The 57,671-nt window shown below is 54.9% G+C and carries 50 protein-coding genes (1 of these 50 running past the window's edge); 28 read left to right on the forward strand and 22 right to left on the reverse strand.

The genetic code is table 11. The features are described from left to right. Both K0I63_RS15565 and K0I63_RS15570 read left to right on the forward strand, forming a co-directional pair. Nucleotides 1-1,168 carry the 3' portion of a GGDEF domain-containing protein gene (locus K0I63_RS15565; RefSeq protein ID WP_258406892.1) on the forward strand. Its footprint begins 539 nt before the window's first position, so only the last 1,168 of its 1,707 coding nucleotides appear in the window; its start codon lies off the left edge, out of view; its stop codon occupies nt 1,166-1,168. A 172-nt stretch (nt 1,169-1,340) separates the two neighbouring features. Continuing rightward, nucleotides 1,341-3,518 carry a cation:dicarboxylate symporter family transporter gene (locus K0I63_RS15570; RefSeq protein WP_220081605.1) on the forward strand — a complete coding sequence of 726 codons (2,178 nt, stop codon included), beginning with the start codon at nt 1,341-1,343 and terminating at the stop codon, nt 3,516-3,518. Nucleotides 3,519-3,520: 2 nt separating this feature from the next. Here the strand turns inward: K0I63_RS15570 and K0I63_RS15575 are convergent, their stop codons facing one another. Together K0I63_RS15575 and K0I63_RS15580 are read right to left on the reverse strand one after the other, a co-directional pair. Continuing rightward, nucleotides 3,521-4,303 carry a CLCA_X family protein gene (locus K0I63_RS15575; RefSeq protein ID WP_220081606.1) on the reverse strand — a complete coding sequence of 261 codons (783 nt, stop codon included), beginning with the start codon at nt 4,301-4,303 and terminating at the stop codon, nt 3,521-3,523. A 224-nt stretch (nt 4,304-4,527) separates the two neighbouring features. Beyond that, nucleotides 4,528-6,762 (reverse strand): acyl-CoA dehydrogenase, encoded by a 2,235-nt coding sequence (locus tag K0I63_RS15580; RefSeq protein ID WP_220081607.1) that lies wholly within the window; start codon nt 6,760-6,762, stop codon nt 4,528-4,530. Nucleotides 6,763-7,210: 448 nt separating this feature from the next. On the opposite strand from K0I63_RS15580, the gene K0I63_RS15585 reads away from it, so the two are divergent. Genes K0I63_RS15585 through K0I63_RS15595 form a run of 3 tightly spaced genes read left to right on the forward strand, consistent with a single transcriptional unit; the run spans nt 7,211 to nt 9,925 of the window. Further along, on the forward strand, nt 7,211-7,954 hold the full coding sequence (locus tag K0I63_RS15585) for a (Fe-S)-binding protein (protein ID WP_220081608.1): 744 nt from the start codon (nt 7,211-7,213) through the stop codon (nt 7,952-7,954). Between the two features lie 10 nt (nt 7,955-7,964). Further along, nucleotides 7,965-9,353 (forward strand): lactate utilization protein B, encoded by a 1,389-nt coding sequence (locus K0I63_RS15590; protein ID WP_144201865.1) that lies wholly within the window; start codon nt 7,965-7,967, stop codon nt 9,351-9,353. Between the two features lie 2 nt (nt 9,354-9,355). Further along, complete coding sequence (locus K0I63_RS15595) at nt 9,356-9,925, forward strand: LutC/YkgG family protein (RefSeq protein WP_220072140.1); 570 nt, start codon at nt 9,356-9,358, stop codon at nt 9,923-9,925. Between the two features lie 283 nt (nt 9,926-10,208). Here K0I63_RS15595 and K0I63_RS15600 read toward each other — a convergent pair whose 3' ends face one another. Beyond that, nucleotides 10,209-11,102, reverse strand: coding sequence for a LysR family transcriptional regulator (locus K0I63_RS15600; RefSeq protein WP_220081609.1), 894 nt, complete (start codon nt 11,100-11,102; stop codon nt 10,209-10,211). Nucleotides 11,103-11,314: 212 nt separating this feature from the next. Here K0I63_RS15600 and ppiC point away from each other — a divergent pair, with 212 nt between their 5' ends. The 4 genes from ppiC to mgtE all read left to right on the forward strand — a co-directional run bounded on the left by ppiC (nt 11,315) and on the right by mgtE (nt 15,267). Beyond that, entirely contained in the window at nt 11,315-11,593 is a 279-nt protein-coding gene (gene ppiC / locus K0I63_RS15605) for a peptidylprolyl isomerase PpiC (protein ID WP_011866805.1), read from the forward strand. A 489-nt stretch (nt 11,594-12,082) separates the two neighbouring features. Beyond that, nucleotides 12,083-12,760, forward strand: coding sequence for an HNH endonuclease (locus K0I63_RS15610; RefSeq protein WP_220081610.1), 678 nt, complete (start codon nt 12,083-12,085; stop codon nt 12,758-12,760). Nucleotides 12,761-12,832: 72 nt separating this feature from the next. Beyond that, on the forward strand, nt 12,833-13,624 hold the full coding sequence (locus K0I63_RS15615; protein ID WP_258406893.1) for a DUF4344 domain-containing metallopeptidase: 792 nt from the start codon (nt 12,833-12,835) through the stop codon (nt 13,622-13,624). 287 nt (nt 13,625-13,911) lie between these two features. Next, nucleotides 13,912-15,267, forward strand: a complete 1,356-nt coding sequence (gene mgtE, locus K0I63_RS15620) for a magnesium transporter (RefSeq protein ID WP_220081611.1) — start codon at nt 13,912-13,914, stop codon at nt 15,265-15,267. A 6-nt stretch (nt 15,268-15,273) separates the two neighbouring features. Here the strand turns inward: mgtE and K0I63_RS15625 are convergent, their stop codons facing one another. The 3 genes from K0I63_RS15625 to K0I63_RS15635 form a co-directional block, all read right to left on the reverse strand. Beyond that, nucleotides 15,274-16,167, reverse strand: coding sequence for a mechanosensitive ion channel family protein (locus K0I63_RS15625; protein ID WP_144201875.1), 894 nt, complete (start codon nt 16,165-16,167; stop codon nt 15,274-15,276). A gap of 102 nt (nt 16,168-16,269) precedes the next feature. Continuing rightward, entirely contained in the window at nt 16,270-16,854 is a 585-nt protein-coding gene (locus K0I63_RS15630; protein ID WP_220081612.1) for a LysE family translocator, read from the reverse strand. A 48-nt stretch (nt 16,855-16,902) separates the two neighbouring features. Then, nucleotides 16,903-18,018, reverse strand: coding sequence for an NADH:flavin oxidoreductase (locus tag K0I63_RS15635; protein ID WP_220081613.1), 1,116 nt, complete (start codon nt 18,016-18,018; stop codon nt 16,903-16,905). Nucleotides 18,019-18,128: 110 nt separating this feature from the next. Between K0I63_RS15635 and K0I63_RS15640 the strand changes: the two genes are divergently transcribed. The 6 genes from K0I63_RS15640 (at nt 18,129) to proC (ending at nt 24,530) form a co-directional block, all read left to right on the forward strand. Beyond that, on the forward strand, nt 18,129-19,058 hold the full coding sequence (locus K0I63_RS15640) for a LysR family transcriptional regulator (RefSeq protein ID WP_220081614.1): 930 nt from the start codon (nt 18,129-18,131) through the stop codon (nt 19,056-19,058). A 550-nt stretch (nt 19,059-19,608) separates the two neighbouring features. Further along, nucleotides 19,609-19,785, forward strand: a complete 177-nt coding sequence (locus tag K0I63_RS15645) for a hypothetical protein (RefSeq protein ID WP_186300604.1) — start codon at nt 19,609-19,611, stop codon at nt 19,783-19,785. A gap of 4 nt (nt 19,786-19,789) precedes the next feature. Continuing rightward, nucleotides 19,790-21,286: a sodium/proline symporter PutP gene (putP, locus tag K0I63_RS15650; protein WP_220081615.1), complete on the forward strand. Its 1,497-nt coding sequence runs from the start codon at nt 19,790-19,792 to the stop codon at nt 21,284-21,286. A gap of 12 nt (nt 21,287-21,298) precedes the next feature. Then, on the forward strand, nt 21,299-22,399 hold the full coding sequence (proB, locus tag K0I63_RS15655; protein WP_144201882.1) for a glutamate 5-kinase: 1,101 nt from the start codon (nt 21,299-21,301) through the stop codon (nt 22,397-22,399). Between the two features lie 2 nt (nt 22,400-22,401). Further along, nucleotides 22,402-23,649 (forward strand): glutamate-5-semialdehyde dehydrogenase, encoded by a 1,248-nt coding sequence (locus tag K0I63_RS15660; RefSeq protein WP_220081616.1) that lies wholly within the window; start codon nt 22,402-22,404, stop codon nt 23,647-23,649. Nucleotides 23,650-23,672: 23 nt separating this feature from the next. After that, nucleotides 23,673-24,530 carry a pyrroline-5-carboxylate reductase gene (gene proC / locus K0I63_RS15665; RefSeq protein WP_258407015.1) on the forward strand — a complete coding sequence of 286 codons (858 nt, stop codon included), beginning with the start codon at nt 23,673-23,675 and terminating at the stop codon, nt 24,528-24,530. Nucleotides 24,531-24,609: 79 nt separating this feature from the next. Here the strand turns inward: proC and K0I63_RS15670 are convergent, their stop codons facing one another. From K0I63_RS15670 to K0I63_RS15680, 3 genes are all read right to left on the reverse strand, one after another. Then, nucleotides 24,610-25,905, reverse strand: a complete 1,296-nt coding sequence (locus tag K0I63_RS15670; protein WP_220081617.1) for a glycerophosphodiester phosphodiesterase family protein — start codon at nt 25,903-25,905, stop codon at nt 24,610-24,612. Nucleotides 25,906-25,974: 69 nt separating this feature from the next. Beyond that, entirely contained in the window at nt 25,975-26,763 is a 789-nt protein-coding gene (locus tag K0I63_RS15675) for an alpha/beta fold hydrolase (RefSeq protein WP_220081618.1), read from the reverse strand. Next, on the reverse strand, nt 26,760-27,782 hold the full coding sequence (locus K0I63_RS15680) for a M14 family zinc carboxypeptidase (RefSeq protein ID WP_220081619.1): 1,023 nt from the start codon (nt 27,780-27,782) through the stop codon (nt 26,760-26,762). Before K0I63_RS15680 ends, K0I63_RS15675 begins: the two co-directional genes overlap by 4 nt. Before the next feature lie 311 nt (nt 27,783-28,093). Between K0I63_RS15680 and K0I63_RS15685 the strand changes: the two genes are divergently transcribed. After that, a complete protein-coding gene (locus K0I63_RS15685) occupies nt 28,094-28,621 on the forward strand; it encodes an acyloxyacyl hydrolase (protein WP_220081620.1) in 528 nt (175 codons plus the stop codon). Nucleotides 28,622-28,691: 70 nt separating this feature from the next. Here K0I63_RS15685 and K0I63_RS15690 read toward each other — a convergent pair whose 3' ends face one another. Then, nucleotides 28,692-30,347, reverse strand: a complete 1,656-nt coding sequence (locus tag K0I63_RS15690; RefSeq protein WP_220081621.1) for an endonuclease — start codon at nt 30,345-30,347, stop codon at nt 28,692-28,694. Nucleotides 30,348-30,558: 211 nt separating this feature from the next. Further along, the gene (locus K0I63_RS15695) at nt 30,559-31,239 is read right to left on the reverse strand and encodes an energy-coupling factor ABC transporter permease (RefSeq protein ID WP_220081622.1); all 681 of its coding nucleotides are present in this window, start codon (nt 31,237-31,239) and stop codon (nt 30,559-30,561) included. 244 nt (nt 31,240-31,483) lie between these two features. Between K0I63_RS15695 and K0I63_RS15700 the strand changes: the two genes are divergently transcribed. The 4 genes from K0I63_RS15700 (at nt 31,484) to K0I63_RS15715 (ending at nt 36,921) form a co-directional block, all read left to right on the forward strand. Next, the gene (locus K0I63_RS15700) at nt 31,484-32,572 is read left to right on the forward strand and encodes a GGDEF domain-containing protein (RefSeq protein WP_220081623.1); all 1,089 of its coding nucleotides are present in this window, start codon (nt 31,484-31,486) and stop codon (nt 32,570-32,572) included. Nucleotides 32,573-32,708: 136 nt separating this feature from the next. After that, on the forward strand, nt 32,709-34,379 hold the full coding sequence (locus K0I63_RS15705; protein WP_220081624.1) for an amidohydrolase: 1,671 nt from the start codon (nt 32,709-32,711) through the stop codon (nt 34,377-34,379). A gap of 145 nt (nt 34,380-34,524) precedes the next feature. Next, entirely contained in the window at nt 34,525-34,827 is a 303-nt protein-coding gene (locus tag K0I63_RS15710; RefSeq protein WP_220081625.1) for a DUF1840 domain-containing protein, read from the forward strand. A gap of 648 nt (nt 34,828-35,475) precedes the next feature. Further along, nucleotides 35,476-36,921 carry a phospholipase D-like domain-containing protein gene (locus tag K0I63_RS15715; protein ID WP_011866824.1) on the forward strand — a complete coding sequence of 482 codons (1,446 nt, stop codon included), beginning with the start codon at nt 35,476-35,478 and terminating at the stop codon, nt 36,919-36,921. A 146-nt stretch (nt 36,922-37,067) separates the two neighbouring features. Here the strand turns inward: K0I63_RS15715 and K0I63_RS15720 are convergent, their stop codons facing one another. The 4 genes from K0I63_RS15720 to K0I63_RS15735 all read right to left on the reverse strand — a co-directional run bounded on the left by K0I63_RS15720 (nt 37,068) and on the right by K0I63_RS15735 (nt 38,999). Beyond that, nucleotides 37,068-37,538: a cupin domain-containing protein gene (locus K0I63_RS15720; protein ID WP_011866825.1), complete on the reverse strand. Its 471-nt coding sequence runs from the start codon at nt 37,536-37,538 to the stop codon at nt 37,068-37,070. Nucleotides 37,539-37,766: 228 nt separating this feature from the next. Further along, the gene (locus K0I63_RS15725; RefSeq protein WP_144201911.1) at nt 37,767-38,012 is read right to left on the reverse strand and encodes a hypothetical protein; all 246 of its coding nucleotides are present in this window, start codon (nt 38,010-38,012) and stop codon (nt 37,767-37,769) included. 238 nt (nt 38,013-38,250) lie between these two features. Beyond that, nucleotides 38,251-38,649 (reverse strand): hypothetical protein, encoded by a 399-nt coding sequence (locus K0I63_RS15730; RefSeq protein WP_220081626.1) that lies wholly within the window; start codon nt 38,647-38,649, stop codon nt 38,251-38,253. Between the two features lie 11 nt (nt 38,650-38,660). Continuing rightward, complete coding sequence (locus K0I63_RS15735) at nt 38,661-38,999, reverse strand: monooxygenase (protein ID WP_350354949.1); 339 nt, start codon at nt 38,997-38,999, stop codon at nt 38,661-38,663. Nucleotides 39,000-39,145: 146 nt separating this feature from the next. Here K0I63_RS15735 and K0I63_RS15740 point away from each other — a divergent pair, with 146 nt between their 5' ends. Further along, complete coding sequence (locus K0I63_RS15740; protein ID WP_220081627.1) at nt 39,146-40,036, forward strand: LysR family transcriptional regulator; 891 nt, start codon at nt 39,146-39,148, stop codon at nt 40,034-40,036. Between the two features lie 124 nt (nt 40,037-40,160). Beyond that, nucleotides 40,161-40,913 (forward strand): sporulation protein, encoded by a 753-nt coding sequence (locus K0I63_RS15745; protein WP_220081628.1) that lies wholly within the window; start codon nt 40,161-40,163, stop codon nt 40,911-40,913. Nucleotides 40,914-40,975: 62 nt separating this feature from the next. Here the strand turns inward: K0I63_RS15745 and K0I63_RS15750 are convergent, their stop codons facing one another. Continuing rightward, entirely contained in the window at nt 40,976-42,313 is a 1,338-nt protein-coding gene (locus K0I63_RS15750) for a phosphatase PAP2 family protein (RefSeq protein ID WP_220081629.1), read from the reverse strand. 185 nt (nt 42,314-42,498) lie between these two features. Between K0I63_RS15750 and K0I63_RS15755 the strand changes: the two genes are divergently transcribed. Continuing rightward, nucleotides 42,499-42,984: a hypothetical protein gene (locus tag K0I63_RS15755; RefSeq protein WP_220081630.1), complete on the forward strand. Its 486-nt coding sequence runs from the start codon at nt 42,499-42,501 to the stop codon at nt 42,982-42,984. Between the two features lie 137 nt (nt 42,985-43,121). Here the strand turns inward: K0I63_RS15755 and K0I63_RS15760 are convergent, their stop codons facing one another. From K0I63_RS15760 to K0I63_RS15775, 4 genes are all read right to left on the reverse strand, one after another. Next, nucleotides 43,122-45,308 carry an OsmC domain/YcaO domain-containing protein gene (locus tag K0I63_RS15760; RefSeq protein WP_220081631.1) on the reverse strand — a complete coding sequence of 729 codons (2,187 nt, stop codon included), beginning with the start codon at nt 45,306-45,308 and terminating at the stop codon, nt 43,122-43,124. A gap of 224 nt (nt 45,309-45,532) precedes the next feature. Then, on the reverse strand, nt 45,533-47,101 hold the full coding sequence (locus tag K0I63_RS15765) for a sensor domain-containing diguanylate cyclase (protein ID WP_220081632.1): 1,569 nt from the start codon (nt 47,099-47,101) through the stop codon (nt 45,533-45,535). Between the two features lie 359 nt (nt 47,102-47,460). Next, the gene (locus K0I63_RS15770) at nt 47,461-47,745 is read right to left on the reverse strand and encodes a hypothetical protein (protein ID WP_220072169.1); all 285 of its coding nucleotides are present in this window, start codon (nt 47,743-47,745) and stop codon (nt 47,461-47,463) included. A 131-nt stretch (nt 47,746-47,876) separates the two neighbouring features. After that, on the reverse strand, nt 47,877-48,449 hold the full coding sequence (locus tag K0I63_RS15775) for an SOS response-associated peptidase (RefSeq protein ID WP_220081633.1): 573 nt from the start codon (nt 48,447-48,449) through the stop codon (nt 47,877-47,879). Nucleotides 48,450-49,015: 566 nt separating this feature from the next. On the opposite strand from K0I63_RS15775, the gene K0I63_RS15780 reads away from it, so the two are divergent. Together K0I63_RS15780 and K0I63_RS15785 are read left to right on the forward strand one after the other, a co-directional pair. Continuing rightward, nucleotides 49,016-50,731, forward strand: a complete 1,716-nt coding sequence (locus K0I63_RS15780; RefSeq protein WP_220081634.1) for a hypothetical protein — start codon at nt 49,016-49,018, stop codon at nt 50,729-50,731. Continuing rightward, nucleotides 50,724-51,653, forward strand: a complete 930-nt coding sequence (locus tag K0I63_RS15785) for a hypothetical protein (RefSeq protein WP_220081635.1) — start codon at nt 50,724-50,726, stop codon at nt 51,651-51,653. The genes K0I63_RS15780 and K0I63_RS15785 overlap by 8 nt, the downstream gene beginning before the upstream one ends. Nucleotides 51,654-51,732: 79 nt before the next feature. Here the strand turns inward: K0I63_RS15785 and K0I63_RS15790 are convergent, their stop codons facing one another. Further along, complete coding sequence (locus K0I63_RS15790; protein ID WP_220081636.1) at nt 51,733-52,119, reverse strand: ribosome recycling factor family protein; 387 nt, start codon at nt 52,117-52,119, stop codon at nt 51,733-51,735. Between the two features lie 190 nt (nt 52,120-52,309). Between K0I63_RS15790 and K0I63_RS15795 the strand changes: the two genes are divergently transcribed. The 3 genes from K0I63_RS15795 to K0I63_RS15805 all read left to right on the forward strand — a co-directional run bounded on the left by K0I63_RS15795 (nt 52,310) and on the right by K0I63_RS15805 (nt 56,200). Further along, nucleotides 52,310-52,558: a DUF3297 family protein gene (locus K0I63_RS15795; RefSeq protein WP_011866839.1), complete on the forward strand. Its 249-nt coding sequence runs from the start codon at nt 52,310-52,312 to the stop codon at nt 52,556-52,558. Nucleotides 52,559-52,865: 307 nt separating this feature from the next. Then, entirely contained in the window at nt 52,866-54,932 is a 2,067-nt protein-coding gene (locus K0I63_RS15800) for a methyl-accepting chemotaxis protein (RefSeq protein ID WP_220081637.1), read from the forward strand. A gap of 245 nt (nt 54,933-55,177) precedes the next feature. Continuing rightward, nucleotides 55,178-56,200 carry a substrate-binding domain-containing protein gene (locus K0I63_RS15805; RefSeq protein ID WP_258406894.1) on the forward strand — a complete coding sequence of 341 codons (1,023 nt, stop codon included), beginning with the start codon at nt 55,178-55,180 and terminating at the stop codon, nt 56,198-56,200. A gap of 20 nt (nt 56,201-56,220) precedes the next feature. Here the strand turns inward: K0I63_RS15805 and K0I63_RS15810 are convergent, their stop codons facing one another. Continuing rightward, nucleotides 56,221-57,492: a serine hydrolase domain-containing protein gene (locus tag K0I63_RS15810; protein WP_220081639.1), complete on the reverse strand. Its 1,272-nt coding sequence runs from the start codon at nt 57,490-57,492 to the stop codon at nt 56,221-56,223. Nucleotides 57,493-57,671: the final 179 nt, after the last annotated feature.

Genomic DNA, 57,671 nt, shown 5'->3' on the forward strand with positions numbered 1-57,671 from the left:
GCCGGCCGCGGTCGCCAGCTGTGATGAAGAGGTGATAATGGAGAGCTTTATCCACTCCTTTATCGCCACTAAGTACCTGCGAGACGGGAATACGGCAGAGGTCTATGCCCAACTCACTCCATCGCTGGAAACCATAGAGAAAACCCGTTACCCAAGGCTTATCGCCGAGGTCTACGCCACCCTGGCCAGCGCCTATCTGCAGGATCACAAGATAGGTGAGGCTCGCTTGCTGGCAGAGAAAATTGTCAATTTGGCAAAGGGCTTAGGCAATACTCAGGCGGTCGTTACCGCCTACAAGGTGCTCTATCAGATCGCCGAGCTGAGCGGCAATTACAAGGCGGCGCTGGATTATCACGTCAAGTACGCCCAGGCCGACAAGGCATATCTGGACGATATCAAGACCAAACATCTGGCCTTTCAGCTCGCCGAGCATCAGGCGGCGGAGCAGAAGAGTCGTATCGCCCTGCTGGACAGACAGAACAACCTGCTGCTAACAGAGCAGCAACTGGCGAAGACCCAAGCGGAAAACAACCGACTGTTTATCTCGCTGCTGATCGCCATCATCACCCTGCTGGGTTTCTGGGCCTATAAGTCATGGACCATTCAGAAACGCCTCAAGCAGCTAGCGGAATACGATGCCCTGACCCATGTGTTTAACCGCGGTCACTTCACCCAGGTAGCCCAGAGCGCGCTCACCTACTGCGAGAGCAGCGAAGTAGACCTCAGCTATATACTGTTCGATCTGGACAACTTCAAACAGATCAACGACAAGTATGGTCACGCCATTGGCGACTGGGTACTGAAGAAAGTCGCCAAGGCCTGTCAGGCTCAGGGACGCAAGAACGATATCTTCGCCCGCATCGGCGGTGAGGAGTTCTGTATCGCCCTGCCCGGCTGCGATCTACAGACGGCGGTTAAGCTGGCCGAGGCTTGCCGTAAGGCGATTGCCGGGATTGACTGCGGCGAGACGGGCCATGAGTTTGAGGTTACCGCCAGTTTTGGGATCACAGATACTCAGATGTCGGGCTATAAGCTGGAGCGGCTGATCAACGACGCCGACAGCGCCATGTATCAGTCGAAGGAAACCGGGCGGGATCGCATCTGTATCTTCGACCCCGAGGCCAAGCGCACTATCCCTCAGGCGTCCCATTCTCTGCTCTCCCTCTAGCGAGAGAGGCTAGCATCAAGCGTTCGGGCCAGCCTTGGCATGAGGCTGGCCACCACTATCTGCCCAGATATTAATTGTGCTGCTGCGCAACAGATTGAGATGAAAGCCTTTTGCCAAGCCGCAGCCCCTTTTATAATCAGGCAGTCGGAAACTCAGCATACGTAAAAAGGGAATGACTCTCGTGCTAAAGAAACTGCTCGCCATGACCAGCTCGACCCAGATGCTCGTCGCAATGTTTATCGGTTTTGCCGTGGGGCTCTTTTTCGGTGAATCCGTCGGCTGGATGAGCAGCATAGGCACCAGCGTGATCCTCTTGATGCAGATGACGGTATTGCCCTATATTCTGGTCTCCTTGGTGGGGGGCATAGGTAAACTCAAGCGCGCCACCGCCAGCCTGATCTTCAGCCGCGCCGGCGTCATCATGCTACTGCTCTGGGCTGTCGGCCTGCTACTGGTCACCCTGATGCCGCTCTCCTTCCCCTTTGTCGAGACCGCCTCCTTCTTCAGCACCAGCTCCATCGAGCCCGCCGCGGCCATCGACTATTTCAAGCTCTATATTCCCTCCAACCCCTTCCAGTCGATGGCCGAGGGTTATGTGCCCGCCATGGTGATCTTCGCCATCGCCATGGGGCTGGCACTCATTGGCATGGAGGGTGATAACAAGCAGCTGATCATTAACTTCATGCACACCTGCAGCGAGATCTTCTCTAAGATCACCCAGGCGCTGGTGAAGGTACTGCCTATAGGGATCTTCGCCATGTCGGCCTCGGCCGCTGGCACCATGGGGGTCGATGAGTTTGCCAGCATGCAGGTCTATCTCATCAGCTACTTCGTCCTCTGCCTGCTGCTCACCTTCTGGGTACTGCCCTGGATAGTCGCCTCGCTGACCCCGGTCACCTTCGCCCAGGCGCTAAGGATCAGCAAGTCCAGCCTGGTTACCGCCTTTGCCACCGGCAACATCTTCATCGTCATCCCTGTGATCGTCGAGGAGTGTAAGCAGATCATGCGCGAGCATCAGAGCCTGAGCGACGATGCCGAAACTCTGGTGGAGATCTTGGTGCCCATCGCCTTCACCTTCCCCAACATAGGCAAGCTGACGGTGATCCTCTTCGTGCTCTTCGCCGGTTGGTTTAACGGCACGCCGATAGAATTCGGCGCCCTGCCGTCGCTCTCCATCAGCGGCGTGCTGTCGCTGTTTGGCAGCGTGTATGTGGCTATCCCCTTCATGCTGGACCTGGTACATCTGCCACAGGATCTGTTCCAGCTATTTGTGATGTCTGGCTTTATCACGGGCAAATTTAACTCCATCACCGCCGTGATGAACCTGTTTGCCCTGACACTGCTGACGGTGGCGCTATTTGAGAAGCGTCTAAGATTCAGGCCGCCGCAACTGCTCAAGATGGCCATAGGCGTGGGGGCCAGTGTGGTGCTCACCCTCATCGTCTGCCGGGTGGGCATGGGGCTGTTTATTCATAGCCCAGAGGTGACCAGCGGCGTGATCGCCAACATGCAGGTGGCCGATAAGGTACCGACCAAAGTAAGCAAGCAATATCCGGTGTTGGGCCAGAGCGCCAGTCGCCCCATCGCCGATGTCAACGCCATCCGCGCACGCGGCCTGCTGAGGGTCGGCTATATCCCCAGCAATGTGCCCTTTAGCTATTACAACAACGCCGGGCAACTGGTGGGCTTCGACAGCGCCATGGCCAATCGTCTGGCGGACGATTTGGGGGTAAAAGTCGAGTTCATCCCCTTCGAAAAGGATAAGCTGGCCGCCTCCCTCGACGCGGGTTTCTTCGACATCGCCATGTCGGGTCTGGCGATGGATATCGAGCAGATGGACAAGCTGAGCTATGTGGAGCCCGTGCTGCTACTTAATCTTGCCATCGCCACCAAAGACCATAAGGTCAACAGCTTCAAGCGCAACCAGTCGATCAAGGCGATGCAAGATACCACCATCGCCTACGTGGAGCACAGCGACATCATTGAAGATGCCAAGGCCTTCTACCCTAACCTTAAGTTCGTCAAGATTAAGGGCTACAAGGACTTCTTCCGTCAGAAGGGCGACAAGTATGATGCCGTGGTGATCAGCGCCGAGGCGGGCTCCGCCTGGACCCTCTTCTTCCCCGGCTATGGCATAGCGCCGCTGGAGTACAAGGCGAAATACCCTATCGCCTATGCGGTCGCCCAGGACAACCAGTCGCTGCTCAACTATGTCAACAACTGGCAAAAGCTGCGCAAGGTGGATGGCCACCAAGAGCGGCTCTACAACTACTGGATGCTAGGCCAAGGCGCCAGCGAGCCTAAACCCAGGTGGTCCATCATACGGGACGTGCTGCACTGGGTAGATTAAGGCTATCCCTCGCGCCCCAAGGCCTCACCCAGGGGGCCGAAATAGGCCAGTAGCTGGCGATAGATGCTCTCTCTGTGGTCGAGACTAGGGTATCCACCTGCCTTGGCCAGCGGCGAGTCCAGGGTCTCGTTGACCAGGTAGGGATTGCGGATCTCTGGATGGGACTCGATACAGGCCTCGAAGGCCCTGGCCATCATCTCTGTGGGTTTGGAAAAGTATTGCCTGCCCTGCTGCCTGTCGAGCGCCACGGCGCGGCGCACATACTCGTGGCTGTCCTGGCCATCGCCGCTAAGCAAGACGCAGGCAAACAGCTGCATCAGGCGATCGTTAAGGGGATGAACAACTGGCGTGTGTTCGGCCAGCCAGCAGTGACTGGCAAAGGCGATGCCTGTGGTTGGGATCTCGAAGGCCTTGGTGGCGATATAGTGATCGAAGGCATGCCAGAACTCGTGTGCCAGGGCGCCGGCACCGGCATTTTTTGCCAGGGCTAATTCCCTCTGAGCAGGCATATAGTGGGCCTGTACGCCCATCTGTCCGCCGGTACCGAAGGCCAGATTCAGCGTCTGTCTCAGCCCCATGGCCTTGGGCGGCAGCTTTAACATGAAGGCGAGATCGGCAAAGGCGTCGAAGATTAGGTTGGCCGCCTTATGCTTCTCTTCCTCCTCCACCCAGCTGCCCAGGCGAATATGATTGAGGCCGAACACCTCCTTGATGTCGTGAAAGCTCACCTGCTCGCCGCAGCGATAGTCTGGTCCCTCACGTCGATACTGGTTTCGTTTTAGCACTCGCCTGCCCATAAAATTGCCCGTAGCCATCATACCCTATTTTCTCTCTATGCATGACCTCGGCAATAAAGGAGGTGTGGCACACTTTCAAGTGCTGGTCATGACCCCGATAATCGCCCCTAGGACGACCGAGGCCGTCGCAATATCGGCACACAAAAAAGCCGCCCTAGGGCGGCTCTTGGCATCGATGCTAATACGAAGAAGATCAGACTTAAACCATTAGGCTAGGCTATCTTCAGCGCCGCCTTGTCGCTGATCAGCTGCATGTCGAAGTCGAACTCATCGACACGAATGGCGCGCTCACGCTTGAGGTTATAGTCCAGCAGTTGCTTGTGCTCGCCCTCTGTGATGATCTTGGCTTCGCGGGCGCGATCCAGCGTCTGCGCGAATCTCACCCCAGACTTGAAGTAACCCTGCTTCAGTCCCTTCTTCACCTTGGCCAGCAGCGGCAGACAGGCGATCTTCGCCAGATAAGCCTGCTGGTTGATGTCGTTGCCATCCCCCGGTACCGGCTTCACCAGATGAGTCAACTGACGCTTGATCTGGGTGTTGAGCTGCGCCTCGTGGGCCAGTTCACGGATCAGATCGTCGTTGATCTTCTTCATCTTAGGCGAGTAGGTCACAGTGATCAGCTTCATCAGCTGACGGGTCGCAGCAGATGGGAAGTTATCCAGGAAGCTCAGCAAGGCATTTTCGGCGTTCACCAGCGCCCAGCGGGTCGCGTACTCGAAGTAAGGCTTGGCCTGGGCACGATGCTCGCTGCTCACCTTCTGCTCGTAGTAGCGAATCGACGCCATGGCCGCGTACAGGTAGCTCATCACATCCCCCAGACGCGCCGACAGCATCTCGGCCTGCTTGAGCTTGCCGCCAAGCACCAGCAGTGAGAAGTCGGCATATACAGCCAGTTTCGACGCCAGCTTGTGCACCGCCTTCTCATATTCCACTACTTCGCTCAGCTCTGACTTGGCATCAGCGGTAAAAGGCAGCAGACCCAGGCGGAAGGCGCGCAGGCTGTTGCCCACACTGTAACCCACTGTCTGCTTAAAGATACGGTTAAAGGTCTTGTCGGCATCTTTGTCGTCGCTATGAATCGCCTCAACCATGCTCTGCAGATGAGGGTGACAGCGCATCACGCCCTGACCGAAGATCATCAGGTTACGGGTCAGAATGTTCGCCCCTTCCACCGTGATAGCGATAGGCTGCGCCACATAGCCAGAAGCCAGGGTATTTTGTGGGCCACGCTGAATCGCCTTACCGGCCTGAATATCCATGGCCGAGTTCAGCACGTCACGGCCAATCTCCGTCATGTGGTATTTGGCCATCGCCGTCACTACAGATGGCTTGAGCCCCAGGCCCAGACCTTCGGTGGTCAGTACGCGCATCGCCTCTTGCAGATAGGTCTTACCGGCGATATCCGCCAGTTTCTCTTGGATCCCCTCGAACTTGCCGATGGCTAGGCCAAACTGCTCACGCACCGCGGCATACTCAGCCGACGACTTGAATGACGCCTGGCTTACCGAGACCCCAAGAGCCGGCAGCGAGATGCCACGACCGGCGCCGAGACAGGCCACCAGCATCTGCCAGCCACGGCCGATATTTTGCTGACCGCCTATGATGAAGTCCATCGGGATAAATACATTCTCACCACGTGTGGTGCCGTTGTAGAAGCGACAGCCCATAGGGTCGTGACGGTTGCCCAGTTCGACACCCGGATGCGACTTAGGGATCAGCGCACAGGTGATCCCCAGCTGCTCCTTGCCCCCCAGTAGGCCTTGTGGATCTTCCACCTTGAAGGCCAGGCCCAACACGGTAGCGATAGGCGCCAGGGTGATGTAGCGCTTGTCCCAGGTCACAGACAGGCCGAGCACCTGCTCGCCCTGGTAGTCGCCCATGGTGACTGTGCCGATATCGGGAATACCACCGGCGTCCGAGCCCGCCTCTGGGCTGGTTAGTGCGAAACAGGGGATCTCCTGGCCATTGGCCAGACGCGGCAGCCAGAAATCTTGCTGAGCCTGAGTGCCGTAATGCATCAGCAGCTCACCCGGGCCTAATGAGTTAGGCACCATGACGGTCACCGCCACCGCCGAACTCTTGGCGGCAATGGTGGCCACAATCGTCGAGTTGGCATAAGGGCTGAACTCCAGGCCGCCGAAGGCCTTAGGAATGATCAGCGAGAAGAACTTATGCTCTTTTAGGAAATTAAGTATGTTGTCTGGCAGATGCAGGCTGTTTTGAATGGCAAAGTCGTCCACCATCTCGATAAGTGTCTGCACTGGACCGTCGAGGAAGGCCTGCTCCTCATCGGACAGGGTCGCCCCCGGAACCTGACGCAAGGCATCGAAGTCTGGGATCCCCTGATAGATAGATCCCTCTAGCCATACATCACCGGCGTCGAGCGCCTCTTGTTCAGTGGTAGAAATACTCGGCAGTACTTTTTTAAATTTTGTTCTAATACTCATCTTTCAGACTCATCCGACCAGAAAACCTAGTGTGCATTACGTCACAAAAAATGGATTAGATCAAATATTCTAACCTCAAAAAAATGCTTTATTTTACAGTTACAAACGCAACTAAAAATTAAGCTCATTCTTTTCAAAAGGTTACAAGTGTACGCTCAAACAAAAAATTTAAACACTTGTTTCATATAATTGTTTGAATCAGGCCTTTTTTGACCTAGATCAGAGACATTTTTCATTATTGAGTGAGCGAAATCACCCTGTTTCAAAAATGGAAAAATAAGCATATATATTTACTAAATTAGCACTACTTATTATGTGGATATAAGCTTAAATTATCATCACAAATAACCCTGCGATATGGGCCAAATACCCAGCTTATGCCACCTGTAGCGGCACGATAAGCCAGCGCATTCGCCCACATGCAGCCATCAAAATAAGAGAGTGCTTCATGAAGATAGCCCTATTTATTCCCTGTCTGGTGAACCAGATGATGCCCCATGTCGGCATCGCCACCGTCGAACTCCTCGAAAAACTCGGCCATCAGGTCATACTGCCCAAGGGCCAGACCTGCTGTGGCCAGCCCATGACTAACTCGGGCTGTTTTGATGAAGCCAAGAAAACCACCCTTAAGCTGTTGAACGCCTTCAAGGGCGTCGAGTGTGACGCCATCGTCTGCCCGGCCGCCTCTTGCCTGGTAGCCGCCAAGGAGAACTTCCATGAGTTTGACAACAGCCCAGAAGCCCAGGCGGTGATCGATAAGCTGTATGAGCTGACCGAGTTCCTCCACGATGTGGCGCCGATCCCCGCCTTCAACAAGGCGTTTAACTTCAAGATCAGCCTGCAGCTGAGCTGTCACGGCATTCGCATGTTGGACCTGGCGACGCCGAGCGAGCAGATGGGCCCGCGCACCAACAAGGTCGAGGCCGTACTGAGCCGTATCCCAGGTATCGAGATCGTCTACCCAGATCGCCGCGACGAATGCTGCGGTTTCGGTGGTACCTTCGCCGTCGACGAGGGCGCCGTTTCGGCCAAGATGGGTAAAGACAAGGCCCAGGCCCACGCCGCCACGGGCGCGACCTATGCGGTAGGTTTCGACCCCTCATGCCTGCTGCACCTGGATGGCATGATCCGCCGTCAGCTATTGCCGATCGCGACCCGTCATATTGCCGAAGTCATCAACGCAGCCCTGTAAGGAGTAGCTCATGTCTAGTCAAACCACCGCACTCAACTCAGGCGTGCATGCGAAGAAGGCCGACATCTTCTGTCAAGATGAGGCTCGCGTCGATTGGCACTCTAAGGCCCTATGGGTGCTGCGTGAGAAGCGCGATCGCGCCGCCGCCAGCCTGCCGGAATGGGAGCAGCTGCGTCAGCTCGGCTCCGAAATGAAGCTCCACACCCTGACCCATCTGGGCGAATACCTAGAGACTTTCGAGAAGAACTGTCTGGCCAACGGTATCGTAGTGCACTGGGCCAAAGATGGCGCCGAGCACAACCAGATAGTCCATAACATTCTGGCCAAGCATCAGGTGAAAAAGCTGGTTAAATCCAAGTCTATGCTCACCGAAGAGTGTCACCTCAACCCTTACCTCGAGAGCAAGGGCATAGAGGTGATCGACACAGACCTGGGTGAGCGCATCATTCAGCTGGCCAAGCAGCCGCCATCACATATCGTGGTACCGGCGATCCACCTAAAGAAAGAGGAAGTGGGCGACCTCTTCCACGACAAATTAGGCACAGAGGCGGGCGCCTCGGATCCTCTCTATCTCACCCGCGCCGCCCGCGCTCACCTGCGTGAGCAGTTCCTGTCGGCCGATGCGGCCATGACAGGGGTTAACATGGCCATCGCCGACAAGGGCGCCGTAGTGGTCTGCACCAACGAAGGTAACGCCGACATGGGTGCTAACCTGCCGAAACTGCAGCTGCACTCCATGGGCATAGACAAGATAGTGCCGGATCTCGACAGCGCCGCCATCTTGCTGCGCACCCTGGCCCGCAACGCGACCGGTCAGCCGATCACCACCTACTCCAGCTTCTATCGTGGCCCACAGGATGGCGGCGAGATGCATGTGATCATCGTCGACAACGGCCGCACCGACATGCTGCAAGACAAGATCCTGGCGGAATCGCTCAAGTGTATCCGCTGTGGTGGCTGTCTGAACACTTGTCCTGTGTATCGTCGCTCCGGCGGTTACAGCTACAACTACACCATCCCAGGCCCTATCGGCATCGCCGTGGGTGCCCAGGCGGACGATACCCACTCTATCCCTTGGGCCTGTACCCTATGCGGCAGCTGTAGTTATGTCTGCCCGACCAAGGTGCCGCTGGATAAGATCATCCACCATCACCGTCGCCTCAAGGCCAAGGCGGGCAAGCTGCCATACGGTAAGCGCAACTATATGCCGTTGGTCGGTAACTTCATGGCCAGCGAAACCATGCTCAACTGCTCCATGAGTGTCGCCCGCACCGCGCTGCGCATCCTTCCGGGCTCACTGCTCAAGCCATTCTCTGGCGCCTGGGGCAAATACAGAGAACTGCCGGTCGCACCTAAGTCCAGCTTCGAAGCTTGGTTTAACAAAAACAGAGGTCAATAAAAATGTCGAGCAAGCAATCTATTCTCAATGCATTAAAAAGCGTCGCGGTTGCACCTCAGGCCATGCCGCCAATCAATGTCAGCCCACGTCTAGACGATGTGATTGGCCAGTTTGAAACCAACCTGGGCACGGTTGCCGGTACCCTGCATCGCGAGGGTGGCCTGGCCGCCCTGCAAGCCAAGGTCGACGAGCTGATCAAAGAAGGTAAGCAGGTGATCTCTCAGGTCGAAGGTGTCACCGGCAACCGCAACGCCCCGGACACAGCCCATGAGCTAAGAGACATCGACTTTGCGGTGATCCCCGGCGATGTCGCCGTGGCTGAAAATGGCGCCATCTGGGTCAACAACCAGCATCTGGGCCACAGGGTGACTCCCTTCATCTGCGAAAACCTGTTCCTGGTCGTCAGCGCCGACAAGGTGGTTGCCAACATGCATCAGGCGATTAAACAGATTGGTTTAGACAGCGGCGAGTTCGGCGTCTTTATCGCTGGCCCATCCAAGACGGCGGACATCGAGCAGGCCTTGGTCGTGGGTGCCCACGGCGCCTGCAGCCTGAATGTTTACCTGGTTTAAGCGCCTAGCTTAAAACATTGGTTTAGGTCCTAAGCTTCAACCCTATTTAGCAGCCTCAAACTGCCTGGCCACCACGATCACTGTGGTGGCTTTTTTTTGCCTGAATTGCTTGAGTGAAATAATTTCTTGAATGAAATAGTTGTCTTAATTTGTCGCCAAACGTCAGAGAAGATGCAGACGAAATCTTGGTAGGCGGCTAGCAGTGAATTTGCTTAGGCAGGCGTCAGCGCCAACGACAAGGGCTGCGAAACTGCCGCTAAGCAAAGGTGTTAGCAGCGTGGCGTTAATGGAACAAACAGCTGGCTCTGTCCTGCATAAATTCGATAAACAGCTTCACCTTGAGCGGCTGATGGGTGCGCTGATGGTACAGCAGGGAGATGCGTCGCTGCTCGCCGTGCCAGTCGGGCAGCACCCGGCGAAGCTCACCCGAGGCAAGCTCCCCCTTCACGAACAGCTCTGGGCCGTAGAGAATGCCGCCATCGTCTACCGTCGCCCGCACCGCACCGTTGAGATCCCCAAGGGTCAACTTGGCGGGGCCTTCGTAATAGAAATCTTCGCCGCTGACATGCTTCATCGACCAGTTAAACAAAGGCCAAACCTTGATCAAGGAGTGCTCCACCAGCTGAGCCGGATGTTGCGGCGTGCCGGCGCAGGCAAGGTAGCCCGGCGAGGCAAACAGGCCATAATCCAAGACCCCCAGCGACTTAGAGACCCAGGAAGAGTCGGGCTGGGCACCGCCGACGATGGCCACGTCCACCCCCTCATCAATCAGATCGATACTGGAGTTATTCTGGGTGATATGCAGCTGTATATCCGGATAGGCCTTGGAGAAGTCGTTTAGCACCCCGATGAAGATCATCGAGATGATCGACACTGGCGCCGCGATACGCAGTGTGCCTTCGGCCTTCTCGACTCTGGGCTCGCTGCAGCGGTCAAACTGGGCCACCACATTCTGATAGCGGCCAAAGAGCTCGCTGCCCTCCTCGGTTAACCTCAGCTTACGGGTGCTGCGCATGATCAGCTGAGTATCCAGCAGGCTTTCCAGCTTAGTCACCTTGCGGCTAACGGTCGCCACGGGCATACCCAGCTCTTTGGCCACCTGGGAAAAACCGCCGGTATTCACCAGATGCACAAACAGATGGATAAGCTCAAGTTCTGTGCCTACGCTACGCGCCATCAAAGCCTCGAAAAAACCGATTAGAAATGGATAGGAATTATAACAAAACCGCGCACATAGCGCAGTAGAAAAGCCTTAGGCAACACTGAGCCGTATCAAGAAAAGTGCAATAAGTTCTCCTCTTTTACGGTAAGTGCCCCGTGAATCTCGCCCGCAAGCTGAGTTATAATCATCGGCAATGATTAATTCCCGCCAATCGAGAGAGCATTAAGATGGCTAGAACCGCCGCCGCATTACACATTTTGGTCAAACATAAAGAACTCGCCGAAGAGATCATCGAAAAGCTTAACAAGGGCGCTAAGTTCGACCAGCTCGCCAAGAAACACTCCACCTGCCCATCGGGTAAGAAAGGCGGCAGCCTGGGTGAATTTAAGAAAGGTCAGATGGTGCCCGCCTTCGACAAGGTCTGTTTCAGCGGCGAGTTAATTACGCCGCATCTGGTCAAGACCAAGTTTGGCTGGCACGTGGTGAAGGTGCTGTATCGGACCTGATGGGCCTAAGTGTTCAATGGGGGTGATAGTTAACCGTCATCCTCCCCCTCTATTAATATTAGTGAATTACACCCAACCATTTATGTGGCTGATTCACCATTTTGGACATCCTAGCTTTACTGTGACCAAACGCCTGCCCGGCGGGGAATGTGCAGATACGCCTGCGAGACGCCATGAATATATCCCTATAGGCTCTACCGAAACATCCCTGTTTCGGAAGCTCACCGGCGTATCTACACTCGATATCAATCATCTCTTCGATTAGGCCATATTTGATGGTCGAATCAGGTAAATTAAAGCCAAAATCATTCTAAATATGTGAAGTTTCACTTCATCTGCGCACCTAACAGTTGTTATCTTGAAAAGCTCAATGCTAAGTTATTGTCACATATTGAGTTATCTGTTCTGACTAAAATAAATCTAACAGTTCTTGGTTGGACTCTATGGGGAGTTCGGATTAACTCTCTAACATATTGAAAGGAAACAGCATTGAGTGCTCAATGGACAAGAGAAGAACTAAAAGCCGCAGTGGAAGCATATATTCAGATGCGTTCTGACGAAGCTAATGGCATTCATTTCGTTAAAAAGCACATATATTCAGAACTAGCTAGTCGTTTTGGGCGTACCGAAAAATCATTTGAATTTCGAATGCAGAATATCTCTTATGTCTACTCACTTATGGGACGAGAATGGATTTCCGGTCTAAAACCCGCGAAAAATATTGGTTCAAAAAATGCGGCAGAAATCGAAAGCCTAATATCTGAAATTGAGGGACAAAACCTCCCCGAAGTAGCCGAGTTTGAAGCTCAAGTCATATCATATAAATCAAAGGAAAACCTTTCCAAACCAGATGGCGTCAAAGAACCGAGAAAAACACATACGCAAGTAACAAGTTTCGATAGAGACCCAAAAGTTAAAGCCTGGATTCTTGTAGAGGCATCAGGAAAATGTGAATGCTGTGGCTCTGAAGCGCCCTTCACAACTGCTGATGGCGAGCCTTTCCTTGAGATTCATCACCTTCGCCGTTTGGCTGACGATGGCTCGGATACCATAACCAATGCAGTTGCTTTATGCCCAAACTGCCACAGAGAAATTCACTACGGAATGAATAAATCTGAATTAAAGAAATCAATGTATAAAAAACTATCGAGACTTGTACAAGAGTAAAGGTATTACAAGTCAATCAAGTTCGCGCCTCCAGCCCCCAGAACCTGGCGTATTGCCGAGTAAGGAAAAATATTGAGTATCGTAAAATCTATATCGCTTGCTGTTGCGGGGGTGATCGTAATGGCTTCGTCGGCCAGTGCTGAGGTTGGTGTGCGCCTCGAGTATGGCAATCCTAGCGACGTGGCAGATAAGGCGGTGAGAGAGGAGCTTATCGCATCTGATGTCATGAACACGGGCGTTAGCTTTATCAATAACCACTTCAAACTCGCAGAGCCCCTTGTGGTTGCCTTTGGCGGCGATGATGGCCCGCTGTTTGATGGTGAGAGCGGCAGCATAATGATCCCCTATGCTTTCGTTGACGAGGTCAGACAAAGATTCAAGCATGCAAAATATGATAAGACTGGCGTGACGCCTGAGCAGGCGACGGATGATGCCTTGCTGCATACCCTGTTTCACGAGTTTGCCCACGCCCTCATCGACATGTATCAGCTGCCAGTTCTCGGAAAAGAGGAAGATGCCGCCGATGCCCTCGCCACGACGCTACTCGTCGAGTTTTTCGATGATGGTCAGGAGATTGCGTTAAGCGCCGCCGATCTCTTTGATATCGAGAGTGACGACAGAGACGTCCTTGAAGATGAAGACTTTTGGGACGAGCACAGCCTAGACGATCAACGCTACTTTACGACCCTATGCCACGTCTACGGCAGCGCCCCAGACAAGTATGCAACCATAGTTAAAGAGGGGCTGCTAGGGGAAGAGAGGGCCGAGCTGTGCATCGAAGAATATGCCGCCATCTCACGCAGCTGGCTCATGTTATTAGAGCCTTACATCAAGGCTAACGAAACGGAAAAGCTCAGCCAGTAAAGGTGGTGAGCGCCCCTAAACATCACCTAGGCAAAACGCGCCTGGTCGGGTGAGCTGTCGGCGCTTTAAGGGATGGATTATATAAATCATCCAACTTGCCTGCTCCCCTATCTTACGTCATCGACTAATCACTTTAGCTAACAGCTTAAGAAGCAAAGCTGTCACTAAGGCTCTAAATTCGTTAGCGTATACTAAGCTTGGCTTATTCCTTCCGTCACTTGAAAGATAAAAGTCCAACTCACAACGGACAGGCCGAGTCGTGCAACCCAGGCAGTAAAGGAAATCTAATGACCGACAAATTTCAGCAGCTTGCAGACAAGATAGATAGGGCATTGCTCGAGGGCGATAACACCGCCATTGCGACCATCTTAGCCGAGATAGCCAGCGCCGAAATCGCCAGGCTGCTGGAGTCCCTGCCGCCAAAGGAGAGGCTAAGCGTCTGGGCCCAGGTTACCCCCAAGCGCTGCGCCAAGGTGCTCCTGGCCCTGCCACAGCCCCAGCGTCGGGCGCTCATTCAACATACGGATGAAGCCAAGCTGATTGCTGGCCTTAGCCAGATGCAGATGGATGAACTGGCGGATATCGACGCCGACCTGCCCATGCCAGTGGTCTCGGCCATGGTGCAGGCGATGGACTCCCAGCGCAGGCAGAGATACGAGCTAGTTAGAGACTATCCCGATCAGAGCGCTGGCGGCCTGATGGATGTGGATATCAGCGCCCTACGCGCCGATGTCTCGATAAAAGCCGCGCTGCGCTATCTGCGCCGATTGCGTCAGCGCGAAGGCCAGCTGCCGGAACATCTGGACAGCCTGATGGTGGTCGACAGAAACAACACCCTGGTCGGCATCATCCCCCTGAGCCTGCTGGTCTCCAGCGAGATGGACACCAGCATAAGCGAGCTGATGTCCACAGAGTTCACCAGCTTTACCCCAGAGATGGCCGCTGGCAAGGTGGCGCAAGTCTTTAAAGACAAAGATCTGCTGTCGGCCCCGGTAGTGGACGGTGAGCATAAGCTGATTGGTCGCATCACAGTGGATGATGTGATCGACGTGATCCAGGATGAAGCCGACAAGGCCCTCTATTCACAGGCGGGCCTGAACAATCACCCAGACCTGTTTGCCCCCATAGTACGTAGCGCCAGCCGCCGGGCACTCTGGCTCGGCATCAACCTGCTCACCGCCTTTCTGGCGGCCTGGGTGATCGGCCTGTTCGAGGCGGCTATCGAGAAGGTGGTTGCCCTCGCCGTGCTCATGCCCGTGGTGGCCAGCATGGGCGGCGTCGCCGGCAGCCAGACCCTCACCATGGTGACCCGTGGCCTGGCACTGGATCAGATCAATCGTAATAACATCATCAAGTTGATTGGCCACGAGTTTGGTATCGGCGCGCTCAATGCCCTGCTGTGGGCATCCCTGGTCGCCTTCATCGCCCTCAAGTGGTTTGGCGACTGGCAGCTGGGGCTAGTATTTGGTCTCGCCATGGTGATAGTGCTGATCACCGGCGTGTTGGCGGGCGCCAGCATCCCTGTGCTGCTAAAGAAGATAGGCATAGATCCGGCGCTGGCGGGCGGCGTGGTGCTGACCACAGTCACAGATGTGGTGGGATTCTTCGCCTTCTTAGGATTGGCGACCCTGTCCATTCTTTAAAGCTGATTATTCAGCGGCTTTATCCTCAGAGTTGCCTCGCGGCGCCTTGACGATCTTAAGCTCGCCATCCAGATGTAGATCCCGCTGAGGAAAGGCGATCACTATGCCGGCCTGGGTAAACAGCTTGTAGATGCGAAAACGGATATCGCTACGGATCCGGCGAATGTCCGCCTCTGTGTTGGCGCACACCCAGAAGATGCCATCGAAGATGAGCGCGTTATCGCCAAAGTCTTCGAAGATGGCGACCGGGGACGGCGTAGTTAAGATCTCCTCATGCTCATCCAGGGTCTGCTTGATGATATCCGCCACCCGCTCCACATCCGACCCATAGGCAACTCCCACCCTCACGGTCGAGCGGGCGATGTTGTCTATCAGTGTCCAGTTGGTGACGGTATTTTCCAGCAGCTGGCTATTGGGCACCAGCATATGCACACCGTCGTTGCGGCGGATCAGGGTCGAACGGGTATTGATGCTCTCCACCACCCCCTTGGTCTCGCCTATCTCCAGAAAATCGCCGATGCGGATCGGCCGCTCCCACATCAAGATCCAACCGCTGATGAAGTTGTTGATGATGTTCTGCGCGCCGAAACCGACACCGATTGCCACGGCGCCCGAGACGAAGGCAAAGGCCTTAATGGGAATATTGAGGATCTCCAGGCTGGTCACCAGGATGATGGCGATCGCCAATATGAGATAGATACGGGAGAAAAGATGCACCGCATCCGGCGCGACCTTACGGGCCAGCAGGGCGCGGCGGATCAGCTTGCCGATGCGAGTCACGATAAACCAGGCCAGTAGCAGGAGCAGCGGCACCTGTAACACCTGGGAGACGGTGATCGCCGAGTCCCCGTAGGTGAAGAGAACGAATGATAAGATCTCTTTAATATCCTGCCAGCTCATGCCTCGCCCCTCACTTTGCGCCGTTCATTGAGTATAACAGCCAAGGCGAAAAGCGTGATTTAGTCATCGGGGTCAATCACTTGGGCAGTGCAGCTCTCTAAGTTAAATACTGAGCCAAAGCACGGCTACCAGAAAGAGCATGGAACCCGAGAGACGATTGAGCCACTGGCCCCTGCCGCGCTGCAGGAGGAAGTTCGATAGCCGTCGACCACCATAGGCATAGAGCAGCAAACAGGCAAACTCTATGAGCACCACCAGCGTCAGCAAGACTAGCTCCTGGGTCATCAAAGGCTGCTCGGGACGAATGAAGGGCGGCAGCAGCGTCATCAGAAAGGCCCAAGCCTTAGGATTAGAGATCGCGGCGGAGAAGCCACTCAATGCCAGTGCCCCCGGCGATGATTGCGACTCACTCTCCACCTTACTGGCACAATAAGGCGAGCGCCAGCTCTTCACCCCGAGGTAGATTAGATAGGCTGCCCCTAGGTATTTCACCATCAGCAGCAACCATTCATGACGGCTAAGCAAGTTGCTGATACCGACAAGCGCCAAGGTGGCGATCGAGGCGATGCCCACCAACACGCCGAGCATCATCCACAGGGTTCGACGCACGCCGATGTTAGCTCCGAGCGTCATTGCCAGCATCATGCAGATCCCAGGTGAGACCGACATGAGAAAGAAGGTCAACATAAAGACTAGTAACCATGAGAAATCCACAGAGTCTCTTCCTATCCTGAGTTAAGCCTGAATGTCGTCTGGCGTCGCAACCAGCCCGGGCACGGAGAGCAGATATTCAAGTCCCTTAGCGTTGAAGCCATTGAGACTCAGCCGCTTTCGACTAAAGGGCGGGTTAATCAACTTAGTGCGAGTCGACACCCGGTTGAACCAGTCGGGATTACCCAAGGCCGCACTGCCCACGGCCACCATGTCGGCACCCAGATGCAACGCCTGTTGGGCACTGAGGCCATCGGCAATCTTACCCGCTACCATCAAAGGAATATCACCGATAAAGCCTTGACGAATATTCGCCAGCAGGGAACTCCCCTCGCCTTCATTCGGCGCCTTAAAGCTGTCCCCCATGGAGAAGTGCAGATAGTCGATATCTTGCTCGGCGAGGATATTAGCAACCTCCATCTGATGGCTCAGTGCTATGCCACGCACATTGGCATAGCTTTCCGGTGACAGACGAACGCCGACGATAAAGTTACGGGGCAGACGACGGCGGATCTCTGCGATGATGTCGCGCAGCAACTTAGTACGCTTATAGACACTGCCGCCCCATTCGTCGCTACGCTGGTTGAGGGTCGGATTGAGAAAATTACACAGCAGAAAATTGTGGGCGCCGTGGAGCTCTATGCCATCCAATCCCGCCTCAAAGGCCCGCAGCGCCGAATGAACGAAGGCTTCCTTAAGCTCGGCAATCTGTTCGCCGCTCATCTCCTGTACCCCGAGCGGATAGCGTCCACCCGGTGGGATGGCTGAGGGCCCCATTGGCGCACGGCTATTTAACTCCACCGAGGCGCGTACGCCACCGTGATGCAACTGCACTAGGGTCAGCACCTCATGCCCCCTGGCCATCGCGGCCACCTTGGCAAACTGTCCCTGCTGATGATCGCTCATCAGACCGGGCTGCCCCTGCCAGCAGCGCCCGCCGGTCTGAACCTGGGTGGCGGCCAAGATCAGGGTGCCGAACCCGCCCCGGGCACACAGGCTAAGCCAGGCCATCTCATCGCTGCTGAGATCACCATTATCTTCGCTCATGTTATGGGTCAGAGGGGCCAGAACCGTCTTGTTTTTCGCGCTCTTACCTGCGCGGCAAAACAGCTGGGGATGGGTAAAGCTTGTCGTCACCATAGTAGATATTCCACACCATTAAACTCATGGCGCCTACTGTACACGACTCCTTGTGGCGATATAATCAGGTAAATTAGCAAGAGTAAATTTCCCAATAGGAAATAATAACTGTGAAGAGTAAGCTAGATACCATCTACCTGATGAAGCTATTTGCCGCCATTGTCCACCGCGGCTCCTTTGCTGCCGCGGCCGCACAGCTGTCGATCACCCCAAGCAAGGCCTCTAAGGATATTCAATACCTGGAAAGCCTGCTCGATACCCGACTGTTGCAGCGCAGTACCCGCCATGTAACCACCACGGACGCCGGCGAACTCTTCTATCACAAGTCCCAGGAGATCCTCGAGCTCAACGACGAACTGCTCGACTACCTGAGTCACCAAAAGACCCAGCTTAGCGGCGAGCTGCGCCTGACCGCCCCCAAGCTATGGGGCGAACGCATACTGACCCCCATCATCTTGGCCTTCAAGCGTCATCATCCCGATGTGCGCATCAAGGCCAGCTTCTCCAACGAACACAGCGACCTTCACAGAGACAAGCTACACATCGCCTTTCGCAGCACACAGATCACCACAGAGCCTTACCTGGCGCGGCTGATCGCAAAAGATGAGTCTATACTTTGCGCCAGCCAAGACTACCTGAGTCGACATGCCGCCCCGCCGACCCCAGAGGCGCTGGCTGAACACAAGATGATCCTCCTCAGCAGCAGGGACAAGGTATTCGATCGCATCAAGCTGCTGCGCACTAACCATAGTGCCATGCAGAGTATTGAACAGCGACTGGACGGCGAACTCACTTTTAACAATAAGAGCGCCATCTACCAGGCGGTCAAGGCTGGATTAGGCATCGCCGTGCTGCCTAAATATCTGATCGATGACGACCTGCGGAGGGGCGATTTGGTGACCATACTGCCCGACTACCAACTTGCGTCAGCCAACTTCTATGCCCTCTACAGCCATAGGCGAAAAGACTCGGCGCTGATCAACCTGTTTATCGACTTCGTGATCGCCGAGCTTACCCACGCACAGCCTAAAGTCGACTAGAGAGAATTCCTAGAAATCAAGATGACAAAATAGTTACAGAGCTAATTAAACTACTCCCCATATTTAAACTCTGCCAGCCTAAACTTCCCTTAGCTATATAAGGGTCGGCAGCGCGCAAGAAGCATACACAATCGGCCTCAGTCATGGACAACAACCCAGGCCACCACAGGGTAAGTGCTAACCATTCGCTCAGCCATCATTGAGTCATCAACATGACCAACGACTATGGACATGATTTGTCCCAAACCGTAGCTCCAGCCAAGCTGCTGATAATTGTTCGTTGGTTGTTTTTCGCACAAAGGTAAGACTAATCCCACAACAGCACTAGGTGTATTGCCGCTTCATATTTTTATTTCGGTGTCCACTTATCACGCCTCAACCTCAGTAACCGCAATGGCTACAGAGGATTAGATGAAGATACGACTAAGCATTACCTCTGGATTCAGGGTAGAAAAATAGATCGATTGAATGTTAATATAGTTCGAACACTAACTATTAGTTGTGTAATTACTTTTTCATAAGAAACACTCACTTCGCTCGGGAGGGCACTATGTCGTCAGACAATGCAACGGAAGAAAATCTCATCTCACAGGTGTGGCAAACCGCCCGCCGCAAGGCCACTTACGCCATGCAACTCACCTGTCTTTTCGCCATCTTAAGTACCTATCTTTTTGTCATGTTGAAACCCGGTGGGATTCAAAATAACAAAGCGTTAGGAGGCCACTAACTCAATGCATTATTTAACCTACATCTCCCTCGCTATCTATTTTCTTGCCATGTTGGCCATAGGCCTGTTTGCCTACCGCCGTTCGACCGATGATGTGTCGGGCTACATCCTGGGCGGCAGACAGGTGAGCCCTCAGGTCACCGCCCTCTCAGCTGGTGCGTCCGACATGAGTGGCTGGATGCTGATGGGTCTGCCCGGTGCCATGTTCCTGGTGGGCTTCGAGACCATCTATATCGCCTTGGGCCTGTTACTTGGCGCCCTGGTGAACTATCTGATCGTCGCGCCTAAGCTGAGGGTCTATACCGAGGTGGCCAACAACGCGCTGACGATTCCGGAGTTTTTCGCCAAGCGCTTTCATGACCCCAGCTGCAATGTACGCATCATCTCTGCGGTCATCATAGTGATCTTCTTTACCCTCTACACCTCGGCAGGCCTGGTGGCGGGCGGTAAGCTGTTCGAGTCGGCCTTCGAGGTCAACTACGAGCTGGGATTGGTGATCACCCTAGGGGTCGTCGTCTCCTACACCCTGCTCGGCGGCTTCCTGGCCGTCAGCCTGACCGACTTCGTCCAGGGTTGTATCATGTTTGTCGCGCTGATCTTAGTGCCCGTGGTGGCCTATCAGGAGTTCAGCAACGCCGACAAGATGATGAATTTCGCCTACGAGTCTATCCCTCATTTCGGCGAGGCGATGCAAAACGTCACCCTGCTGGGACTGATCTCTGCGCTCTCCTGGGGCCTGGGTTACTTTGGTCAGCCCCATATCATAGTGCGCTTCATGGCGATCCGTAGCGTGTCTGACATCAAGACGGCCAAGAACATCGGCATGAGCTGGATGACGGTCACCATCATAGGCGCCCTGGCCACCGGCTTAGTGGGTATCGCCTATGCCAACAAGTTCGACATGAAACTGAGCGACCCTGAGACCATCTTCATCGTCTTCTCTGAGTTGTTGTTCCACCCCTTGATCAGCGGCTTCCTGCTGGCGGCGATCTTGGCGGCTATCATGAGCACCATCTCATCTCAGCTACTGGTGTCATCCAGCTCGCTGACCGAAGATATCTATCGCGTGGTATCGAAGAAGGAGGCCAGCGAAGAGGAGATGGTGAAATTGGGACGCTTCGGCGTAGCCGGGGTGGCCATAGTCGCCAGCCTGCTGGCACTGGATCGCTCCAACAGCATCTTATCTTTGGTGAGTAATGCCTGGGCCGGCTTCGGCGCCGCCTTCGGTCCGCTGGTGCTGTTTAGCCTGTACAAGAAAAACCTGACCCATAAGGCCGCCGTAGCCGGTATCGTCGCCGGTGCCGCCACCGTACTCTTCTGGATCTACGCGCCAGTGCTGCCCGAGGGTAAGGCACTGAGCTCCATGCTCTATGAGATGATCCCTGGCTTTATGGCCAGCAGCCTAGTGATCTGGGGCGTGAGCGCCTTAGATAGCGATCCTTGTGAAAACACCATAGAGACCTTCGATGAGGCCGGGCGTCAACTAGCCGAGCAGAGATAAGGCGGGGGAAACATGGCAAACATACACTGGAAACGCATCGTCGTTAAGGTGGGTAGTGCCCTGATCGCGCCCCATAAGCAAGGATGCAGCAGCCACTATCTGCTGGGTATCGCCCAATTTATCGCGAACTGCCGCGCCCAAGGCGTCCAGGTCGTCCTGGTCTCCTCGGGTTCTGTGGCCGCCGGCTGGCACCGACTGGGTGACGTCAAACAGCCCACGGTATCGCAGAAGAAGGCGATGGCCGCCGCGGGCCAGGCCGATATGATGGCCACCTGGGACAAGTTATTCGACTTTCCCTCGGCCCAGCTGCTGGTTACCCATGGGGATCTCAGGGATCGCGAGCGTTACATCAGCATCAAGAACACCCTGTTTAGCCTGCTGGACCATGGCCTGCTGCCCATAGTCAACGAGAACGATGCGGTCACCACAGACACACTGCGTGTCGGTGACAACGACAACCTGTCGGCCATGGTCGCGGCGGCGGCCGATGCCGACGCCCTGATCATCTGCTCCGACGTTAACGGGCTCTACACCAAGAATCCCCAGCTGCACGATGATGCCAAGCTGATCAAACAGGTGAACGAGATCAATGATGCTATCTACGCCATGGCTGGCGGCGCCACCAGCGAGGTCGGCACAGGTGGCATGCGCACCAAGATAGAGGCGGCCGAGAAGGCGATCGCCCACGGCATAGAGACGGTGATCATCAATGGCTTCGACCCCGATGCCTTCAACCGTCTGCTCAAGGGGCAAAACCCGGGCACCCTGTTCACCCCGTTCGACCAGCCCATGCAGGAGCATGTGCACTGGATGACCCACACCTCACAGGCCCAGGGTGAAGTGATTGTCGAAGATAACTTCGACGCCCCCCTGGATGACCAGGAGACGCAACTGACCAGCGACGATGTGGTGGCCGTAAAAGGCAACTTTTCCGTCGGTGACACCATCTTAGTGCGCAAAGGCGATGGCACTAAGCTAGCGAAGGCCCAGGCCAATTACAGCAGTTGCTTACTAAGTTTTATCGCCAAGCAACCGGACCGTGCCTTTGCCCACGATGTCGAGCAGCAAACCGGTCCCATCTTAAGCGATGAGAACATCGCCATATTGGAGTAAATATGAGCATAATTGAAACCCTATCTAAGGATGCCGCCCAGGCCGCCAAGACGCTGGCCCAGGTAGACACCCAAACCAAGAACACCATCTTACTGGACATGGCACGCAGCCTGCGCGACAACAGCTTCGAGATCCGCAGCGCTAACCTTATCGACCTCGCCAGCGCCGAGCAGGCCGGGCTGAGCCACGCCATGATAGACAGACTCACCCTGAACGGAGATCGCATCGAGGCGATGGCCCAGGGAATAGAGAACATCGCCACCCTGCCCGACCCTATCGGTGCCCAGCGCGACCTGAGTACCCGTCCCAACGGCCTCGCCATCAGCAAGATGCGGGTGCCGCTCGGCGTGGTGTGCATGATCTATGAGGCGCGCCCCAACGTTACCGCCGATGCCGGCGCCCTCTGCTTCAAGTCGGGCAATGCGGTGATCTTAAGAGGCGGTAAGGAGGCACTGCACACCAGCAAGGTGATCGCCTCCGTCCTGCAGAAGGTGCTTAAACAGTACGGTCTGCCAGCCTCGCTCATCGCCGTGGTGCCAGACCCAGACCGCGCCCTGCTGATGGAGCTGATGCAGCAGCGTGACACCATAGACGTCATCATCCCCCGCGGCGGTGAAGGCCTGATCAACTTCGTCACCGAACACAGCAAGGTGCCCGTTATTCAGCACTTTAAGGGTGTCTGCCACCTGTATGTGGATAAGGATGCGGACCTGGACAAGGCGCTGGCCCTGCTGCTGAACGGCAAGACCCAACGCACCGGCGTGTGTAACGCCCTCGAGGGCCTGCTGGTACACAGCAAGGTAGCCCCCAAGTTTCTCGCCATGGCGGCCACCGCGCTGGCCAAGCACCGGGTGAAGATCAACTGCTGCGCCAATACCCAGCAATACTTCAATGGGGCCCAGGTGCTCAGCGATGAGGCGTTTGGCCAAGAGTATCTTACTCTCGAACTCGCCGTGCGTCAGGTGAAGGACTTTGACCAGGCCGTCGCCCATATTCATCGCTTCGGCAGCCGCCATACCGAGGTGATCTGCACCGAAAATGAGCTGACCGCCAAACGCTTTCAGCGCACGGTCGATGCCTCTGTGGTCATGGTCAACGCCTCGTCGCGCTTCTCCGACGGCGGCGAGCTGGGCCTGGGCGCCGAGATCGGCATAGCCACCACTAAGCTGCATGCTTACGGCCCCATGGGGCTGGAGTCCCTCACCACGGAGAAATACCTGGTCAATGGCGACGGTCAGATCCGCGCCTAGCAAACATTCATAGGAGGCCCAACATCTCTTATCAAGACCCGGGGTTAAATCCCCAATTACGCATCGCCTTCATCGGCGGCGGCAACATGGCCAGCGCCATCATTCGCGGCCTGATCAAACACGGCCACAGGAGCGCACATATCCTGGTCTGTGCCCCCAGCCAGCGCACACGCAGCCGCCTGGTAAAGGATTTTAATGTCAGGGTGCACTCGGACAACAGCGCCGCGGTGGCCTTTGCCGACATCATCATACTGGCGGTGAAACCCTTCATCGTCCCCTTGGTGTGTGACGAGTTACGCCCCCTGCTTGGGCAAGTTAACAACAGCAGGAATGAGCAAAAACTGCTGATCTCCATCGCGGCAGGGCTAACCCATGCCAGCATCTCAGACAAACTGCCCCAAAATGTTCAGCTGGTCTGCGCCATGCCCAACCTGCCAACGGCTATAGGCAAGGGACTCACCGGCCTCTATGTGCCGGGCCACCTGGACAGGCAGGCCGTCGATGATGCCGAGCAGTTGATGCGCGCCGTCGGCGATACCGTCTGGCTCGAAGATGAGCAGCAGATGGCCAGCATAGTGGCTACCGCCGGCAGTTCGCCCGCCTATTTCTTCCTGTTTTTAGAGGCGATGGAGAAGGCCGCCATCGCCCAGGGGCTGCCAGCCAAGACCGCTAGCAAGGCGGTGCTGCAGAGCGCCATGGGCGCCGTCTCTATGGCGATGGCCAGCAAGCAGGGACTCGCTAATCTACGCCATCAGGTCACCTCCCCTAAGGGCACCACAGAGCAGGCGGTGCTGGCCTTTCAGCATGGGGATCTCGATGCCTTAGTCGCCAGGGCGATGGACAGCGCCGCCCGCCGGGCCAAGGAGCTGGCGCTCGGCTAAGCCGCGCCTTTTGCTGAACCGCTAAATCAAAGAGGCGCGCTCATTTGAGCGCGCCTCTTGTTTAATCGCCTTGAAGCGTCTATTTCGCCATGCAGTTGGCGTAGTAGGTCACGGTCGCCGGCCAGTCGCTAAACACGCCGATCACCCCAACATCCTTCGCCAGTACATCCAGCAACTCGAAGGCCTTACCTTCATCCTTGATCGCCTCGGTGATGCTCTGATAGTACCAGCCGCCGCCCTGGGTCAGCAGGCCCGAACGCTCCAGGGTCCAGGTGATGATCTTAAGACCTGCCGCATTAGCCGCCTTGGCATACTCCGACGGCACTATCTTGCCTTCGTCGTCCAGCGCAACCAATACCCAGAGTGGCGGCGCGATGATCTGCACGCCATCGGTTGCCAGGCTATCCATGCCCGGTGACCAGGTGCTGCTGTCCTGAGGATCGAAGTCACTCAGATCGTATCTGTCATCCAGGTAGACCGCCTGCTGACCAAACTCGGGCGCATTGGCAATCCAATATTTCACGTCTTCTAGGTTGAACGACTGGGGATAGACGCTAGATGGCGAGACACCGGCCGCCTGATACTCATCCAGCATCATCTGGGCATAGTCTGCTTGCGTCATGCCATCAAACGGCATGGTCACGCTTGGCGCCTTCAGTTCTGGGGTCATTTTGACGCCCGCCGCCTTAAACATGGCGATGCTCTCGGCGTGGGTCATCAGGGTGCCCTCGCCGGCGTAGAGATCCGTGCGCCAACTTTCGGTGCCCGCCATATACTCTTGCACATTGGTGGCCTTAGGGTTGGCGCCATCCATCTTGCCCTTGAGGCGCTTGAAATCCGCCAGAGTGATGTCGCTGGTACAACAGGTGGCACTGGCGCTCACTCCGTTAACGGCATCGGCCGGGGTGAAGGGCACGCTACACTTGGCGGCGATATCTTCGATGGCCAGAATGTTGGTGGTGGTGGCCAGGTCGCACTGGGAGTGACGGCACACCAGCGCCTTGTCGGCGGTAAAGGTCACATCACACTCCACCACGCCTGCGCCCGAGTCGATGGCCGCCTGGTAAGACTCTTTCGTATGCTCGGGAAACTGCATCGCCGCGCCGCGATGGCCGATGGCAAAGTCGCTGCGATAGAAAGGCCCCTGACGGCATTGCTCCAGCTGACTCTTGAGTTCACCGTCGACCATCTGATCCACCAAGAACAGGGGACGAACACCCACCTGGGCAGGTGCCTGCTTATCGATTCCCATCACTTTGACGAGAGGATTGCTCGGTTCCTGGTTGTCATCATCATTGCTATTACATGCCGCCAGGCTGAGGCTTCCCAGTAGGATGCCCGCTAAGGCAGTTAGATTAGCTGATTGAATTCGCACTTTATTATTCCCTTAATTAACCATAGTCGGCCAGGGATACTAGCCAGTGCAGATGACAGTTAGACAACATTAATGTGACGATTGGCCGCCATCATCAATGATGTTCGCCTGCAGACTGGCCAGCAGCGCCTCGGGGGCGTCCAGGCTGATATCGTGGCCACAACTCGGCAACACCAACGCCTGAGTATGGTAGAAGCTGGCCAGCGCGCGGCTGCAGCGGGGATCGGCCAGACGATCCTCGGCGGCGCAGATAACCGTCACGGGAATACTCGACAGCGGTGGCGCCTGAAAGCGGGCGCAGGCGATAAGCTGACGAACGCCGTTGCAGAGGCCGGTACGGCGCTCCTCGCGCCAGCGGCTCCAGTTGGCGATCAGCGCCAGGTTGTCGCCATGATACAGGCTGGTGTATTGCAGCACGCAGGCCTCCACCAGGCTGAGGCCCCTGCCCAGCTGGGTCAGCTTGAGGCGCACTCCGCCTAACATCGCCCTCAGCAAGGGGAGTAGACGAAAGCGGCGGTACCAGGGGGAGAGATTGGCGGCGCTGCTGTTAAGCAGCACCACCTGACGAACGCGATCCGGATAGCGACTGGCCAGGGCCAGCGCCGTCATGCCCCCCATGGAGAGGCCAATCAGCACCACAGACTTGCCCCTAAAGGGATTGATATGGGGCAATACCTGGCCCCAGACGCTGTCGCAATAGGCCTCTATACTCGTGGGGCTCTGCTCAGATGCCAGGCGACCATTACCGGGCAGATCGACAGTGATCACCCGCTCACCAGCAGCAATCAGGCGCTCGACAAAGCCCTGCCAGTGGCGTTCGTCGCGCATCAAGCCTCTAAGCATTACCCAGGTGGTCATCTTGCTCCTCGATTAAACCAAAGCCGCTGCCCCTCGGCGGTGAGCATTGACAGCTCGGACGGCGAGAGGCGCTCCAGCACCCTGCCATAGGCGGCGTCGAGCAGAAACTGCATCAACACCACGTGACGGCGCAAAATCCTGTGGTGTCTGTGGGGCGCCTGAGGATTGAAGTAGCCGGGAAAGTTAAACAGCTGACGCGGATTCTTGCGTACCCAAGCCCATGACCCCATCTCTAAGGTTAGCGGTACGAAGGGGGTCTTGCTGTCAACCTGGGTCACCAGATAATCCCAGATGTCGCCGTGGGTGCGATAGAAATGACTCTGGGGCGCCAGCTGATAGTGGCCGTGATGGGGGTAGCCCTTCTCAAACAACTTATGCAGTTGATAGACATAACCTATACCGGCGAAGGGCTCGCGGGTGTGAGCATGGGGAAACCAGAGGTGATCCCTGAGCCCGAAGCCCGAGTGGGCATCCAGCGCCAGCAGGCTACTGCTGCGCGCCTGTAGCGAGGTGACATAGTCTACCAAGGCCTTGGTTTCCGCCGCCATCGCCTCGCCGCGATACCAGGGCAGATGACGGGAGAAGCGCTGCCCGCCGACCAAGAAGGTGACTCCCTCCTGCGCCTCTATGGGAGCATTGCGCATGAGATCCACATCCTGACCGTTACCGCGACTGCCGCGCAAGAACCCCGCGGGATTCACTATGGGGACGAAGGCCAGCCTTACTCTTCTCAATAGCGCCTGCAGATGCGTGTCCCAGTCGAGGCGGTTAAGCAGGCTGCCGAGAAACGCCAGCACCACCTGGGCGCCGATACGCTCGACCCCATGCACCCCGCCGACAAAGAGCACGCAGGGCGCGTCGCTTTCTTGTGCCCCCAGCTCGATGGCGGTCACCGACAGCGCCTCGCCACGGAAATAGAAATCCAGCAGTGAACGATGCCGAAAATGCGCCTGATGCTGGGCGATCAGCCGCTTTAGGGTATCTATCTCGAAGGCATGCTCGAAGGAGAATCGGCTCATTGCCCCAGCTTAACACTGCTTATCCATGGGCTTAACTTAGCCTGACAATGCGACAGGGAGATGACACTCGCCAGACCTGGATTTGGGCACTTTAACGAGAGGCTCTGTGATTTAGACTAACCTTAATTTAAGCGCTTTTATTTAAGAGCTTTTGTTTAAGAGCTTTTATTTAAGAGATTTGCTCTAAAGACTTTAACTTAGCGGCCTTACCTTATCGACTTTACATTAGCGGCTTTACATTAGCGGCTTTCGGCCTGCATCAGGGCGTTAGCTAATCTCCTGACAAGGCCACATCTTCTAAGGATAACCCAATGAAAACTTTGTTTATTATCTTGGGCCTCTCACTCTTGCCGCTATCGGCATTCGCCGACTGGGGCCTGAGCTACAGCCTGGGGCAAACCAACCCCAAATGGCATGGCTCGGATAACGCCAGGGCCCACCGACTCGCTCTGGTCTATCCGATCCCCATGCAAGACACCCTGCTGACCCGCCACAACCTCGGCATCAATCTGGAGTTGGCCTACCACTACTGGCAAGACTACACCCCGAGGGACAATCACGGCGTGTCACTCATCCCAGTGCTCAGCTATCAATATCCCCTGGAGAGCCTCAGCCTCTACTTCGAGGGCGGCATAGGCATCACCTATATCGACAGCGAGCACTACCTTGACCGCAGCCTGGGCTCCCACTGGCAATTCGAAGACAAGTTAGGCGCCGGCGTGATACTGCAAAAGCACCACAAGCTCGGGATCGCCTTCAACCATTACTCTAACGCCAATCTCGCCAGCGAGAACGATGGCTTCAACGTGGTAGGTCTCAGCTATGGCTATTTCTGGTAGTCCTTTATGGGCATAAAAAAAGCGCAGCCCTGAGGCTGCGCTTTTCATCAAACGGATAGGCTAACTAAGCCTAGGGACAAGATGCGCCGTAGATCTCGCTCACCCAACTGCTGTTGTCGATGAAAGGATTACGGTTCTTCTGCCACTCGAACACACGGTTGTTGCGGCGGCGCTCCCAGTCGCTGACCGGATCTTGCTGGTGCCAGCGATACAGGGTACAGAGATCCCCAAGCAGAGCCTCACCATTACCGGTAACCCCGCTCACCACGCTAAGATCCGGTGTGCCGCTGGCATCGTTACCCTCATACCTGACATCCATATAGAACACCATACGCGCCACATCGCCCTTCACTTCATCGCGCGGCTCGAAGCTGTCGGCATCAGTAAAGTTGCCCGGCGCCTCTGAGATCTCATCGCCGCCGGCTGCAAAGTCTTTGTTGCTGCGGCTGCTGTTCACCGTAACATCTGCCGGACGCAGGTGATGCAGGTCGGTATAGGCATACTGACTGCTGCTAGGGAAACCATGGCTCTTAGCCCAGACGTGTTCACGGTTCCAGGCATCGAGTGAGGTACTCAATCCTGCACGATTCGTCTTAGGCTCAGAGCGGCCCGAGTACAGCAGGATCACGTTATTGCTGTTGTCCGGATCTTCATCGGCATAGTTGAGTCCATCCCACACCTGGCTATAGCTGAAACGGGTATGGCCCTTGATGATCCCATTCAGGCTGGCCTTTAGCGCCGCGCCGCTTTTGCCTATCGCATCGCCATAGTAACTGGTGTAGACATAATCACCATTGTCGCCAGCCGAGCCGTCACCGCCAGTGCCCGAGCCAGTGCCTGAACCATCGCCAGAGCCAGAACCATCGCCGCCACTCGCCACGTTATAGCTTAGGCTGAGCGACACGCCACTAAAGGCCTCATAGGCGTTGATATGCACATAGTAGCGCCCGACCACAGGCGTGGTGACGCTGCACTGCTCGTTGTTGCCGGTAAGATAAGGGGCGCAGTCATACTCTGACAGCGTCGGCTCGCTGCCCTGACGCAGATAGAGATCGGCATCCCCTGTGCCGCCACTCATGGTCACCACCACATCGCTCGCCCCTTGGGGCAGATCGAACAGGTAGCTGAGGGTCTGCCCCTTGGCCGCGCTAAGGTCAGACTTGGGCTGACCATTACCCAGCTGATTGTCGCTGCTACTTGCGGAGGTGTCGCAGCTATCCAGGCTACCCGAGCCCGGCGTGCCGGCGTTATCCATGGCGCTCCAGTCGGCCTGTGACTTAGTGTTTATCACTGTGGTGCGCGCCAGGGAGACGTCGCGCACGTTGAGCGACCAGCCACTCAGGCCGCCTTCCCAGGCGACCAGATCCACCTCTTCACTGCCCTTTGACAGACGCACGAAGTCGCCTGAGTTGCCCAGGGTTAACGACATGGGAGATTGATCTGGATTGGTGTTGAACAGGCTATAAAAGCCCGCCTGGTTGGCCGCCACCGTATAATAGGCGCCTGGGGCGAGCGTGCCTAGCAAGGCCTGGCTGCTGCCGTTGTCGCTGAGCTGGTACTGACTCAGGTCGATACTGCTGCACCCTGCGTTATACAGCTCGACATACTCTTCGACACTGTCATTGTTGGGCGCATCGTATAACACTTCGCTGATCAGCAGATTGGCATTGGCATTGAAAGCCAGGCCAGCCACTAACGCAGCCGTTGATAACTTATACATATCCATCGTAAATTTTCACTCTAGTATTTTTATTATTGAGCCCGGCCTAAGGCCTGGGCTGACCCCGTACGCCCCGAAGATAAATCCCTTCGGGGCGTACAAGGAGGCATACTAACGCCCCAAGGTTACAAATTGAAACATTTAAGCCATCATCTTGATAACCTTTGATTAAAATCAAGCTAACAGGCAGTTCTCGCAGGATCTTTACAACAGGTGCTTAGAAATAGGTTCTGTCCGAGTAGTCATAGAGCCATTCGGGGCGATAGACCACCATCAGGGTCACCGCCATGCCATTCAGCAGCGCCTCGGGAAAGGCCAGAAGCGGGATCAGCAGCAGGTAGTTATCCGTCAAATAGGCCCAGTCATAGTCGGTCGTCAGGTAGAGCCAGGTCGACCAGCTGAGTATGTGAAACACTATACAGAGGAAGGCGTTCATGAAGGCGCCGCAGAAGATATAGACGAACAGATGATGCGGCAGATACTTAAACACCTGACTGTAGACCACATAGCTGAGAAACAGCGGCAAGGCGATAGCCACCAGGCCATAGATGGCGAAATCCAGCGGCAACTTGAGCATGAAGGTGGCGAAGAAAGCGACCGGCAACAGCAGCGCCAGGGTAGCCAGGCGCCAACCAAACATCAGCATCAGAGTCACCAGGCCGAGAAAGTGGGCATGAATCCCCGGGGTGATGCTGGCATCGATAAGCCAGAGGGCATTGACGAAGAAGATGGCCAGCAGCAAGCGGGTCTGCAGCGCCTTATCCTTGAGTAGCGCCTTCACATCCTCGACCGGCCAGATGGCCCAAAGCCAGAGTGCCAGCACGGCCATGGTCAGCAGCTGGGCGCCGCCAAGTTGCCAATCAATCTCACTCCATCTTTGTAGCAAGAATGCCGTCATCGCCTTTCTAACCCCATCAAAATCCTAGCGGCCCGCTTAGCGCAAATGTCCGCTAATATCTTTCGCTAAACCGCTTCCCCTTGGCGCTCACCCTAGCATAGACCCAGACTCGGCGTCATTAATCCTGAGACTAGCAGGAGTAAAAGCTGGCGAAAACAAACCGAAAAATCACCACGATATAAGCCACTGTTAATCTACTTAATTTTGGGTAATAATCCTCTGACGCAGTGAAGAAAGGGACATCATGCTTAAGTACTGGTACAAAGACTTTGCCCAATATCCACCGGGCCACAGAGACTATTGGCGCACCCGTTTGATCGGCCATACCCTGCTGCTCAGCAGCAGCTTCTTCCTGGTGCTTACCCTGCTCAACATCTTCTATTTCGAGAGCTATGAGTACGCCACCCTGGACGCCAGCGGCTTCGTGCTCTCCCTATCGATTCTGGCCTTCTTCAACCGCACCGCTAACGTCAACCTCGCCTCCTGGGCGGTGACTCTGATGGTCACCGGATTGATCTTGCTGTTCGTCGCCTCGGTGGGCGGCTATGCCCACTCCCTCTATTGGGCAACCCTGATCCCGCCGTTCGCCTTCTTCCTCCTCGGACGGCAACGAGGCAGCCTGGTCTCTCTAATCGCCTTCGGCGTGTGCGCCTATATCGTCTATAACCAGATCCAGGAGGCTAGGCCCGTCACCTTCGGCATGGGTGCCCTGTTCAATGTCATCGAGGTATCGATTGCCCATATCTTGCTGTTTCGCTTCTACGAGGGCACCCGCTCCTCAGCCTATCGTCAGCTGGGCGAGCGCAACGCCAAGATCCGGAAACTGGCGGAGACAGACAAGCTCACCGGTCTCTACAACAGAGAGAAGCTCGACATCACGCTGGAGGAGTATGTGCTGCAGAGCCGTCACCGACAGATCCCCTTTAGCCTGCTAATTCTGGATGTGGATTACTTCAAGCAGATTAACGATGCCCACGGTCACCTGACCGGCGATCGCGTGCTGGTCCAGCTGGCCGACAGCCTCAGGAGCCTCTGCCGTGAGGGGGATTTTCTGGCCCGCTGGGGCGGTGAAGAGTTCGTGATCCTGCTGCCCGAGACCTCACTCTCAATCTGTGTTGCCGTGGCCGAACAGCTACGCCAGGATATCGCCGCACAGAAGTTTGATGGCCAGTCTCTCACCATCAGCCTGGGAGCCGCCCAGCTCAGGGAAGATGACACAACCAAGACCCTGGTCAACCGCGCCGATAACGCCCTCTATCAGGCCAAACACACGGGGCGCAATCGAGTCGTGGCCGAAGCCGCAAGCCCCCACATCCGCGCCGTTAACGACTAAACATCAGCAATTAAGGCCGCTACTGCGGCTTTAGCTCAGGCTGTCCTGGCACGTGCCAGCCACTACCTATGGCTAGTTTGCCAGCGGCGCTTAAGCTGCTAGTATGAAACCAATAACACCCTAAAAAACCAATAATATGAATACCCTAACTAGAGTAAGCCTCGCCGTTGGCCTGCTGCTTTCCGGCAGTGCCCTGGCACAAACCACCCTAATCCATAACCTCAAGGGCTACACCCTAGAGCAGGGCAAGCTGACCCAGTTTAGCGCCATCGCCTTTAGTGGCGACAAGATAGAGAAGATCTACCAGCAGCAGCCAAATGAGCTGCAAACGCAATCTACTAACATCCGAGTGATCGATGCCAAGGGGCAGACCATGCTACCCGGACTCATCGATGCCCATGGCCACGTGCTCGGCTGGGGGCTAAACCTTATACGAGTCGATCTCAAGGGCAGCGAGTCTGAACAAATGGCCGTAGAGAGAGTTCAGGCCTTTAGACAAAAAAACAGGGATCTTAACTGGGTCCTAGGTCGAGGCTGGAACCAGGTGCTCTGGCCAGAGAAGAGCTTCCCCACGGCCAAGACACTGGATAAGGCCTTTCCCGACACCCCCGTGTGGCTAAGGCGGGTCGATGGCCACGCCGGCTGGGCCAACAGCGCCGCCATGAAGCTAGCGGGCATCAATGGCGACACCCAGGTCCCCAGCGGTGGTGAGATCGTCCGCGACGATAAGGGACAACCCAGCGGCGTGTTTATCGACAATGCCATGGCGCTGATCGAACAGCAGATCCCAGCCCTGACCCAGGCGGAGCAGGCTCGCGTGCTACGTGCGGCCATGACAGATCTCGCCCGTCTCGGCCTCACCAGTGTGCACGATGCCGGTGTCGGCCACGACACCCTCGCCGCCTACCGCCAACTGGCAGACGATAAGCAGATGCCGATCCGCATCTACGCCATGGTCGCCGCCGACGATAGTCAGTTCGACCAGACTCTGGCCAAGGGGCCCTATCGCCATCCTGGCAGCATGCTGGATATCAGCAGCGTGAAGATCTCCGCCGATGGCGCCCTGGGCAGCCGCGGCGCCGCCCTGCTACAGGACTACTCGGATCTGCACGGCCATAAGGGACTGCTGCTCTACAAGGAAGATGAGCTGAAGGCCTTGATGCTGAAGTCGATGCAGGCGGGATTTCAGGTGAACACCCATGCCATAGGCGATCGTGCCAACAAGCTGGTGCTGGATAATTACCAGAGCCTGATCGCCAAGACCCACACCAAGGCGCTGAGACACAGGGTCGAGCACGCGCAGATACTGCAACTGAGCGACATTCCCAGGTTTGCCGAGCTGGGGGTGATCGCCTCCATGCAAGCAACCCACGCCACCAGCGACATGAACATGGCCGAAGACAGGGTAGGCCCGCAGCGGATAAAGGGCGCCTACGCCTGGCGTAAGCTATTGGATAGCGGCGCGGTGATCGCCGCAGGTTCAGATTTTCCTATCGAGTCGGCCAATCCCTTCTTTGGCCTACACGCCTCGATCACCCGTCAGGATCATGCCAATAAGCCCGAGCAGGGCTGGTATCCCGGCGAGAAGATGAGCCTCACCGAGGCGCTAAACAGCTTTACCAATGACGCCGCCTACGCCGCTCACCAGGAAACCCAGATAGGCGAACTGCTGCCCGGCATGAAGGCCGACTTCATCCTTTTAGAAGACGACCCCTTCACCATGGACCCGCAGCAGCTATGGCAAACTCAGGTGAACCAGACCTGGGTCAATGGCCACAAGGTATTCGATATCAAGGATGCTCAGTAACAAAATACTTAAAAGCGCCCGGTTCGATTACCGGGCTTTTTTATACCGTCTAAATACAAAACGTTTAATAGACAATAGGTTATAATTCAGTCACAGGCTATTGCTAGTCGAGTCATAGTCCCGGCGCACACCAAGGAGTCGCAACATGCTAGTCACCTTTAAAACCAAGCACTACGCCAACATCACCCTGTTTGGCGATGTGGCCCAGACCTTCTTAAAGATACTCGGCCATAGCAACTCAGTACCGGGGGCGATTCGCGCCGAAGATGTACCCGCAGCGCTGGCCCGACTGCAACAGGCGGTCGCCAATGCACCGACTCAGCCCCCACAGACAGAAGATGACGAGGACGATAAGGGGCCCTATGTGAGCCTGAGACAAAGGGCACTGCCCCTCATCGAGTTATTCGAGTCGGCGGCCAAGAATAATGACAACGTGATGTGGGAATAATCAGTAATACGAAAATAGGCACACATAAAATCGGCTCGTGAATATTCCTTTTCGAGCGTGAATGTCTCTGACCGAGCCGATTTTATACTTTTTACTATATTCACAGACTCTTCAATATCGCCTCTTTTATCTGAGTTATTTTTATTCAAAATCTCACCTTGAAAATAATCCAATATATTCGACCTGTTTTCAAAACAAACCAATTAACACTTGATTAACAAGCAAGATCAATTCAAATAATATCTCCTAATTAAAAGCTTAAACAAATAATATTAATCAGTTATGAGCCATTTCCCTAAACCTTCTTAAACTCACCGCCACAGAAAAGATTAATTCTGCTTATTTCGCTGTTTTTAAAGCAAAACAATCGCGACAGAATGATTAGTCATTTTAGACGCCTAATCGGGCAAATTTTATTCAACACACTGCATAACTAACAGATAACGCGCATAATTTTGAAATGTACAAAAACTGAGACATTTGTATAACTTTTGTTAAATCACACCTACTAATTGTCATAATAGGCTGTTAGTATGCTGTCGAGTTTTTAAACTAAGGATGGTTAAACGTAGCTAAAACCTACAATGAAAATTGGATTCAGATTACTCATTTTCGATTTACACTTTTATTATAAAAATAAGGTAAAACATGAAAATTAATAAACTGAGTATGGGGTTGTTGTTATCGCTAGCTTCGTCAATGAGCTATGCCGATGATGTTGAAGTTTACTTTAATCACGTGGTCAATCCACCGGCCGTTCAAGCCGACCTTGAACAGAAAATTATCCAGCTTATCGATTCCGCCAATAGCACCTTGTATATGGCGATCTATGATCTCGACCTACCCGGTATCGCCAATGCCATGGTGGCCGCTAAACAGCGCGGCGTCGATGTTAAGTTTGTCACCGACGAAGACAACATCGCCGGCGAGAATGACCAGGCCATCGCCATCTTAAATCAAGGCGGCGTCCCCTGGATCGACGATACCGAAAACGGTAGCTCAGGCTCCAAGATCCAGCACAACAAATTCATCGTCGTCGACGGCAAGAAGGTGCTCACCGGCAGCACCAACTTTAGTCAGTCTGGCGTGCATGGCGATCTGGATGCCCAGGGCAACCTGATCAGCGAAGGCAATGATAACCATATCGTTATCATCGACTCTAACCAGCTAGCCAGCGTCTACACCCACCAGTTCAATCTGATGTGGGGCGACGGTCAGGGCGGCGCCAAAGACTCACTCTTTGGCCTGGGTAAGCCTGATCATCAGCTGGAGACCGTCTACACCAACAACGACAATATCCGCATCGATGTACAGTTCACCCCGCAGTCGCCAAGCGTCTACGTGGGCTCGACCCTATACAACATGCAGCAATACATTCGTAACGCCCAATATCGTATTCATCTGGCGCAATTTGTTATTAGCGCCCAGGATGTAGCCGATGAAATGGAGCTGAGACACGATGCCGGCGTCGAGGTACAGGGCCTTGGCGATGCGTCTTTCTTCTCGCGCTACTACTCTGAATTTCAGGATATGTTAGGTATAGAAAAACCTAACACGTCAGGTGAGATCGAGGTGGACAGCTACACTGGCGCCGCCAACAACATCTGGGAAAACCCTGCCGATGTGCGCGTAGCCAAGCTAAACAGCAACGATAAATTCCATCATAAGTACATGATTATCGACGATATGGTACTGACGGGGTCCCACAATATCAGTGGCGCCGCGGCCTTTGGTAACGACGAAAACATAGTGGTTATCCACGACGCCGAGACCGCTGCCGAGTTTGAAGGACACTTCAGCTACACCTATTGCGTAGCAGGCAACGGCACTGAGTGCGCCAAGCCCGCCTATGAGGAAGGCACCTGGGAAGGGGTCTTCTTTAGCGCCAGCGAAGTGGGTGTAGTACTGGATATCGTCAACAACGCGACCCTGACCGAGCTGGATATCGACGCGGCCATGAACAAGACAGCCGCCAACAATATCATCGCCGCCAGACCGATTGCCGACATGGATGCCCTGGCCGCCGTGCCTTACGTGGGTAACGCCGCCATGATAGATCTGAAAGACTATATCGCTCAGTGGCAGAGCAAGTAGTCACTCGCTAAAGCATTAAGGGGCGGCCTATTTGGACCGCCCTTTTTTATTCTTTCTTAAGGGACTGTGTAACTTTACCGTTTGTTTTTGCAGTCGTTCCTAAGCGGTGACGCCGTAAAAATCGTCTGCAAACGCCGCCCAAAGGGTTAGCGGGTCAGCCGCTCGATAATCGTCTTGTGCTGAGGATAGGCCTCCAGCAGCGGCTGGCGCTCGAACAGCTCGAAATCCTCGAAGGTAAAACCAGGCGACACCATGCAGCCCACCAGGGAAAAGCCCGGGTTATTCATGGCCGAGCCGAAGATACAGCCCTTAGGCACCAGAAATTGCGGCCGTTGACCGGCGGCCACATCCAGCCCCAGCTCAGCCGTGGTCAGCTCACCCGCCCCGTCGATCATATAGATGGTCAGTGGCTCGCCGCCGTGGAAATACCACATCTCGTCTGCGGTCAGACGATGAAAGTGAGACACCTCGCCGGTGCGTAGCAGGAAATAGATGCTGGTCCACAGCTGACGCCTGTCATCGAAGGCCTCTGCCGCCCGGTAGGAGGAGCGATAATAGCCCCCTTCCACATGTTGCTCTAACTGCAATGCATTGATGAAATCTTCCGCGCGCTGCATAACCTCTCCTTCTTCATGTTCTAACCGACTCAGCTTTAGGATTCTTGCCCTTGAGTTAATGGCCCTAAATCAAACCTAAGTCAATGGCCTAGCAATCTAACCTATGTTGATACTTAATGCTGTGACTCGAGCTGAGCAACGAGGCAAGCGTGTCGCATCATAGCCTAAATAAAAAAGCCCAGGGCCTTATGCCTTGGGCTTTTATTATCTTTACTAATTCGCTAGATCTCAGTGCTTAGAGACGCCGTGACGCACCATCTCTTTGCCCTGCTCGAACACTTCATCTGTGATCCAACGGGCATGCAGGAGTTTATGGTTCTTATCGAATACGGCCACAAAATGGCGGCCATCGGCGTTATTGGTCGCCATGCCAACCCCTTCGACGCCTTCCAGTCCCAGGCCGCCGTTTTCTACCGCCAGCAGGAAGCTGGCGAGGTCGTCCAGGTTATCGATAACCGTTTTATCATCACTCATGACTTTGCTTCTCATCTTCATCCGCCCGCAAACGGGCCTTACTCAATGTCGCGTACTCTACCCTGAGTGAGCCAAGATGTGAACCTTATTGGGGCTAATACCAATCGTGGTAAGTAACTGACCATGCTAACTTGTTAAAACGTTCGATAACGGCGTTACTATTTTTGATTGTAGAATAACTACTTATCGAAAATAATGCCTTGTTCTCAAACGTTTTTCCTGCGTTATTTCTGATCACTTACTTACCGTGATTGGTATAAAGCGTCCCCTGATTACGGTATTGGGCCGCCGACAGCAGTGCCATCACGGCAAAGAAGATGGGATCGCTCCAGCCAAAACCGGTAAATATTCCCTTCACGCCGGCGTAGGTGGTGATCGCCACTCCCAACAGATTGGTCAGGAGTAACGCCAATATCAGCTTCTTCGCCACCTCACCCTGGGCTAACTCCCTAAGTTGCCAGGCCACAAGTGCAATGCCCCCTAAGAAGATGCTCGTATGCTGAGACAGGAAATAGGCATACTGATCCTGTATCTGCACGCCATAGAGGGGCCATACCTGCAACGGCAGGAAAAAAAGCACTATGGCGAACAGGCCGTAAATGACGCCATGTAGACTCAAGAAAACCTTATTGGTCATCTCAGCACTCCTTAGGCCAGCGGTGCCCGATTGATGGCCGACAGCGGCAGGTTAATATCGAAGATCTGACCGCGTACCTCGTCGACGCCCATCGCCTTGAGGCGGGCGCTATGCATCGCCAGATAGGCACGCGCCGAGGCTTCATCTTCGAACAGATAGATGCCGCCACCTAACTTATCCTTCTCGCTTTCAGTCCAGATCTTCCAGATCATTCCAGACTCCTGATTGATGGACTCGGCCAGCCCCACCAACTGCTCGGCCATCTCCTGACCAAAAGGGCCTTCAAATGCAAAATCTACCTGTAACAACTTGCTCATCGTCTCTCTCCAGATGCGGTTTAACTGATTCATTAATGGGATCCCTCCTAAGACGAAGGATCTTGTAAGACTTCTTAGCAAACGAACTAGGCGTTTGCCGTCGATGAGTGTCATACTACTCGTAAAATATAGACATTAAAGTTCATAATATTGCGCATTAATGTAGAGAAATTAGACCAATGAAACTCAAGACGACCCTAGATCAGTGGCAGACGCTGCTGGAGATAGATAAGGCGGGTAGCATTCAGGCGGCGGCGATGTCCCTCAACAAGAGCCACACCACCTTAATCTACGCCGTGAAGAAACTGGAAGCTCAGCTAGACCTGCCGCTGCTGCGCATCGAAGGGCGTAAGGCGGTGCTCACCGATCAGGGGAAATCGCTACTTAGGCGGGCGAATGCCATGCTAGAGCAGGCCAGGACCCTCGAAGAGCTCAGCACCCAGATCGCCAGCGGCTTAGAGTCACAGCTAGTGGTCGCCATAGATCACCTCTGCGACCGCAGCTGGCTGTTTCAGCCTATGAGTGAGTTCTTTGCCCATAACAGTGCCACCTCGGTCAAGGTAGTCGAGACCTCGCTGTCAAAAACCACCCAGATGGTGGTGGAGGAGCAGGCTGATATCTCCATCATCAATCTGCCTATCAAAGACTATCCCTCTGAGACCTTCGCCCTGGTCAAGCTTTACCCCGTTGTCGCCAGGCAACATCCCCTCGCCGCGATTCCCTCGCCGACTACGGCCGACCTAGCCATCAACCGCCAGATAGTGATCCGCGATCTGGGCGACACGAGTCAACAGGATGTCGGCTGGCTAAAGTCCAATCAACGCATCACGGTAGATAATTTCGACCACGCATGGCAGGCGGTCACTCTTGGGCTCGGTTACTGCCGCGTGCCACACCACGTCATTGAAAGATATCGAGATCCAAACGTTAGCGTGCTCAACTTGGAGCATGCCCACAGCTATCAGGTGCCCCTGCATCTGACGCTCCCCAAGGGGGCAAAGACGGGGCCTGCAGCTAAACACCTCTATCAGCTGCTGCTGGCTTCGGCCGCCCAGCGAGCGGCGCCTTAGTCGCCAAAAGACCACTCGGTGAAGCCCGGCCTTTAGGCACGATAGGCGATTACGCTGCCAGAGTTGCAGCCCTAAACAGACAATGTTAGGGTCAGCACGAATTTTAAACCTTCAAGGAAAGAATATGTTAAAGAAGATCTTAGCCAGTGTCGGCATAGGAAAGGCCAGCGTCGATACCATTCTACTCGATGAGCAACTGCGCGCCGGAGAGCCCTTTCGCATCGAGGTAGTGATCACAGGCGGAGAGGTGGAGCAGGAACTCAACGGCCTGGAGTTTGCCGTCATGGCCGAGGCCAAGGCGGAAAAAAGCGTCGGCGACGACGAGATAAAATATAACAAGAGCCTGGTACTGCAGAGCTGGAAGCCCATGCTGAAGCAGACCATAGCGCCGGGAGAGACCATCACACGTCAGTTTACCCTCAACCTGCATCCCGAGACCCCGGCCACCCGCCTCTTTGGTCAGCGCATCGGTAAGATCTGGCTGCAGACCGGCTTGGATATCAAAAATGGCATAGACGGCAGCGATAAAGACCCACTGACCATCTTACCCTCGCGCACCCAGCTGGCGGTGCTCGAGCTTATTGAGCAGGCAGGCTATCGCCTCTACAAGACAGATATCGAGGCGGGTTATATCCGCGCCCACGAGTTCTCCTCACACCTGCCCTGCTACCAGGAATATGAGTTTAAACCCGAGTCTCACTCCTTCTTCGGCGCCAGGGAGCTGGAAGTCAGCTTCGTCGACAACGGTGAGGAGACAGGCGTGCTGATCGAAGTGGATCGCGCCTTCCTCGGCGACGGCTACCGAAGCATCGCTATTCCCAACGAGCTAGACACTATAGAGGCGGTGCGCCCATACATGGAAGAGTTACTCGGTTAATATCGCCACATTAGGGCACCAAAAGCCTGCCGCCATCTGCAGATTGCAAGCAGGTGGCCAGGCTAAAAGCGATTCTCGACCGTAAGCACTATGGAGTCCGTCTGATACTCCATATTAAGCGCATCCCATTTGGCCTCTGAGTAGGCATACTTGAGTCCCATCACCCACTCCTCTCCCAAGGCGTAGCTTAGCCCGGCTTCCGCTGCGACCAGTTGATTACCGGACCAGGCCTGAAAACGTCCCATTGCATCGGCCGACAATCCGCCACCGATATGATAACGGGTTCGCCCTTCGATAGAGGGCATGACCTCCAGGCTGCCCTCACCGGCATACTGACCGCCGGTCAGATAGTCCACCTCCAGCTCTACCCAATAGGCATATAGACCGCCACCTAACTTGAAGTGCCAATCCCCCTGGGGCGCGAAGCGATAGAAATATTGCGAACCCAGGCTCCACTGCTTGAAAGCCAGATAGAGAGAGTCACCCTCCTGATACTGCTTACCATCCAGCTCGAACTCCCCTGAGAGGGTGCCAAACAGGCGTGTCTCATTGGGCGAAAGTTCGAGTTGTAGCGAGGTCTTACTTGAGTCTAAGTACTCGTACAAGAGATAGGAAAACGGCTGATGATCGTCCACCAGCTGACTATCTGGCAGCAGATCTTTCGCCCCTGCCATACCCAGAGAATCTGTCATGTTAAAGCCGAGATTAACGGCAAAGCGATGACGCTTGGGGCCATGAACCGCAGCCTGTGCACGCTTCTCGGCGCGCGGGCCAGCTCGGCCATTCAGGGGGCCATCCAGTGGCATTGAGAGATTAAATTGCAGCCCACCTTCATCATTGGGAAAGAGAGATACCGCCAGATCTTGGTTATCGTAGCGCTCGACGAAATACTGGTTCACCAGGATGGCGATGCCCGCACCACCGAGCACGTCATCTGCGTAGTGCCGTCTGCCATGCACCCGACTGGCGGCCACCACACCGGCTCCCAGATAGGCGGGGATCCCCCAAACACTGCCATATCGCGACTGCAGAAAGGCAGCGCCAGAGAAGGCCCCGGCGGAGTGGCCAGAGGGAAAAGACTTATAACTTCCACCCGCCACATTTGAGTTGGGGCGATAGCGCCCCACATTACTCTTGGTCGCCTCGACGATAAGCTGGGTCGTCAGCACAGAGAAGGTCAGCTGCTTGGCGCCCTCGAAGTCATCATAGATCCAGGACGCCAGGTAACCGGTCGCCGGAATGGCGATCACCAATATATCTCCGGCCTCGACAAAACCATCGTCTATCGACTCATTGATGGCGTTATAGGGTGCCGCCATAGCGGCGAAGCTCAGGCTCGCCCCCAACACAGCGCTGGTTTGTAGTAGCTTAGCTTTTAATCGCAAAGCTTTGATTGACATAGCAGACTCCCGGCAAAGCAGATACTTGCCCAAAGTGTAGATGCAAATGCTTCATGCTGTGGCTAATCACTAGCCCTGAGGCGCTAAATCGCGTAAAATATCGCCGCCTAATGCATAGGCCAAGTATCTGATCACAAAAGCCCTTAGCAAGGAAATGGCTAAGGTTAACCACTTAAGGACGAGTCATGGACCCTATCTCCCAGCTGTTTGCCGCCTATCTAGAAATGGTCAGCAGCAACATTGTCGCCAGCTGTGAAGATGCCGCCAACACCCGCCTTGTCGGCCAGCGTCTGGTGTATGAAGACACGGCCATCGGCTTTCAACATCAGCTGTGGCGTATCCGGGAGCAGAGCGTCTGCGCCGACACCAAACAAGACGTCACCCAATATGCCTACTGCACCCGCAAGGCCAAGCGTATGTTCAGCAGTCTATGTCAGCAGCTCTCCAGGCGTGACGATCTCAATCAGCATGGCAGACGCCTGTCGACCATGTACTGTAACGCCTCCCTCAGCTATAAGCCGATGATCGCCCATATAGGCGAGCCAAGCTTGCGCAGCGAGCAGCAAAGGGCGCAGAAGCGTTGTAACGAGTTGATCCTCAAGGCGATGCAGGACAAGCGCCCCGAAGTACAGCAACAAAAGGCGGCCGCCTGCGCCAAGGCAAACGGCTAGCCGCTCGGCTAACCGACACCCAAAAGCGAGCACCAAACAGCAAGCACAAAAAAGCGAGCACCAAGGCTCGCTTTTTTAACTCGCTATCTGTAACTCACTGTCTGTAACTCACTATCCGTAACTCACAGCACTAAAGATTAAAGTCCGGCTTTAATTTTACGGGCCTGATGCAGCTTCTTGTAGCTCTCGATGAGACGCAGATGCGGCTCTATGCCTTCAAGCGCCATGCTGGTCTCGGTAAGGCCTGAGAAACGCACCTCGCCGTTCACCGAACCAACCACCTGAGCCATCACATCTTCACCAAACATGCGGGTAAAGTTACCGATGAAGTGTTCAAGCTCGAGCTCTTCATCCAGAGTCACCTCGAGCACCGCGCTCATCGCCTGGTAGAAGAGACCGCGCTGAACCGTGTTGTCGTTGAACTGCAGGAAGTCTTCCACCAGCTCAAGCGCCTCTTCGTGAGCGCCCAGGGCCAGATAGATGAGGATCTTCAGCTCGATAATGGTTAGCTGTCCCCAGACGGTGTTTTCGTCGAAAACGATACCGATCAGGGTGCGGATATCCATGTAGTTATCCAGCTGACTCTCTTCCAGACGATTGACCAGATCGGCAAGTTCATCATCGCTCAGTCTGTGCAGGTTGAGGATATCTTCACGATAGTCCAGCGCCTTGTTGGTGTTGTCCCAGATGAGGTCGTCCACCGGATAAACCTCAGAGTAATCTGGCACCAGGATGCGACAGGCAGACGCGCCAAGCTCTTCAAACTCGGCGACATAGACCTCCTTGCCCAGGCTTTCCAGGATGCCGAACAGCCCCTTGGCCTCCTCCTCGTTGCTGCCGGAGAAGTCCCACTCGCAGAACTCATAGTCCGCCTTGTTGCTGAAGAAGCGCCATGAGATCACCCCGGTCGAGTCGATGAAGTGCTCGACGAAGTTTTCCGGCTCGCTCACCGCCATGCTGTTGAAGGTCGGCTTAGGCACATCGTTGAGTCCCTCGAAGCTGCGGCCCTGCAAAAGCTCGGTCAGGCTGCGCTCCAGTGCCACCTCGAAGCTTGGGTGCGCACCGAAGGAGGCGAACACGCCGCCTGTCTTAGGGTTCATCAGGGTCACACACATCACGGGGAATTGACCGCCCAGGGAGGCATCTCTCACTACTACCGGGAAGCCTTGCTCCTCGAGTCCCTTGATACCGGCAAGAATGCTAGGGTACTTCTCCAGCACGGCCATAGGCACGTCGGGTAGCACTATCTCCTGCTCGATGATCTGACGCTTCACCGCACGCTCGAAAATCTCCGACAAACACTGTACCTCAGCCTCCTGCAGGTTGTTGCCCGCACTCATGCCGTTACTTAAGAACAGGTTCTCAATCAGATTCGATGGGAAATAAACTGTCTCACCGTCCGAGCGGCGCTTGTAAGGAATGGTGCAGATGCCACGCTCGATATTGCCCGAGTTGGTATCGATCAGATGCGAGCCGCAAAGCTCGCCATCCGGGTTATAGATCTCCAGGCTGTATTCGTCCAGCATGCCTTCAGGCAGCGAGTCGTCATCGGTCAGGGCAAACCACTTCTCGTTCGGGTAGTGCACAAAATCACTATTGGCGATATCCAGGCCAAAGAACTGATCGTTGTAAAAGAAGTTACAGTTCAGACGCTCGATAAACTCGCCCAGCGCCGAACAGAGGGCGCTCTCCTTGCTCGCGCCCTTACCATTGGTGAAGCACATGGGCGAGGCCGCATCACGAATATGCAGCGACCAGACGTTAGGCACTATGTTACGCCAGGAGGAGATCTCTATCTTCATCCCGAGTCCGGCCAGGATCTCCGTCATGTTGGCGATAGTCTGCTCAAGCGGCAGATCTTTACCCAGAATATAGGTGCTGCTGTCGTCTTCAGGCTGGCCCATCAACATGGCGTTGGCATCGGCGTCCAGGTTTTCTACCGTCTCAATCTTAAATTCTGGGCCTGTCTGCACCACCTTCTTCACGGTACAACGGTCGATGGAGCGCAGGATCCCCTCGCGATCTTTGTCCGAGATATCGTCGGGCAGCTCAACCTGGATCTGGAAGATCTGGTTATAGCGATCTTCCGGATCAACGATATTGTTCTGAGACAGACGAATATTATCGGTCGAGATATCGCGCGCCTTACAGTAAACCTTTACGAAATAGGCCGCGCACAGGGCCGACGACGCCAGGAAATAATCAAAGGGGCTAGGCGCCGAGCCATCACCCTTGTAGCGAATGGGCTGATCGGCGGTGACGGTAAAATCGTCGAACTTGGCTTCGAGTCTGAGGTTATCGAGAAAATTAACTTTGATTTCCATGGGGTGTTTTCCACTGCGCGCCTGTACCCGTGGGCCAGCATGCTTTATTTGAAAATGAGACAATTGAGGGGAATTATCGGTGTTTTTGCCCCATTAGTCTTGGGTTAATTACCGAAAAAGGCCAAATGGGCCGAATTAACCACCAGGGCGACGAAGAAGCAGCGCCGCGCCGGTGGTTAATTTAGAAAATAGATCAAATAAGAGAAACAGATGACTAGAGCGGATTAAGGCAGCAGCTGGTTCTTCTGCCCCGTCTTGTGTTCATACATCAGGCTGTCGGCTCGCTCTATGATGCTGTCCACATCGTCGGTCTGGTGCAGCAGCTGGGTGCAGCCGAAGCTCAGGCTCCACTCCTTGCCGGTCTTGCCAAGTCCCATGACGCCATAGGCGGCCTGGATCCGCTCCATGATCTCGCTGGCGCAGCTGCCGTCGCAGTCCACGAAGACGATGAGAAACTCATCGCCGCCGATGCGGGCGGCAAAGTCACCGTCACGGATCGACATGTTGATCACACTGGCCACGCCCTTGAGCAGATCGTCCCCCGCCTCATGACCGTGCAGATCATTGGTCTTCTTCAGATCATTCACGTCGATAAAGCTCACCGCCAGCTGCGCCTTTTGACGTCGGCTGCGGCTGATGCTCTTGCCCAGATACTCTATGATGGCGCTGCGGTTATACAGGCCGGTCAGGGCATCGTGACGGGCGTCAAAGGTAAGCTTACTAAACAGGCGCTGCTGCTCTATCTGAGAACCGGCCAGCTTGTAGGCCAGGAAGATAAACATGGGCGACACCAACAAGAAGGCGAACAGGGCGCTGTTGTTGAGGTTCTGCTGCGCGGCCTGAATGGTGCTCTCGGGCACAAACATCACCAGGTAGGCGCTCTCCCTATTCACTATGTTAAACAGCGAATGGGGCGCCAACTTGAAGCGACTGAAATAGTACTCGCCATCGTCCGTCACCACCTTGCCCAGCTCCGCCTTTTGCATCTGGCGCCAGGCAGTTGGATACTCGCTGTCAAAGCCCAGCTGCTCACGTTCGGGGAACATGAAACGCCACTCCTTGTCGGCCTGCTCTCCCTTGAGATAGAAACCTTTGTGATTCAGCAGATAGACCCTGTCACCCTCATGCACATTCAGATCGTCGATGATCTGCAAAAGGTCTTTACCCTTGTAGTTGATCACCCCGGCGCCGATAAAATCCCCCGCCTTACTGTAGATGGGCGTGGCGAAACGTATGGTGGGCTTAAGAGGCTGCTCCACCTCACCGTGCTCCACGTTGAGATCGAACGGCGAGGCGTAGATCTCCTCGGGTTTAAGCCCGGCAAGCTCACGGAAATAGTAGCGGTCGGCCTTATTCTGCAGCGCCTCGTCCGGCACCAGTTGGAGGCTATTATCCCGCTGCTGATCGATGCGGATCACCTCGTCGCCCCTGTCATTGAGCAGGCGGAGCTGATCGTAATGTTTATAAAGATTGCCAATTTGGAACATCAACGAGGTGAGGTACCCCTTAGCCTTAGGGTCTTTCTCCTCCAGGGTCGACACCGCCAACTCGCTGTGAGCGTAATAGGCTAGATCAGTGCCGACGATATTGAGCTCGGCCAGCAGACTCGCCTGCATATTGCCAAGCTCGGCATATTGGCGCATCTCTCGCTCGCGGGAGATGTTGCCGCTGGACATCAGATAGACAATTGCCAGTACGGCAGACAGGAACAGCAGGAGCAGCAGTGAATACACCATGCTCTTCTTGTATTTAGCGTAGGTCAGGTTAACTTCCTGAGGGGCATCTCTATCCATAACGGCGCTATGTTTTACTCATCCAGATTCATTAAGATGGCCAGCCGAGCAGGCCTAATTCCGACACAGTATAAATTACCTTGTCATTCAAAACCTTAACCTTGTTCTAAAAACTGACCTTTTAATTCAGCATCTGCTAATTATACATAAGCATAGGGCAACTGAGCGGACCGCCCTAAAGGCCCAAAATACAAGGCCCCTAAATACAAGGCGCCTAAATACAAGGCTAAAACGGACAACGACTCCCCAGGCAACGACTCCAATGGCAAATATAGTAGAGGCAGTCAGGCTCTGACAGACAAGCTATGACTGTCGAGCTATGACTGTCGAGCTATAACAATCGAGCGAGGACAGGCCGACTAATCTTGCTGTTTCTCTGCTTCGGGCTTAACCATAGCTTCGCTGTTAACCTGAGCTTCGCGCTTAACCAGGATAAAGGTGAGATACATCTTGGTCGGCAAGGAGAGTACCATGCCGAAGGCCACACAAACGGCGCTGATGATAATGCCGGTCACTCCCATGGCCTCCATGGTTTCACTAAAGTTATGCAGATAGATCCCCAGCAAAATCAGGCAGAGCCCAATGACGATACAGGTCTTGAGCAGCCGAATCAGCTTAGCATCCGCCTCCTTTTCCTCTGTCACCCCAGCCTCCTGTAACTACATATCTAAACTGCCTAATATACTGACCACTTATTAACCGCCAAGCCATGACGGAGATCAAAGCCTAGGTGAGTGCTGCGCATAATCGAAGGGACCAAAGCAGAGACTGACGCTCACATGCAGGGAGTAATGGCGAGCGAGATTTCCGGCGCAGTCAGCAGCGCGTCCAGCTCATGGGGCTGTGAGTGAAACCAGAAATCCAGCGCCTGGGGCTCAATAAGCAGCGGCATGCGATGATGATAGGGCGCGCAGCTGGCTATCGGCTTGGTGGTAAGGGTTACCAGAGCATGGGTGCCATCAATCTGAGGATAGAGGATCCCCGCCATCAAGAGCGGCTGTCCGTCATGGCCTTGAAACAAATACTTCTGCTTGGCGCCGCCTGCCTGCTGCCACTCATACCAACCGCTACAAGGCACCACAGCCCTATGTTGGGCAAAGGCCTGGGCGAAGGTACGTTTCTGCCTCACCGTCTCGGCCTGGGCATTGATCAGCAGCCGCTTGGCCCAATCAGGCTTAATCCCCCAGCTGGCATCCACCTGCTGCAGCGCGCCGCCGTCCAGCGCTATGGTCCCAAGCTGCTGGGTGGGCCTGAGGTCGTTATTGGTCTCGCGATGAAACTTGATCCCCAGCTGACCCGACACCCAGTCGCACAGGGGATCGCTTATCACATTGAGTCGACCACACATAATCTGTTCCCTCTTCACCAAATGCTTTCAGCCGGTTTATCCCCAATTTAAGTCGAGCCAAATGATTGGCTTGCCCTAAGGAGCATAAAAGATAGCCTTCAAGCTAAAACACTCGCGCGGCGCTGTCCAATTTCGCTTTGGGCTAGGCTCTTCAAACTGATCTTAGCAGCGCTCTTAACGCTGCTCTTAACGCCTCTCTTAACATCAAGAGAAAATCTGCTTTGCCATTGCCGTTTCAGCGAAAGGTTCTGACTCAGGATGTGGCGGGCAGATAATCTTCTAACCCACCCAGTTCCTATCTCTAAAACCACCCTCACCGCCTTCCTCATTGCCTCTTTGCATCACCCCTGCATTCGTTCGGCAATACTGGCCACCAAGCCGAGTCCTTAATGACAGCAATGTTAATCTTCTGTGATTAATCACACACTTAGGCTAATGCTTAGGTTTCTTTTCGCCGCGGCTATAGGTATAGTTTTTAACAAAAGTAACCCCTGTTCGTGGCGCATCGAATCTATCACTCAGTCCAACTCGCGCCATGACACCTCAGCTCGGACACGGAAGAGATAATGATAAAACTGATCATTCTTGGCTGTTTTGTGGCATGGATGTTTATTCGCAAGCTCAGCAAGTCTAAACCCGATTCGATTTGGCGACTCAAGCTAAGACGACTCGCCCGTTACCTGATGATAGGCGCCGCCGCCTGGTTTGTGGTGATCGCCTTCGGCTCGGTGAAATATCAGATCTACACAGACAAGACATTTACCTACAAGAGCAAGGTACAAACCGTGTTCGCCTGGGAAGAGAACCGCCTGCTGCCCATCAAGGCACTGGCCAAGCCTGTGCTGCTGTCGCTGGATTACCAGACCAGCTTCCCCATGAGCAAGGCCACAGAGAAATCCCTCAGCCAGCAGTTCCCCTACGCGCCGCGCTTTCAGGGAGTGAGCAAATTCTTAGGCACCTTGCTGCTGCTCGTCTGGCTCACCGCCTACCTGTCTCGCCACCGCCATACCGATAAGCGCTGGCAGGAGGCCGTCAGCACAGACACCAAGGCCGGCTACCGCGACTTCCTAACCTGGGCACGCAGCAATCCCCTCAGACGTGCCCACTGCACCCGCTTTATCAAGAAGGCGGATGTCGCCATGCAGTCTATCGATCAGCGTGGACGCCTGAAACTCGAGATGTACCGCAAGGGCTGGGCCGAGCGAGGACTCAACGCCGAATTCCTCGACATGCTGCATAAGGTGATCAAGACGGGTCATTCACAGATCAGCGTTAAGGCCACACACACGAGCTGCAGCAAACCGGTTAGCGATATAGACATTAATTTGCTCGTCGGCGGCTGGAGTGGCTTAGACCCGCAGTATTTCATGCAACGTTACTACGCCAATCGCAAGGCGCGCGCCGAGCAGAAGGCCGAGCCCGATGCCTTCGAGGCTCAGCTGCTCAAGACGCCGGAGCACCTGCGCTTCACCTATCCTGAGCCCCAGGTTGCCGGCAGAATCATCGAGAAACAGCTTGCCAGCGTGCTTAACCAGGGCAAGAAACGCTTCCTTGGCGACGAGCTGGTGCAGTTCACTCCACATAGCGACATAGGGCTTAAACAACCTGAAGTCAGCCTGGAGTTCAGTTACATGCAGTCACTCAATGAACAAAACGGTAAACGCTCATCCGGCGTATGGACTGGCGAACTCAGGCACGAGACCATTACCATGGGAGATACCCAATATCCCGGCGGTAATATTCTCTGGCTGGTCTTTGGCCTGGTCTTCGAGTGGCGTCTTGTGATAGACGGCGTCGAGGCGGCAAAGGGAGAATATAAATGCTTCCCAGATGCCAACATCTGTAACGTTAGCCGACCCAGCAAACAGAAGATGCCGGAAAAAGCGGAGATCGAAAAAAACATCTTCGACGTGGTCGCCCTCTCCAACATCAGCTCCCTGTTTGCCCAGATGATGGGCATCAAGGAGGCGCAGATAAACGATCATACGATCGAGTTTAATAACCAGACCGCATTTGAGGTCAAACGCCAGACGGAGACTTCGAACCAGCTAGCCCAGAAGCTCGAAGATGCCCTCAGAGGCGAGGCGCTCGATGAGTTGATCAAGAGCAGCGGTGAGGAGCTTTACAGGCAAAACAAAGAGATGGTCGATGCCATGATCCGCGACTATATCGTTAACCACGGCGATACCGATACAGTATTGATGATCATCGACCTACTGGGCGATGCCGCCCCAGAGCTGGCCGCAGGACTGCTGCAGATCATCGGAGGTTCAGATGAATAAATGGATTTTACCTTGCTGTGCGGCGCTGCTACTGATCCTCGCCCCCGAGGTCGCCCACGCCGATCTGAAACAGAAGATCAAAGATAAGATTGAAGATGGCATCTTCGAGGCCTTCGCCGGCGAGCTGGCGCAGCTGCCGGGGCTGTCACACCTGATCGCACAGGTGGAGGGTAACCAATATCAACTGGTGAGCACCAACCAGAATGCCGGCCTGCTGGACCTGGGCCGCAACCCAGATCTCGACAAGGCAACCCTGTCGCGTCAGGCCAATGGCAGCGGGATAGCGATCAGCCGCCGCGCCTATCTGGCACCCGGCACCTATTGGCTCAAGGCCAGCCCTAAGGACAAGAAGAAGCAGGCCATCACCCGCAAAGTCTATGTTCAGGCCAAGCGCCGCAACATTGCGACCCTCACCTTCTGGGAGAAGGGCCGTAAGAGCTTCCCGCTGGAGATAGTGACCCAGCCGACCACGGCAAAGGTCAGGGTGATGAACATTGGGCCCAAATATGAGTTTGGCATGCCACTGGCCGCCGGAGACTACCAGCTAGAGGTCAGCGAGAAGGGCTATAAGACCCGTAATCTCAAGGTCAGGCTGGACCACAACCAGAACCAATTCGGCGTCATCCTGCAATCGATCGATGGCAAGGCGGTTACAGCCGACACCAGCAGCGCAGATGACGGCAAGGCGAGCACTAAGGTCGCGGAGCCTGAGCAAAGCAGTCAAACCGCGGCCAACGAGCAGGCAGATGAGAAAACAGAAAAGACCTCAGACAAGGCCAAGAAGAAACCTTCGACCACGGTAGAGGTGATTGTCTGGGTACTGATGATCGGTGGCTTTATCTTTTTCTGTTGGCTCACCTACAAGCTGTTCACCTTCATCTTCACCCTGATGGGCAGCGCATGGCGCAGACTGAGCGCCTAGCGCCTTTTAGTCTGACCCATAACCACAAGGGGGATAGCCAAATCGGCCATCCCCTTTGTTTTTAAATTAAAAACTTGGTTTAACTATCAGCATCAAACCTGGCCTGGCGCGCCTCGATAATGGTGCACTTGGTCTGCTCCATCAGCTCCCCCAGGGTGATGCCCGGGGTCTCGCGGATCAGGCGCACTAACTTGACGGGCAAAGGTTCTAGCTTGTCGGCATGCAGCAACAGACCCGCCTCCAGCTTAGCGATCAGATAGGGCGCCATCGCCGGCTGACACTGCTTAAGCGCCAGGGTAAAGGATTGCACATCCACAGCGCCGCCAGTCAGTTGCCAGTTGCGCGAGCGCCGCACTCGCTTAAGGCCGCAGCCAAATTTCACCGCCAGGATTTGCGCCTGAGTCACCTGCTCCCGGCCGATACGATGGATCAGCGAAGGTAAGGCGATGACGATCGCTTCTTTCATGGCGACAAATTCCTCAAGGTATGGGGCGGCGATAGTAAACAGGCAGGCCATTTTTCCAGCCCAGACACAAAAACTCAAGGCGAACAATTAACCCTACTCCTCGAGGTTTCGCCAACCACCTGTTATTTCTTGAGCCCACCAACACTATTGCCTACAATAGCGCACAACTTTTTTGATGAAGATAACCACTATGACTGACACTAAATCACTACCTGCATTGCCCGATCGCCTATCTGTCAATCCACGTAGCCCACACCATGTGGCCGACTACTTCGAGCACGACATCGGCATTCTCGTTAACGGCAAAGAGCGCTTCAACGTCGAAGAGTATTGCATCAGTGAAGGCTGGGTAAAGATCCCTAGCCCTAAAGCCCTAGACCGTCACGGCCAACCGCTGATGATGACTGTCAAAGGCACCATCGAAGCTTTCTATAAGTAAAGAGAGAAGCTGAGATTAAGACACTACACTAGAGGGGAGCCCAGGCTTCCCTTTTTCATGCCTGCATTTCTTCTCTTATCCTATAGCTCTAGCCATATTTACTAATCTAGCCAATCAGTTAGATTCAAGCTTAAATGCCACCTGGCTCACCTCTTGGCCATATCTGTTAATCAACTCTCATTTGCGCCAAACAAGTTGCACCCACATCACGCTTCTGTAAACGCCAGATTGCCTTTGGGTTAATTTTGCCACCTAATATCCATTAGATTTTTCTTATATCTAGTAAAAATGTCTTAGGCTGGTTTTTATGAAAATAACAATAAAAGCTAAACTAATCATATTAGTAGGTGCTTTACTTGTCGCGGTATCGGGCTTGTTTATCATCAACACCTATATCATCGCGCAAGAAGTCCTTAAGCAGGAACAGAGCAACATCAACCAACAGGTTGAAGCCCTCATCAAACAGAACCTCATCGGCCAGGTCGACACCCTAAGCCGCTCCGTCAACGACTTCTACCAACAGTCCCGAGAAGCCAACATCAAGCAGGCGCTGGGGGATGAGATAAAGATGTTCCGCGATGTCATTAATCGCATGTACGAGAACAACCTCACCGACGATGCCGCCATGATGGTCTACACCTTCCTCAATGAGTATCAATGGGGTAAGGGCCGCTACCTGTTTGCCTACAATGCCGATACTTTGGAGAATGAGGCGTCCGGCATGGGCGGCGTCTCCATGGGTAACAGCCGCGATGCCCTGGACGAGAAGGGTAACTACTATGCCCGGGATATAGTCGCCGCCGCTAGGGCCAATCCTATTGGATTTACCAGCTACTTCTTCTCCAATCCATCGACCGGTCAGGTAGAAGAGAAACTCTCGGCCTCCTTCTACTTCGAGCCGCTCAATCTGGTGATCGCCACCGGGGAATATGTCAGCACATTGAAACAAGACAAACTTAACAGCGCGCTGCAAACCGTGCTGGCGGCCAAATTTGGCGAAGACGGCCACTTCTGGATACAGGACAGTAGCGGCAAGATATTGGCCCACTCGCAATCATCTCAAATAGGCCAAGTCACACCAAACGCCGCCAAGGCGAAACAGGCGCTCGGCAACCAAGCGGATGCCTTCGTCGCTTTACCTGTCACCGACCCTAAGACCCACAGCCAGGAGACGCAGATCGCCTATGTCAGAAAGATCCTCCCCGAGTGGGGCTGGGTGATAGGCACCGGCACCTATGAGTCCAACATCAGCGCCATCGAACAGGGGCTCACCGCTGGCACTGAGGCGATATTCAAACAGAAGATTTACCGCAGCATCGCCATTGCCAGCCTGCTCATCATCATCGCACTGGCGTTTTGCGTATTCCTGCTCAACAAGATCATCGCCGACATGGTGATGCTGAAAAACCGCATCGACACCCTCTCCACCGGCGACGCCGACCTCACCTCCAGATTGGCCATCACCAGCAAGGATGAACTGGCGGCCATCGGCCACTCGGTTAACAGCTTCATCGGCTACCTGCAGGCGATGATGCTGGAGATCTCCCACGCCTCACAGAAGATCACCCAGGGGATAGGCCAACTCGACAGCCACTCGGAAAACAATCGTCAGGCGCTGAGTAAACACAGCAGCGAGACTGAGCTTGTGGTCACCGCCATCAGCCAGATGAATGCCTCGGCAGACGCCGTGGCCCAGAGCGCGGGCAAGATGGCCGCCAGCACGCATCAGGCAAACGAAGAGGCCAAGACCTCGACACTCACCGTCTCAGATGCCGCCGGCAGCGTCCAGGCACTGGCGAGCGAGATGAACTCGGCCAGCCAGAGCATTCACACCATGAGCGAGAACACCAATCAGATAATCTCGGTATTGGGGGTGATCAAGGAGATCGCCGATCAGACTAACCTGCTGGCACTTAATGCCGCCATCGAGGCGGCCCGGGCGGGCGAGCAGGGACGCGGCTTTGCCGTGGTGGCCGACGAGGTGCGCTCACTCGCCTCACGCACCCAGTCCTGCACCACACAGATAGAGCAGATCCTCTCCACCCTGAGGCGCGACGCCGACACCGCCGAGCAACTGATGCTGGAAACTCAAAACAGCTGCCAGCAGGTCACCCAAAATACCGCCCGCGTCACCTCAAACCTGGGCGCCGTCACCAACTCCATCGCCGAGATCAACGATCTGGGTGGCCAGATCGCCAGCGCCTCAGAGCAGCAGAGTGTGGTAACGGCCGAGATCAGCCAAAACATGCACACCATAGAGGCGATGGCCCAGACCCTGCTGCAAAATGGCCAGCAGACACTGGAAAGCACCCAGAGCCTGTCGGCCGCCAATCAACAGCTCAGCGCCATGGTGAGTAAATTCAAGCTAGCCTAGGCTAGTTTCGGCGCCTCTGCTCAGATAGAGGCGCCGACACCTTTATCCCGCTTAGTTTTACGCGCATTTATCACCGAAAATTCTTGATCCAACACATATCTTTAGCCGTATCACTTTGCTACATTTGGTTATCAAAATGTAAAATCTTGACCTGGCTTGATATGACTATGCTTATCAAGACGTTAGTTGCTAATACCTTAGCTACGACTAACCTAGTTATTAGGAAATGGATTCGAGAGGCTATTGTGACTCGGTTACTCATCACACTCATCTCGCTGACCTTACTGGCCACCACTACGCTCAGCGCCGATGTCAGTGCCAAAACCCTGAGATTCGCCGTAGTGCCAAAATTTTACGGCGCCTTCTTCGCTCAGAGTAAGCTCGGCTGCGAAGCCGCCGCCAGACGGCTCAAGGATGTCGAGTGTATCTATCTGGGGCCAGAGATCTCCAGCGTAAGACTGCAAGACAAAGTGATCGAGCAGCTTATCGACCAAGGCATAGACGGCATTGCCGTAGCCATCACCCAGTCTAAGTTTCTCGCCGAGAACAGCCTCACCAAGGCCAAGGCCGCCGGTATCCCGGTGATCACCTACGACTCAGATTTCGACGCCCCAACCCTGGCAGAGCATCAAGATCTAAGACGCGCCTATATAGGTACCGACAACTTTGCCTTTGGCCTGGCACTGGGCGAGCAACTCAAAAAACTCAGGCCCAATGGCGGCACCCTGATCATCCAAACCGGCCGCCCCGACTCTCCCAATCTCAACCTGAGGATCATGGGCATTCGCAGTGCACTATCTGGCAAAACCTATGAAAGCCCTCCGGGCAAGCGGCTGCAGAACGATAATGGCTGGACAGAGATCAGAGAGCCCTTCTCTAACTTCGATCAGCTCAGTCAGGCGGTGAAGCAGATGGAGTCTGTCATGAAAGGCAAACCCATCAAGGCCGACTCCTTTATCGCCGTGGGTGGCTGGCCGCAAAACGATGAGGCCCTGTATCGCAAGATGATAGCGCCCTATAAAATCAAGCTAAATAACAAAGAGATAGTCGTGATTATCTCAGATGCGGCGCCACCTCAGCTGGCCATGCTGCAAGACCATCTCGCCCATACCAACATAGGCCAGAGCCCCTACGAGATGGGTCGCCAGGCGATATTCACCCTGCATAAGATCGTCAGCGACCAGGCCTTCGAGCAGATAGTCTTTACCCCCATCAAACTCTGCACACCGGAAAACGCCGAGACCTGCACCAAGAGTGCCAGCGACTGAATCAGTGACATTTTTGTCCCCTAGTTAGATGAGTTTACCGGCCGGTAGACTTGGTTGATGAGCGCCGCTGCGATAGTAGTGGCCGGGTCGCGCCCATCCACGCTAGGGGCCAGGTTGGTCCAGACCACCAGGCTAACCTTGTTGTCTGGGTCATGGCCCATGAAAGAGTTATAACCCGGCAGCTCGCCTGTATGGCCATAGAGCTGGCCAAACTTGGCTATGCCCAGGCCATAGTAGGCGGTGTTGGGATTGTCGGGATCGATAGGCTTTACGCTTGCCAGACGCAGTTTCTGCATCTCCTCATTTAACAGTTTGCCGCCAACCAAGGCCTCGACCCAGACCAGCAGCTCCCTGGCGGTAGAGATCCCCGCGCCGGCCGCCCAGCCCCAGGAGGGATTAGCCTCGGTCTGATCCCCCGGCATTATCACCCCATCACGCGCCTCCTGCTGCATCGCCTCGGGCAGCGCCCCGTCCATGGTCAGCACATTGGTGCCATACATATAGCCGTGGGCGTAGGGCTCGGGAAGCACGTTATCGGTGATCTCAGGAAACAGGGTTTGTGTCATACCTAGGGGAGCAAACAGGCGGCGCTGCATCATCTCAGGCAAGGTGCTGTCATCGAGCTTCTGGGCGATCAGGCCAAGCAATACCGTATTGGTGTTGGAGTAACCAAAGTCTGTGCCCGGCGTAAAATCCAGCGGAGAGTCGAAACTCAGCTTAAGCAGCTCAGCTTGGGGCCAAGCATAAGCGGGATCCTGATCTAAGATCTGATTCAGCGCTAATGTGGTGGTGTAGTTATGCAGGCCGCTCTCCATCGACAGCAGCTGAGCTATGGTGATTTGCTCGCCGCTCGGCACGCCAGTCCAGTGCATGGCCACAGGATCTTCTAGCTGGAGCTTACCCTCCTGCACCATCTGCAAGATGATAGTGCCCACCCAGGTCTTGGTATTGGAACCAACCCTCAGGTGTTGCTCGAAACGGGTCGGCTCGCTGCCGCCATACTGGCTCACCCCAAAGGTATATTCAAAGTTACCCTTGGGGGTGTGCAGTATCACCACGGCGCCCGGCACCAACATATCCTCGGCCAGCTCAGCCACCGTCTGCTGCATCTTGGCCGTGTCGATGGGGTTTAACGCCTCCTCATCATCACTGTTACAGCCACTGACCAGGACACCGGCTAGGATACTGGCAAAGGTGACCATCACAGCACTCATCAGGTTACTCACCCATGCTCTCGGCTCCGCTTTATCCGTTCTAGACTTGCGCTGTTCCCACATATTTTTCAACATCATTTGGCACTCCCTTTGTCATCCTGCATCCAGGATCCGCACTCAGCCAGCTTAAAAACCGACCATCCATTGCAATACCCCAAGCTAGACTGGTTTCGATTGGGATTCAAGCTATGTTGGCAAAGCTGCGATTGAAAAGACTGCGAGTTGAAAAAGCGAGGGACAAGGCTTATTGTGCAAAC

Source organism: Shewanella rhizosphaerae, from assembly GCF_019457655.1.
Taxonomy (GTDB): Bacteria; Pseudomonadota; Gammaproteobacteria; order Enterobacterales; family Shewanellaceae; genus Shewanella; species Shewanella loihica.

Bases quoted from the DNA above. Each gene is read 5' to 3' on its own strand.
- K0I63_RS15680 (WP_220081619.1), bottom strand. From the start codon at position 27,782: ATGAGCCGATTCTCCTTCGAGCATGCCTTCGAGATAGATACCCTAAAG.
- K0I63_RS15785 (WP_220081635.1), top strand. From the start codon at position 50,724: ATGAATAAATGGATTTTACCTTGCTGTGCGGCGCTGCTACTGATCCTC.
- K0I63_RS15750 (WP_220081629.1), bottom strand. From the start codon at position 42,313: ATGTCAATCAAAGCTTTGCGATTAAAAGCTAAGCTACTACAAACCAGC.
- K0I63_RS15710 (WP_220081625.1), top strand. From the start codon at position 34,525: ATGCTAGTCACCTTTAAAACCAAGCACTACGCCAACATCACCCTGTTT.
- K0I63_RS15735 (WP_350354949.1), bottom strand. From the start codon at position 38,999: ATGAATCAGTTAAACCGCATCTGGAGAGAGACGATGAGCAAGTTGTTA.
- K0I63_RS15695 (WP_220081622.1), bottom strand. From the start codon at position 31,239: ATGACGGCATTCTTGCTACAAAGATGGAGTGAGATTGATTGGCAACTT.
- K0I63_RS15715 (WP_011866824.1), top strand. From the start codon at position 35,476: ATGAAAATTAATAAACTGAGTATGGGGTTGTTGTTATCGCTAGCTTCG.
- K0I63_RS15580 (WP_220081607.1), bottom strand. From the start codon at position 6,762: ATGAGTATTAGAACAAAATTTAAAAAAGTACTGCCGAGTATTTCTACC.
- K0I63_RS15720 (WP_011866825.1), bottom strand. From the start codon at position 37,538: ATGCAGCGCGCGGAAGATTTCATCAATGCATTGCAGTTAGAGCAACAT.
- putP (WP_220081615.1), top strand. From the start codon at position 19,790: ATGCATTATTTAACCTACATCTCCCTCGCTATCTATTTTCTTGCCATG.
- K0I63_RS15590 (WP_144201865.1), top strand. From the start codon at position 7,965: ATGTCTAGTCAAACCACCGCACTCAACTCAGGCGTGCATGCGAAGAAG.
- K0I63_RS15745 (WP_220081628.1), top strand. From the start codon at position 40,161: ATGTTAAAGAAGATCTTAGCCAGTGTCGGCATAGGAAAGGCCAGCGTC.
- K0I63_RS15800 (WP_220081637.1), top strand. From the start codon at position 52,866: ATGAAAATAACAATAAAAGCTAAACTAATCATATTAGTAGGTGCTTTA.
- K0I63_RS15700 (WP_220081623.1), top strand. From the start codon at position 31,484: ATGCTTAAGTACTGGTACAAAGACTTTGCCCAATATCCACCGGGCCAC.
- K0I63_RS15790 (WP_220081636.1), bottom strand. From the start codon at position 52,119: ATGAAAGAAGCGATCGTCATCGCCTTACCTTCGCTGATCCATCGTATC.
- K0I63_RS15780 (WP_220081634.1), top strand. From the start codon at position 49,016: ATGATAAAACTGATCATTCTTGGCTGTTTTGTGGCATGGATGTTTATT.
- K0I63_RS15635 (WP_220081613.1), bottom strand. From the start codon at position 18,018: ATGGTGACGACAAGCTTTACCCATCCCCAGCTGTTTTGCCGCGCAGGT.
- K0I63_RS15795 (WP_011866839.1), top strand. From the start codon at position 52,310: ATGACTGACACTAAATCACTACCTGCATTGCCCGATCGCCTATCTGTC.
- K0I63_RS15570 (WP_220081605.1), top strand. From the start codon at position 1,341: ATGACTCTCGTGCTAAAGAAACTGCTCGCCATGACCAGCTCGACCCAG.
- K0I63_RS15705 (WP_220081624.1), top strand. From the start codon at position 32,709: ATGAATACCCTAACTAGAGTAAGCCTCGCCGTTGGCCTGCTGCTTTCC.
- K0I63_RS15630 (WP_220081612.1), bottom strand. From the start codon at position 16,854: ATGTTGACCTTCTTTCTCATGTCGGTCTCACCTGGGATCTGCATGATG.
- K0I63_RS15755 (WP_220081630.1), top strand. From the start codon at position 42,499: ATGGACCCTATCTCCCAGCTGTTTGCCGCCTATCTAGAAATGGTCAGC.
- K0I63_RS15625 (WP_144201875.1), bottom strand. From the start codon at position 16,167: ATGAGCTGGCAGGATATTAAAGAGATCTTATCATTCGTTCTCTTCACC.
- K0I63_RS15760 (WP_220081631.1), bottom strand. From the start codon at position 45,308: ATGGAAATCAAAGTTAATTTTCTCGATAACCTCAGACTCGAAGCCAAG.
- K0I63_RS15600 (WP_220081609.1), bottom strand. From the start codon at position 11,102: ATGGCGCGTAGCGTAGGCACAGAACTTGAGCTTATCCATCTGTTTGTG.
- K0I63_RS15765 (WP_220081632.1), bottom strand. From the start codon at position 47,101: ATGGATAGAGATGCCCCTCAGGAAGTTAACCTGACCTACGCTAAATAC.
- K0I63_RS15645 (WP_186300604.1), top strand. From the start codon at position 19,609: ATGTCGTCAGACAATGCAACGGAAGAAAATCTCATCTCACAGGTGTGG.
- K0I63_RS15810 (WP_220081639.1), bottom strand. From the start codon at position 57,492: ATGATGTTGAAAAATATGTGGGAACAGCGCAAGTCTAGAACGGATAAA.
- K0I63_RS15685 (WP_220081620.1), top strand. From the start codon at position 28,094: ATGAAAACTTTGTTTATTATCTTGGGCCTCTCACTCTTGCCGCTATCG.
- K0I63_RS15595 (WP_220072140.1), top strand. From the start codon at position 9,356: ATGTCGAGCAAGCAATCTATTCTCAATGCATTAAAAAGCGTCGCGGTT.
- K0I63_RS15775 (WP_220081633.1), bottom strand. From the start codon at position 48,449: ATGTGTGGTCGACTCAATGTGATAAGCGATCCCCTGTGCGACTGGGTG.
- K0I63_RS15660 (WP_220081616.1), top strand. From the start codon at position 22,402: ATGAGCATAATTGAAACCCTATCTAAGGATGCCGCCCAGGCCGCCAAG.
- ppiC (WP_011866805.1), top strand. From the start codon at position 11,315: ATGGCTAGAACCGCCGCCGCATTACACATTTTGGTCAAACATAAAGAA.
- K0I63_RS15730 (WP_220081626.1), bottom strand. From the start codon at position 38,649: ATGACCAATAAGGTTTTCTTGAGTCTACATGGCGTCATTTACGGCCTG.
- K0I63_RS15740 (WP_220081627.1), top strand. From the start codon at position 39,146: ATGAAACTCAAGACGACCCTAGATCAGTGGCAGACGCTGCTGGAGATA.
- mgtE (WP_220081611.1), top strand. From the start codon at position 13,912: ATGACCGACAAATTTCAGCAGCTTGCAGACAAGATAGATAGGGCATTG.
- K0I63_RS15585 (WP_220081608.1), top strand. From the start codon at position 7,211: ATGAAGATAGCCCTATTTATTCCCTGTCTGGTGAACCAGATGATGCCC.
- proB (WP_144201882.1), top strand. From the start codon at position 21,299: ATGGCAAACATACACTGGAAACGCATCGTCGTTAAGGTGGGTAGTGCC.
- K0I63_RS15690 (WP_220081621.1), bottom strand. From the start codon at position 30,347: ATGGATATGTATAAGTTATCAACGGCTGCGTTAGTGGCTGGCCTGGCT.
- K0I63_RS15725 (WP_144201911.1), bottom strand. From the start codon at position 38,012: ATGAGTGATGATAAAACGGTTATCGATAACCTGGACGACCTCGCCAGC.
- K0I63_RS15675 (WP_220081618.1), bottom strand. From the start codon at position 26,763: ATGACCACCTGGGTAATGCTTAGAGGCTTGATGCGCGACGAACGCCAC.